Origin of the sequence: Paraburkholderia sp. GV068 (assembly GCF_003058125.1) — a bacterium.
Taxonomy (GTDB): Bacteria; Pseudomonadota; Gammaproteobacteria; order Burkholderiales; family Burkholderiaceae; genus Paraburkholderia; species Paraburkholderia graminis.
The window spans coordinates 632,694-690,364 of record NZ_QBUB01000001.1 but is presented as its reverse complement, the minus strand read 5'-3'; the positions used below and the strand labels follow the sequence as shown (position 1 = coordinate 690,364).

Annotated in this window: 46 protein-coding genes and 1 pseudogene (2 of these 47 cut by a window edge); 17 read left to right on the top strand and 30 right to left on the bottom strand. The window is 62.8% G+C overall.

From position 1 onward, the window contains the following. From C8K18_RS03125 to C8K18_RS03110, 4 genes are all read left to right on the top strand, one after another. On the top strand, window positions 1-1,607 hold the 3' portion of the coding sequence (locus C8K18_RS03125) for a CoA-transferase (protein ID WP_006051435.1). The gene continues 22 nt to the left of window position 1, outside the view; the window shows 1,607 of its 1,629 coding nt (coding positions 23-1,629); its start codon lies off the left edge, out of view; the stop codon is at window positions 1,605-1,607. 130 nt (window positions 1,608-1,737) lie between these two features. Then, window positions 1,738-3,039, top strand: a complete 1,302-nt coding sequence (locus tag C8K18_RS03120; RefSeq protein WP_107706623.1) for an MFS transporter — start codon at window positions 1,738-1,740, stop codon at window positions 3,037-3,039. A 28-nt stretch (window positions 3,040-3,067) separates the two neighbouring features. Next, window positions 3,068-4,399 carry an MFS transporter gene (locus C8K18_RS03115; RefSeq protein WP_107706622.1) on the top strand — a complete coding sequence of 444 codons (1,332 nt, stop codon included), beginning with the start codon at window positions 3,068-3,070 and terminating at the stop codon, window positions 4,397-4,399. Between the two features lie 424 nt (window positions 4,400-4,823). Further along, window positions 4,824-5,210: a hypothetical protein gene (locus C8K18_RS03110; protein ID WP_132384535.1), complete on the top strand. Its 387-nt coding sequence runs from the start codon at window positions 4,824-4,826 to the stop codon at window positions 5,208-5,210. Window positions 5,211-5,351: 141 nt separating this feature from the next. Here C8K18_RS03110 and C8K18_RS03105 read toward each other — a convergent pair whose 3' ends face one another. From C8K18_RS03105 to C8K18_RS03095, 3 genes are all read right to left on the bottom strand, one after another. Further along, the gene (locus tag C8K18_RS03105) at window positions 5,352-6,119 is read right to left on the bottom strand and encodes an SDR family NAD(P)-dependent oxidoreductase (RefSeq protein ID WP_053858327.1); all 768 of its coding nucleotides are present in this window, start codon (window positions 6,117-6,119) and stop codon (window positions 5,352-5,354) included. A 204-nt stretch (window positions 6,120-6,323) separates the two neighbouring features. Further along, the gene (locus tag C8K18_RS03100; protein ID WP_107706620.1) at window positions 6,324-7,238 is read right to left on the bottom strand and encodes a LysR family transcriptional regulator; all 915 of its coding nucleotides are present in this window, start codon (window positions 7,236-7,238) and stop codon (window positions 6,324-6,326) included. A gap of 726 nt (window positions 7,239-7,964) precedes the next feature. Next, window positions 7,965-8,417, bottom strand: coding sequence for a DUF2934 domain-containing protein (locus tag C8K18_RS03095; RefSeq protein WP_029970754.1), 453 nt, complete (start codon window positions 8,415-8,417; stop codon window positions 7,965-7,967). Window positions 8,418-9,193: 776 nt separating this feature from the next. Between C8K18_RS03095 and C8K18_RS03085 the strand changes: the two genes are divergently transcribed. Further along, entirely contained in the window at window positions 9,194-9,451 is a 258-nt protein-coding gene (locus tag C8K18_RS03085) for a DUF1488 domain-containing protein (RefSeq protein WP_035570457.1), read from the top strand. A 581-nt stretch (window positions 9,452-10,032) separates the two neighbouring features. Here C8K18_RS03085 and C8K18_RS03075 read toward each other — a convergent pair. The 5 genes from C8K18_RS03075 to C8K18_RS03055 all read right to left on the bottom strand — a co-directional run bounded on the left by C8K18_RS03075 (window position 10,033) and on the right by C8K18_RS03055 (window position 21,897). Beyond that, a complete protein-coding gene (locus C8K18_RS03075) occupies window positions 10,033-10,239 on the bottom strand; it encodes a hypothetical protein (RefSeq protein WP_029970752.1) in 207 nt (68 codons plus the stop codon). Between the two features lie 160 nt (window positions 10,240-10,399). Continuing rightward, window positions 10,400-10,813, bottom strand: coding sequence for a type II toxin-antitoxin system HicB family antitoxin (locus C8K18_RS03070; protein WP_053858329.1), 414 nt, complete (start codon window positions 10,811-10,813; stop codon window positions 10,400-10,402). Between the two features lie 390 nt (window positions 10,814-11,203). Further along, window positions 11,204-11,647 carry a hypothetical protein gene (locus C8K18_RS03065; protein WP_029970750.1) on the bottom strand — a complete coding sequence of 148 codons (444 nt, stop codon included), beginning with the start codon at window positions 11,645-11,647 and terminating at the stop codon, window positions 11,204-11,206. 78 nt (window positions 11,648-11,725) lie between these two features. Next, the gene (locus tag C8K18_RS03060) at window positions 11,726-20,332 is read right to left on the bottom strand and encodes a GH36-type glycosyl hydrolase domain-containing protein (protein ID WP_107706617.1); all 8,607 of its coding nucleotides are present in this window, start codon (window positions 20,330-20,332) and stop codon (window positions 11,726-11,728) included. A gap of 920 nt (window positions 20,333-21,252) precedes the next feature. Continuing rightward, on the bottom strand, window positions 21,253-21,897 hold the full coding sequence (locus tag C8K18_RS03055; protein ID WP_107706616.1) for a hypothetical protein: 645 nt from the start codon (window positions 21,895-21,897) through the stop codon (window positions 21,253-21,255). Between the two features lie 454 nt (window positions 21,898-22,351). On the opposite strand from C8K18_RS03055, the gene C8K18_RS33570 reads away from it, so the two are divergent. Next, the gene (locus C8K18_RS33570; protein WP_308810910.1) at window positions 22,352-22,573 is read left to right on the top strand and encodes a DUF2254 family protein; all 222 of its coding nucleotides are present in this window, start codon (window positions 22,352-22,354) and stop codon (window positions 22,571-22,573) included. Continuing rightward, a complete protein-coding gene (locus C8K18_RS33565) occupies window positions 22,563-22,673 on the top strand; it encodes a DUF2254 domain-containing protein (protein ID WP_006051418.1) in 111 nt (36 codons plus the stop codon). The genes C8K18_RS33570 and C8K18_RS33565 overlap by 11 nt, the downstream gene beginning before the upstream one ends. Window positions 22,674-22,779: 106 nt before the next feature. Here the strand turns inward: C8K18_RS33565 and C8K18_RS03045 are convergent, their stop codons facing one another. The 14 genes from C8K18_RS03045 to C8K18_RS02980 all read right to left on the bottom strand — a co-directional run bounded on the left by C8K18_RS03045 (window position 22,780) and on the right by C8K18_RS02980 (window position 36,108). After that, the gene (locus tag C8K18_RS03045; RefSeq protein ID WP_107706615.1) at window positions 22,780-23,472 is read right to left on the bottom strand and encodes a phosphatase PAP2 family protein; all 693 of its coding nucleotides are present in this window, start codon (window positions 23,470-23,472) and stop codon (window positions 22,780-22,782) included. 331 nt (window positions 23,473-23,803) lie between these two features. After that, window positions 23,804-24,109: a hypothetical protein gene (locus C8K18_RS33030; protein ID WP_132384534.1), complete on the bottom strand. Its 306-nt coding sequence runs from the start codon at window positions 24,107-24,109 to the stop codon at window positions 23,804-23,806. A gap of 805 nt (window positions 24,110-24,914) precedes the next feature. Next, on the bottom strand, window positions 24,915-25,721 hold the full coding sequence (locus tag C8K18_RS03035) for an ABC transporter permease (RefSeq protein WP_107706613.1): 807 nt from the start codon (window positions 25,719-25,721) through the stop codon (window positions 24,915-24,917). Further along, window positions 25,718-26,476 (bottom strand): ABC transporter ATP-binding protein, encoded by a 759-nt coding sequence (locus C8K18_RS03030; RefSeq protein ID WP_107706808.1) that lies wholly within the window; start codon window positions 26,474-26,476, stop codon window positions 25,718-25,720. Before C8K18_RS03030 ends, C8K18_RS03035 begins: the two co-directional genes overlap by 4 nt. Further along, window positions 26,473-27,789, bottom strand: a complete 1,317-nt coding sequence (locus C8K18_RS03025) for an acyl-CoA thioester hydrolase/BAAT C-terminal domain-containing protein (protein ID WP_107706612.1) — start codon at window positions 27,787-27,789, stop codon at window positions 26,473-26,475. Before C8K18_RS03025 ends, C8K18_RS03030 begins: the two co-directional genes overlap by 4 nt. After that, window positions 27,786-28,865, bottom strand: coding sequence for an ABC transporter substrate-binding protein (locus tag C8K18_RS03020; RefSeq protein ID WP_107706611.1), 1,080 nt, complete (start codon window positions 28,863-28,865; stop codon window positions 27,786-27,788). The genes C8K18_RS03025 and C8K18_RS03020 overlap by 4 nt, the downstream gene beginning before the upstream one ends. A 16-nt stretch (window positions 28,866-28,881) precedes the next feature. Then, window positions 28,882-30,450 (bottom strand): class I adenylate-forming enzyme family protein, encoded by a 1,569-nt coding sequence (locus C8K18_RS03015; RefSeq protein WP_107706610.1) that lies wholly within the window; start codon window positions 30,448-30,450, stop codon window positions 28,882-28,884. Continuing rightward, complete coding sequence (locus C8K18_RS03010; RefSeq protein WP_107706609.1) at window positions 30,447-31,220, bottom strand: VOC family protein; 774 nt, start codon at window positions 31,218-31,220, stop codon at window positions 30,447-30,449. Before C8K18_RS03010 ends, C8K18_RS03015 begins: the two co-directional genes overlap by 4 nt. Then, a complete protein-coding gene (locus tag C8K18_RS03005) occupies window positions 31,220-31,690 on the bottom strand; it encodes a PaaI family thioesterase (protein WP_107706608.1) in 471 nt (156 codons plus the stop codon). The genes C8K18_RS03010 and C8K18_RS03005 overlap by 1 nt, the downstream gene beginning before the upstream one ends. A gap of 27 nt (window positions 31,691-31,717) precedes the next feature. Then, window positions 31,718-32,722: a zinc-binding dehydrogenase gene (locus C8K18_RS03000; RefSeq protein WP_181324813.1), complete on the bottom strand. Its 1,005-nt coding sequence runs from the start codon at window positions 32,720-32,722 to the stop codon at window positions 31,718-31,720. Window positions 32,723-32,775: 53 nt separating this feature from the next. Continuing rightward, window positions 32,776-33,786 (bottom strand): ABC transporter substrate-binding protein, encoded by a 1,011-nt coding sequence (locus C8K18_RS02995; RefSeq protein WP_107706607.1) that lies wholly within the window; start codon window positions 33,784-33,786, stop codon window positions 32,776-32,778. Window positions 33,787-33,805: 19 nt separating this feature from the next. After that, window positions 33,806-34,591: an ABC transporter permease gene (locus tag C8K18_RS02990; RefSeq protein ID WP_107706606.1), complete on the bottom strand. Its 786-nt coding sequence runs from the start codon at window positions 34,589-34,591 to the stop codon at window positions 33,806-33,808. Window positions 34,592-34,594: 3 nt separating this feature from the next. Beyond that, complete coding sequence (locus C8K18_RS02985) at window positions 34,595-35,338, bottom strand: ABC transporter ATP-binding protein (protein WP_107706605.1); 744 nt, start codon at window positions 35,336-35,338, stop codon at window positions 34,595-34,597. Then, the gene (locus C8K18_RS02980) at window positions 35,335-36,108 is read right to left on the bottom strand and encodes a GntR family transcriptional regulator (RefSeq protein WP_258196049.1); all 774 of its coding nucleotides are present in this window, start codon (window positions 36,106-36,108) and stop codon (window positions 35,335-35,337) included. The genes C8K18_RS02985 and C8K18_RS02980 overlap by 4 nt, the downstream gene beginning before the upstream one ends. Window positions 36,109-36,558: 450 nt before the next feature. On the opposite strand from C8K18_RS02980, the gene C8K18_RS02975 reads away from it, so the two are divergent. Continuing rightward, window positions 36,559-37,842, top strand: a complete 1,284-nt coding sequence (locus C8K18_RS02975; protein ID WP_107706603.1) for an oligogalacturonate lyase family protein — start codon at window positions 36,559-36,561, stop codon at window positions 37,840-37,842. Between the two features lie 149 nt (window positions 37,843-37,991). Here the strand turns inward: C8K18_RS02975 and C8K18_RS02970 are convergent, their stop codons facing one another. Next, window positions 37,992-40,544 carry a TonB-dependent receptor gene (locus C8K18_RS02970; protein ID WP_132384533.1) on the bottom strand — a complete coding sequence of 851 codons (2,553 nt, stop codon included), beginning with the start codon at window positions 40,542-40,544 and terminating at the stop codon, window positions 37,992-37,994. 396 nt (window positions 40,545-40,940) lie between these two features. Here C8K18_RS02970 and C8K18_RS02960 point away from each other — a divergent pair, with 396 nt between their 5' ends. The 6 genes from C8K18_RS02960 (at window position 40,941) to C8K18_RS02930 (ending at window position 45,458) form a co-directional block, all read left to right on the top strand. After that, complete coding sequence (locus C8K18_RS02960) at window positions 40,941-41,498, top strand: sigma-70 family RNA polymerase sigma factor (RefSeq protein ID WP_244230934.1); 558 nt, start codon at window positions 40,941-40,943, stop codon at window positions 41,496-41,498. Continuing rightward, window positions 41,495-42,445: a FecR domain-containing protein gene (locus C8K18_RS02955; RefSeq protein ID WP_107706600.1), complete on the top strand. Its 951-nt coding sequence runs from the start codon at window positions 41,495-41,497 to the stop codon at window positions 42,443-42,445. Before C8K18_RS02960 ends, C8K18_RS02955 begins: the two co-directional genes overlap by 4 nt. Before the next feature lie 110 nt (window positions 42,446-42,555). Further along, window positions 42,556-43,296 carry a DUF6250 domain-containing protein gene (locus C8K18_RS02950; protein WP_107706599.1) on the top strand — a complete coding sequence of 247 codons (741 nt, stop codon included), beginning with the start codon at window positions 42,556-42,558 and terminating at the stop codon, window positions 43,294-43,296. A gap of 546 nt (window positions 43,297-43,842) precedes the next feature. Next, a complete protein-coding gene (locus C8K18_RS02940) occupies window positions 43,843-44,292 on the top strand; it encodes an energy transducer TonB (protein ID WP_244230935.1) in 450 nt (149 codons plus the stop codon). A 54-nt stretch (window positions 44,293-44,346) separates the two neighbouring features. Further along, window positions 44,347-45,045, top strand: a complete 699-nt coding sequence (locus C8K18_RS02935) for a MotA/TolQ/ExbB proton channel family protein (RefSeq protein WP_107706596.1) — start codon at window positions 44,347-44,349, stop codon at window positions 45,043-45,045. Further along, window positions 45,045-45,458 carry a biopolymer transporter ExbD gene (locus tag C8K18_RS02930; protein WP_107706595.1) on the top strand — a complete coding sequence of 138 codons (414 nt, stop codon included), beginning with the start codon at window positions 45,045-45,047 and terminating at the stop codon, window positions 45,456-45,458. The genes C8K18_RS02935 and C8K18_RS02930 overlap by 1 nt, the downstream gene beginning before the upstream one ends. 133 nt (window positions 45,459-45,591) lie before the next feature. Here C8K18_RS02930 and C8K18_RS33560 read toward each other — a convergent pair. Together C8K18_RS33560 and C8K18_RS02915 are read right to left on the bottom strand one after the other, a co-directional pair. Next, a pseudogene (locus tag C8K18_RS33560) lies at window positions 45,592-45,767 on the bottom strand (IS5/IS1182 family transposase); the annotation flags it as partial. Between the two features lie 791 nt (window positions 45,768-46,558). After that, the gene (locus C8K18_RS02915; protein ID WP_107706594.1) at window positions 46,559-47,425 is read right to left on the bottom strand and encodes a LysR family transcriptional regulator; all 867 of its coding nucleotides are present in this window, start codon (window positions 47,423-47,425) and stop codon (window positions 46,559-46,561) included. A 110-nt stretch (window positions 47,426-47,535) separates the two neighbouring features. Here C8K18_RS02915 and C8K18_RS02910 point away from each other — a divergent pair, with 110 nt between their 5' ends. The 3 genes from C8K18_RS02910 to C8K18_RS02900 all read left to right on the top strand — a co-directional run bounded on the left by C8K18_RS02910 (window position 47,536) and on the right by C8K18_RS02900 (window position 50,422). After that, window positions 47,536-48,768, top strand: a complete 1,233-nt coding sequence (locus C8K18_RS02910; RefSeq protein WP_258196048.1) for an MFS transporter — start codon at window positions 47,536-47,538, stop codon at window positions 48,766-48,768. Window positions 48,769-48,791: 23 nt separating this feature from the next. Next, window positions 48,792-49,790, top strand: a complete 999-nt coding sequence (locus C8K18_RS02905; RefSeq protein ID WP_107706592.1) for a zinc-binding dehydrogenase — start codon at window positions 48,792-48,794, stop codon at window positions 49,788-49,790. Window positions 49,791-49,882: 92 nt separating this feature from the next. Continuing rightward, a complete protein-coding gene (locus C8K18_RS02900) occupies window positions 49,883-50,422 on the top strand; it encodes a hypothetical protein (RefSeq protein ID WP_107706591.1) in 540 nt (179 codons plus the stop codon). A 114-nt stretch (window positions 50,423-50,536) separates the two neighbouring features. On the opposite strand, the gene C8K18_RS02895 is transcribed toward C8K18_RS02900, so the two are convergent. From C8K18_RS02895 to C8K18_RS02875, 5 genes are all read right to left on the bottom strand, one after another. Then, on the bottom strand, window positions 50,537-51,106 hold the full coding sequence (locus C8K18_RS02895; RefSeq protein ID WP_006051409.1) for a TetR/AcrR family transcriptional regulator: 570 nt from the start codon (window positions 51,104-51,106) through the stop codon (window positions 50,537-50,539). 131 nt (window positions 51,107-51,237) lie between these two features. Beyond that, window positions 51,238-52,212 carry a LysR family transcriptional regulator gene (locus C8K18_RS02890; protein WP_107706590.1) on the bottom strand — a complete coding sequence of 325 codons (975 nt, stop codon included), beginning with the start codon at window positions 52,210-52,212 and terminating at the stop codon, window positions 51,238-51,240. Window positions 52,213-52,285: 73 nt separating this feature from the next. After that, window positions 52,286-53,788 (bottom strand): efflux transporter outer membrane subunit, encoded by a 1,503-nt coding sequence (locus C8K18_RS02885; RefSeq protein ID WP_165919796.1) that lies wholly within the window; start codon window positions 53,786-53,788, stop codon window positions 52,286-52,288. 167 nt (window positions 53,789-53,955) lie between these two features. After that, window positions 53,956-57,093, bottom strand: coding sequence for an efflux RND transporter permease subunit (locus C8K18_RS02880; RefSeq protein ID WP_107706588.1), 3,138 nt, complete (start codon window positions 57,091-57,093; stop codon window positions 53,956-53,958). A 14-nt stretch (window positions 57,094-57,107) separates the two neighbouring features. Then, window positions 57,108-57,671 carry the final stretch of an efflux RND transporter periplasmic adaptor subunit gene (locus tag C8K18_RS02875; RefSeq protein WP_258196047.1) on the bottom strand. 570 nt of this gene lie beyond the right edge of the window, so only the last 564 of its 1,134 coding nucleotides appear in the window; its start codon lies off the right edge, out of view; the stop codon is at window positions 57,108-57,110.

Here is a 57,671-nt window from a genome sequence, read left to right as displayed (position 1 = left end):
CGGCCAGGCAGGCCGTGGAATCAATCAGGGACGGCCAGACCGTCGCATCCGTCGGCGTCATCGGCTGGGTCGTGCCGGACGCCACGCTCGCGGCACTCGGCAAGCGCTTCGAGGACACCGGTACGCCGCGCAACCTGACGTTCTATTTCCCGTGCGGAACGGGCGACGCCGTCGGCATCAAGGGTATGGACCATGTCGCGCGTGAGGGCCTGATGAAGCGCATCGTCGCAGGTTCCTATATCAATCCCATCGATCCGCGCACGGGCAAGCGGCCCGCGCTGATGCAACTCATCCAGGAGAACCGCATCGAGGCGTATTCGTGGCCGATCGGTGCGTCGATGCACTGGCTGCGCGAAGTCGCACGAAAGAGCCCCGGCTATGTGACGCGCATCGGCGTGGGCACGTATGCGGACCCCGCTCAGGGCGGCGGCAAATTCACCGCGCGCTGCACGGACGATCTTATCCAGAAGATCACGCTAAACGGTGAGGAATGCCTCTTCTATCCAACCTGGCCGATCGATGTTGCAATCATCCGCGCAAGCAGCGCCGACGAATTCGGCAACCTGTCCTTCGAAGACGAGCCGCTTGTCTCGTCCGGTCTCGCACTTGCGCTCGCGGCGAAGGCCAGCGGCGGACGCGTAATCGCGCAGGTGCGACGCATCGTCGGACGAGGCGAGCGGCCCGCGACACAAGTGCGCCTGCCGGGCATCTTCGTCGATTCGATCGTCGTCGATGCGGAAATGATGATGACGACCGGCACGCCCTACGATCGCAACTACCTTGTCTCGGCGGGCGATCGCCACGTGTTTCCTTCGATTCCGTTCGGGCCGGACAAGGTCATCGCGCGGCGCGCGGCGCTCGAGGTCAGGAAGCGCGAGCTCGGCATCTTCGGCTTCGGCGCAGCGGCCGACATTCCGCTCATTCTTGCGGAGCAAGGTCTGATCGATCCGCAGACCGGTTCCGAGGATTACTGGTTCACCACCGAGCACGGCTCTTACGGTGGCATCGTGATGAACGGCTGGCAGTTCTCCGCGAACCTGCATCCGAGCGCGCTGCTCGACGGCCTTCAGCAGTTCGACGTCATCGACGGCGGCTTGTGCGAATTCGCCGCGCTCGCATTCGCCGAATACGACTCGCATGGAAGCGTGAACGTCAGCAAGTTCGGACGCGCGAATCCCGGCGCGGGCGGCTTCACCGATATCGCGGCCAACGCGAAGCGGCTCGTGTTCACCGGCACGTTCACAACCGGCGGGCTCGACGTCGACTATGCAAACGGCCGGATGAACATTCGCCGCGAGGGGAAGGTCAGCAAATTCGTGCGCGACGCCCAGAGCATCACGTATTCCGTTCGCAACGGCGTCGCGCGCGGCCAGAGCGCGCTGATCGTCACAGAGCGCGCAGTCTTCGAAGCCACGAACGACGGGCTCGTGCTGCGCGAGATCGCACCGGGTATCGACGTGCGGCGCGATGTGCTCGACCACATGGCGTTCGCACCCGCGCTCATCCTCGATCCGCTGCCGCTCATGGATGCGGCGCTCCTCCAACCCGGCGTGCAGGCAGGCGCCGATCTCGACGAAACCGCGCTCGGCGAACACGAAGTTTCGTAAGCGCCACCCGGGCGCTCCGAATCCAATAGACACGCGTCAGGAGAAGCGCCCGCAAGGCACTTCTTCCGGCGACGCGCGTCCATCGGTTGCGCGGCGGCGACCCAATCCCTATCGCATGCAGGAGACACTCATGCAGCTCCGCTCACTACGCTGGTTCATCGTACTCATGCTGTTTCTCGCCGGCGCGATCAGCTACCTCGACCGCGCTGCGCTGTCGGTTGCTGCGCCGCTTATCGCGAAAGATCTCCAACTTACGCCCGCGGAACTGGGCATCGTGTTCAGCGTGTTCTTCGTCGGGTATTCGCTGTTCTGCTTCGTCGGTGGCTATGCGGCCGACAGGTTCGGCGCGAAGCGCGTGCTCGTTGCGAGCATGTCGCTGTGGTCCGTGTTCTGCGGACTCACGGCGGGCGTCGTAGGCATGGGTTCGCTGATCGTCGTGCGTGTGATCTTCGGTGCAGGCGAAGGACCGTATGCGACGTGCACGAACAAGATGATTAGCGGCTGGTTCGAGCGCAACAAACAGGCAAGCGCCGTCGGCTATGCGAACGCGGGACAGCAATTCGGCGGCGCGATCGCCGGGCCGATCGTCGGCATGCTGGCGCTTTCCGTCGGCTGGCGCGTGTCGTTTGTCGTGATAGCGGCGCTCGGGCTCGTCTGGGTCGCGCTGTGGGCACTGCTGGTCACCGACCGTCCGCAAGAGAACCGCTGGCTTGACGCAAAGCCCGCGCATCATCGCGACGACACGCCCGTTGAATCCGCATCGGTCACCGAAGACGACGGCCGGCCGCTCGGCGCGTGGCTGCGCAGTCCATCGATTCTTGCGACGGCCTTCGCCTTCTTCGGCTACGCCTACATCCTGTACTTCTTTCTCTCGTGGTTCCCGAGCTATCTGACGATGGAACGCCATCTCAGCCTGCAGTCAATGAGCTTCGTGAACGTCATTCCATGGGCGTGCGGGGCCGTCGGTATTGCACTCGGCGGTGTGATATCAGACCTCATCTACCGCGCTACGGGGAGAGCCGTGCTCTCCCGCAAGATCGTCATCGTGACGAGCCTGGTCGTGTCCGCCGTGTGCGTTGCACTGGCGGGCCGCGTCGCGACCCTTCCGCTCGCCGTCGCGCTGATGGCCGTCACCGTGTTCTTCATGAACCTCACGCTCGGCGCGTATTGGGGAATCATTCTCGACACCGTCCCGCACACGCGCATGGGCAGCGTCGGCGGCTTCATGCATCTGATCGCGAACACGGCGGGCATTCTCGCGCCCGCAGCGACAGGCTTTCTGGTGCAGGCGACCTCTGTGTTCGCAAGCGCATTCATGCTGAGTGGCGCCATCGCCCTGCTCGGTGCACTGGCAGTCGCGGTCTTTGTACGCGCGCCACGCGCACCGGCCGACCAGAGCCTCACACCCGAAATCGCGACGTCGACGCGATAAACACATACGACTAGCCAAGGAGACAAAAATGCGGCCTCGCGTAGCTTACCGATGGATCATCGCGTTCGTGCTGTTCATCGCGTACAGCATCCAGTATCTCGATCGCGTGAAGAGCAGCGTGCTCAATCCAGCGATCGCTCACGACATCGGATTGACGACCGCGGATATCGGCACCGGCGCCTTCCTGATGCTGCTCTTCTACGGGCCCGCGCAATACGTATCGGGCTTGCTGACGGACCGTTTCGGCGCCAGGAAAATGCTGATCTTCTCGGTCATCGTCTGGTCCGCAATGACGATGTATATGGGGCTCATCCAGACGCGCGAAGAATACCTCTGGCGGATGGCGATCTTCGGTATGCTGGTGGGCACCGAATACGTTCCTTCGGCGCGCGTGCTCATGCGCTGGTTCAACAAGGAAGGCCGCGCGCGTGCGCAAACCGTTCTGGCGTGGGCGTGGATTATCACGCCCGCATGGGCGAGCGTCCTTGCTACGCAATTCGCGGCGCACGCGGACAGCTGGCGCATCGTGTTTTTTGTCACGGGCGCGCTCGGGGTCGTGCCGCTCGCCCTGATCGCGGTGTTCGTGTTCGACCGGCCGGAGCACTATCGCCATGCGACCGAAGCCGATCTCGAATACGCGTACCGCGACGAGCTCGAAGCAGGCACGATCACACGCGGACAATATGCATCGGCGCAAAAGACCATTCTCAAGGGCGCCGGCGTGCGCTTTCTCGATCTGTTCAAGAATCGCACGTATGTCGCAGTCGTTTTCGTCGATATCGTGATGCAGATTACGCTCTACGGCGCGCTCACGTGGATTCCGCTATACCTGTCCGACACCTTCGGCTTCAAAATGCAGACGATGGGCTGGTGGAGCGGCCTCTACTTCGCGGCAGGCGCAATCGGCAGCTTCATCTCATCGTACATGTCGGACAAAGTCTTCAAGGGTAACCGCAAGATCATGATCCTCGTGTGCTTCATCGGGCTCGCGCCGTTCGTGGTTCTGCTCGGCACGTTGCAACAGGCGAATCAGGTTCTGCTCGCGGTCGCGCTCTGCGGCATGGGATTCTTCGGGAACATGGCATGGGGCCCGTTCCTCGCGCTGCCTGCCGAAATCTTTTCCCCCGAGGTTTATGGCAAGGCGATGGGCTTTGTCAATGGCGCGGGCTACTTCGTCGCGGCTTTCTCCGCGAAGATCTTTGCAGCGCTCGTGGTCGTCGACGCATCGGGCCACAAGACCTATACCAACGGCTGGTTTTTCATCGCGTTCTGTGTGGTGGCGGGAATTGTCGCGGCGAGTTTCATCCGGACCACGGGTCGAGCCCCAACGATTGCGATACGTTCTGCGACGTCTTCATGACGCAGCCGATTCGGCTGAGCACCCAGGACTTCCATCGCGGTCTCGGTACTGGAGTGGCCTGAAAGCCTTCGACCACCTGCACCCTATGCAGACTAGCTGCCCGCCTGAATTGCGAGCACTAGTGGTCGAGTTCCTGCATATCTGCCGCACATCAACGCTGCTTTGTCGCAGACAGGCGCCGAAATGTGATGTATCCACGATCGCGGTGACTGCACTTCGTGCAATTCGCTCACGCCGTGCCTCGATCGGATGAACACTTTCGAACAGCGTCGTGCGGCAGCGCGCTGCGAGCTCGCGTGCATCGGCTAGCGAGACGACATGCAGTGGCCCCAGCATATCGGCTCACGACGCAGCGCGCACTGCTTCGTTCGCAGGATTCGGCATTCTCATTGGCCGGCTCGCCTCCGGCATACTCGCGGATCGCGTGCACGCACCGATCGTGGCCTGCCTTTTCTTAACGGCCGGCGCTGCCGGGTTTGTCCTGCTAGCGCAACTCGACAGCTACCCCAGCGCGCTATTCGCCTCGGCGCTCGTCGGGCTTGCAATTGGCGAAGGCGACCTTCTATCGCATCTCCTCGTCCGCTCGTATATCGGCTTGAAGCGCTTCGGCCTGTTCTATGGGATCGCGTTTTCGGGCTACGCCTTTGGCGCAGTGTCTGGACCGGTCGCGGTCGGGAGGTATTTCGACTTGCGGCACAACTATGGACTACCGCTGCAAGTCGCCCCGCTTCTGCCGCTTGCGGCCGGCGTTCTGCTGCTGTCGCTTGGCAGTTGTGTGAATGCGGGAGCCCTGCATACCGCAGGGCGTTGATACTTGCCGCTACACCTGACTGCTCGGACCGGGCGCAATGCCGTCGGAAAATGACCGTCGGCAGTTAGCTGCGCTCAGTTGACGCTATTCGAAATCGAAATGCACGCGCCATTCGAATAGCGTTCAACAGGGCCGCCCGCGTCAGGCAATCCATCCGCCGTCGACTGTCAGGCTTTCGCCGGTCGTGTAGCCTGCTTCGGGGCTGGCGAGATATGCGACGGCCGCCGCGATTTCTGCGGGTTTGCCGAAACGGCCGACGCTCGCGAGCTTTACCATCGTCGCGTGATCTTCCGTGCCGGGCTGCGGAGCAAGTTCTGTATCGATCGGGCCGGGCTGAACAGCATTCACGGTCACGCCGTATTTGCCGAGTTCACGCGACAGCCCGCGCGTGAAGCCTCTGAGAGCGAACTTCGACGCGATGTAGAGCGTCACGCCAGGCAGTGGCGCGGCTTCGCCAAAGGCCGAACCTACGTTGATGATGCGCCCCCAGCCAGCCGCGACCATGCGCGCCGCCGCGTCTTTTGCCAGTTCGATCGGCGCACGAACATTCAAGTTGAAGTGCGTGTCGTACGAGCTCTCCGAAGAATCGAGAAATGGTCCGTACTCGACTGTGCCCGCGTTGTTGACAAGGATGTCGAGCCGCCCCTCGAAACGGCCGCCGAACGCGCCGTTCAGCGAGTCGACGAGGCTTCTGACGCCTTCCGGTTTCGACAGGTCGGCGCCCACAGCTTCAGCCTCGCCGCCGGCATCGCGAATCTCGTTGACGACTGCTTGGGCGCGCTCCGCACTCGACGCATAGTGAACGATGACGGATGCACCATCGCGCGCAAGACGTGCCGCAATGGCTGCACCGATTCCGCGCGAAGCGCCGGTAACGAGGGCGAGTTTGCCTTTCAGAGCTTGAGTCATGGTTTTCCTCAACGGGTAGGTTTTGAATCGGTTCTCCCGCAGGAACTGCAGGAGAGACCGCTGCATCAGAGCCAATCTGTGATGCATTGGTTGATGCGTATCCTCCGCTCAGGCGGCGTCGTACGGTAGTCGTGGCCGAGGAATAGCTCCTATTCCTGCGGCAAGGGAACAGGTCGGGGCGAATCGAACCGGGCTGCACTGCGGCTAGGCAATCGGGTCGTCGCTGGATTTGTGCTCATTGAGAATGTGCTCGACGAACGCGACGAACGCGCGCGCTTTCGCTGTCGTCATACGCCCGGCGGGAAAAACTGCCCACAGGTCGATGGTGGGCAAGGTCCAGTCAGTCAGGACGGCCTGCACCGTGCCGTCCGCGAGTTCAGGCGCGAACATCCATTCCGATGCGACAGCAAGGCCCATGTGAGCGAGCACTGCCGTGCGCATGCCTTCAGCCGCGTTCACGCTGATTCGGCCGGACAGGGTCACGGTTGAATCAGATCCATCATCGCGGCTGAACAACCATGATTCACCGCCGCCTCGCACGGAATAGACGACCGCCTGATGCCGGCCGAGCTCGACAGGTGTTTGCGGAACTCCGGCTTCCGCGAAATATGACGGCGTGCCGACTACGACTCTCCGCCCGCTCGCGATGCGACGCGCAGTCATGGACGAGTCGTCCAGCGTGCCCATACGCAAAGCGACATCGACGCCCTCTTCCAGTAAATCGACGGACCGGTCGTCAAGCACGATGTCGATGCTCAGATTGGGGTGTTGATGGAGGAAAGACCTTAGCGCCGGCAAAACGTGCAGCCGGGCGAAGGTGACGGCCGCGCCTATGCGCAGTTGCCCCGACAGACCATCGGAAGACTCGCGCACGGCCTGTTCGGCTTGATCTGCCTCATGGATGGCCCTGAGCGCGTGCTCATAGAACCGCTGCCCGGCCGCCGTCGGCGCCAAGCCACGAGTCGATCGTAATAGCAAACGGGCGCCCAGACGTTCCTCCAGTTGGGCGACCGCCTTTGAGACAGCTGGCTGACCTAGCTTCAACCGACGGGCGGCGGCAGAGAATGAACCCGCATCGACAACCGTCACAAAGGTTTCCATCGTCACCATGCGGTCCATGCGCATCCTCCTGGCAAGCTTGTCGGCGAAAATGCGCAGTGTAGCGAAACGGCGAGCAGCTCAGGAGGACATGTCAGTACCGTTTCCGATACCGACAGTTCCATCAGGTAATCAGGTATAGCCCAGACCGTGCAGCCCCATGCCGGACAATGGTGTCAGGGCGCAATTTCGCAGGCGCCCCCGACGCGCTGCCGCCTATCGCGCCGTCACGAGATCAAAGGCACGTAATGGAGCGGTCCGATCGTCGAGGCGAACTTTTCGGGGACATCAGTTCGGCCATTGCCGGAACTCAGGTGACGATGTCCGTGAGGCAGTTGTAGATCGGGCCCCTGCCGTTCGTGTATCAATTGGCCCAATGCAGGGTCCGGATGTCAGCGAACGCGTGCTTTCGGACCCGAAGCGGTCGTCGGGCCCGTCCTTACCCGAAGGGCGCTTTCAAGCTATAACGGCCATTCTGACGGTCATTTTGGTCGGCGGGTCATCGGGGTCGTTGCAGCCGTTCGAGTGTCGGCCACTGTTAGCGGCCTCGACTCTTATGTCAGCCTTTCCCCGTTGTCGCCGCGGCGCTCACACGCACCCGCAGCGAGAGGCCGCCGTGGCGATCGATATCAATGGTTCGGCGATGCAAGAAGACCGATCCGCCCGACCTGGTCGAAGGGGATGTCTGCGCATGCCGCCTCGGTTCTCCTTTTCGCTACGCACCGGACGGTCCAAGGGTGATCGGAATCACTGAGCCTGGAAATCCACAAGCCGACGCCAATACTCATCCTGTCGCCCCTCGGGACTTCCTTCCTGCTGCCACAGAACGTAGGCGCGCTCCCGAAGATGCTGGTCGAGAGCGCGATGCCAGTATTCTTCCGCACGTCCTTCAGGGCGCCCGTCTTTCTCCCAGAGCAGATAGGCGCGTTCCCGAACAGCCTGCTCCAGGCCCGATTTCGTTTCCGAGTCCCTCAAGAAGTCATCGCCGTAGGGAGCCATCTGACCGCCCCGGCTCGTGTGCATCCTGGCCGTCAGGGTACCGAGTTCAGCGTCCGGCACAAGCCGGCTGTGCGCTGCTGCTTCCAGCGCCTTGGCCAGGTATTCGGAGTCGTCGGCGTTGCCCGACTCGCCCAGCGTAATCGGGTATGTGTGCAGCACAGTGCCGCTGCGGTCTATTACGTCAACCAGTCGCTCGATCATGATCGTCTTCCAGGTGTTTTCGTTGGGATGGAGGGGCCAGCCCATTGTCGGCCCCGGACCTGCACCGCTTGGGACGCCAATAGCGGCCCGCACAACTTGAACGCGTATCATGCCTGGCGGTAGGCCCGCACAAGGCCATTGGGAAGAACCTCCGTCAGCGCGCTGCATTCAAACGCTATGACAAATTGCACACGGACCGGGGAAGTTTCCGAAAGAGCAGGCTTTTCAGCTTCTCGTCGCAGGTGACAGGAAGTGCGCAATTTTCATGCTGGACCCGGACGGTTTCATCAGAACGTGGAATGCCGGCGCCAACGCTTCACGGGCGATGCTGCCAGTGAAATCATCGGCCTGCACTTTTCGTTTTTTTGAGGGAGCATGACCGCGCTACCAACCGCTGAGCAGCAGGTCAATACGAATGGTATCGACTGGCGCTCTCAGTCCGAGCGAATTTTTCTATGCGGACCTGCATAACGTTTCGGAAAACTGAACGCCAGGGATGCAGGTAAATAAAGACGTCGATGCCAGCCAAAGGGTATACAGTGGGTAGACCGGTCGTCCATGAGCGACCTCCAGCTTAGGAGCCCCATCATGCGATCGCAATTCAAGCCCGCTTCTGCTGCAATTGGCAGGGAGAACGAGTACGCCGCCGAATGCAGGACGCGTGCTCATATACTCGACGCAGCGGATGCTCTGAGAGCAGAGAAAAGACGCGCCAGTTACGCCACGATCGACTCCAACGCCACTAAGTGGCGCTACTCGGCCGTGTACGAGAAAGACTGATCGCGGTGCTTAAATTTCCCAACCCCAGCCGTAGCTACGATGCCGCCCGACATTGCGTGTGTTTCTGGGGGTACGACGATTCGCGCGAGATCACCTTCATGATCGACGACGCAATGCTCAGAAATCTGCAACCTGGCGTTGGGTCCGACGAGCGTTCGCTGCTTGGTGCCTTTGACGAGTTTCGTGAAAAGGTTCTCGAAATCGCAAACAGGCAGTATGTCGGCGGCCCGCAGAACCGGTATTCGATTTCATGATCTACAGCCCTGTCGCGAGAATGTTTCCTCATCTGTGAACACCGGCTTCGTGCAGGAAGCGCGCATGGTTTCGACGCCATAGTTCGCCAACCTCCCGCCTGGAATAAGACCCGTACCAAGATATGCGCTGGCCGGAACTGCAGCGCCCGGGCATGTGCCGGCTCGCCCCCTCTCCGATTTATTTCTGACGCATCGCGGTTCATCCCGGCGACCGTCGGGCGGTGGCCTTGCCTGATATCAATGCGCGCTCGACTTCATTGAATACGTTAAGCAGTCGGGTTACGCGCCTGGTGCCGTCAGGAAGCAGACTCTGCTGCAGCGATAGCGACGAGACTCGACGCTGCCAGTACGCTAGCGCCAGGGGATTTCCGTGCACAAGTAACGGAATGATCCGTTCGAGATGCGCCAGATCTCCTTCGAATTGGTAGCGCGACATCAGGATCCTTGCAAAGGTGATTCGGTGTCGCGGATCAGCTCTTTATGGGCCGCGCGCTCTGCGCGCTCCCGTACCAGCGTGTGAGGCGTCCCGAACGTCTCACACGAGCCATTGATGGCTTTACGCGCATGGCTTCAAGTCGAAATCAAGGTCGCATAAAGCCGCCTCCAGCACCCAGCAATTTCCTTGCGTGCCGGATCCACTGCTTCGGCCCTCTGTATTGAGTGCCGTCGACAACCCGCTTTTCATCTTCGGGGCCCACGGGCATACCATCATCCGTCGCATTCGCCGCGGCCTCTCTCTGTTTCCTGCTTTCTGCCAGTTCTTCGGCATTTACCTGGTCATCGATCATGATGCACTCCTGCTATGGAAAAAACTGGTTCGCCATCAGGTGGTCGGCGTCGCCCCGATAGCGGGACGACGCGACCCATCGCAAGGTCGGGTTTTGAATGCTGACGCGGTCGTGGCGCGCGATGGAAGCCGTCCGCGAACACCCACCGTAAAACCGGCATCTAGGACAATTGCCCTTCGTCCCGGTTTCCAAGTTCGTGCACGGCAGCCAGCGTAAAGAACATGGAGCGCGTCGAGTGTCGCCCTTTTGCTGCAGCATCCACTCGCTGCAGCAGACTCTCGGGCAGACTGAATTGAACGCTCACAGCTTTCGAGGTAACCCGCGTCAGGTTGATCTCGACGAACATCCAGATCCCTTGCCCATCGTCCATGTCGAGCGATTGCAATTCGGATGTACTGCAGGTTGGAGCGGGTATGAGTTGCTCGCTGCGGTCATACATCAGTTCGACAACCTCTTGCGCGTTGCGTCTCAGCTTATCGAACGAATGGCCGCTCGCAACTGCTCGGGGAAGATCGGGAAAACTGGCGCGAAAGCCGGCAGTTCCGTCACGGTGCACATAAAGCGGATATTGCATGACCTGCTCCACTCAGCTGCGTGCTGACTCGCATGCGGTACGTCATAGCGTACGAACGACGGGAACTGCCTGGGTCCTTTGGCATACGGATCACGATGCAGAAGGAATGCGTGGTGAGAGTACGTACATAGCTCGTACTCTCTGTATTCGATAGTGGAGATGGTCATGATCGCGCGCTCCTTAAGCGATACTGACCGTCATGAACCGATACCTGTCCGGATGCGAAAAAGGGCCGTCAGGTACATCTCGATCTTCACCATGCGCTCATGGCCGTCGAAAAGCAAACTAAATCGTGACAGTGTGAAAGGAAAGCGTGCGTCGCGCCTGCATCGCCGGGACGGCCTGCTCATGCAGGTCCAGAAAGCCCGATTATCAATGACGGACAATCGGCTAGCATGCTTCGAAGCGCTGCCATTTGAATGATTCGCTCAACACGTGCACTACCATGCCATCAACCGGCATTGAGTCAACCGAGCCGCACCACGCGGCAGGATACGCCTGCTGCAATTTCCCAACGGCATACAAGGCCGCCCAGACTTCGTGGGTCATCTGTGCTTTTCGCCGCAGCACTTCGCCGGCGTACAGGCGTTTAACATCGCATCCATACCGCACGAGCCCGCCGCTCGCCACGTAAGTCTCACGCATCGTCAGACGGCGCACCGATTGCCCAGTCTCATGGCACTCGTCGCCGGCGGTTTGCTCCCAATGCTGATTACGCGAAAACCACAGTACAGGCGTCCCGGTGGGCTCGGCCCCGATGCCGCCGGGGATGAGCATCCCGCTTGCGCTGATCTGCCGGAACTTTTGTCCCGTGGTGTAGTGCCATGCCAACATCGTTTGCTCCGGTCGGATTTGCCTGTCATTACCACTATTCGTCTCCTGTTTTCCTTTCGGAGCACGATGCGTGCTTCGTCACGCGACGTACGCGCCCGAGTTCACGTCTTCCCTTACGCGGAGACAAAGCGAAATCAGGAGCTTGTGCGAGCCGGCATCGAGCGGTACGCGCACCCGTCCATCACCACATTCGAGACTCGCGCCGTCGAGCACCGCGCGCGTCACATCGAGCTCGTCAGCGGCTTCGACGTGAATCTCATACCGCGTCGAATCCATCGTCACCGTTGCTTCAAACCCCGGCCACGTGTCCGGAATACACGGATCGATCACAAGAAAACCGCCCTCGCGACAAATCCCGAGAATGCCCTCGACACCCGCCCGGTACATCCATCCAGCGGACCCCGTGTACCAGGTCCAGCCACCGCGCCCGGCGTGCGGCGGCACGGAATACACATCGGCGGCGACGACATAGGGCTCGACCTTGTAGCGGTCGACTTCTGTCGGCGTACGCGCATGATTGACGGGGTTAAGCAGTGAAAACAGCGCGGCGGCCTTGTTGCCCTCGCGCATTTTGGTGAACGCGAGGATCGCCCACATCGCTGCGTGGCTATACTGCCCGCCGTTTTCACGCAGCCCCGGCGGATAGCCCTTGATATAGCCTGGATCGTGCGACGTTTTATCGAATGGCGGCGTGAACAGCAAAGCAAGCCCGTCTTCCGGACGGATCAGGTGCTTTTCCAGCGAGGTCATCGCCAGCGCCGCGCGGGCGGGATCTGCCGCGCCGGACAGCACCGCCCACGACTGCGCGATCGAATCGATCTGGCACTCGTCACTGTCTTTTGAGCCAAGCCACGTGCCGTCGTCGAACGTCGCCCGGCGATACCATTCGCCGTCCCATGCTTCATGCTCCAGCGCCTCGCGCACCGAGCCCGCATGCGCACGCCAGCGTGCAGCATGCGCAACGGAAACCGCATCGCGCGATTCAGCCAGCGGGGCAAACAATTCGATCGTCCGCAACAAGAGCCAGCCAAGCCAAACGCTTTCTCCCTTGCCGTGCGCACCGACGCGGTTCATGCCGTCGTTCCAGTCACCCGTGCCGATCAGAGGCAAACCGTGCTCGCCGGTCAGTTCCATACATTGATCCAGGCCCCGCGCACAATGCTCGAACAGCGACGCTGATTCATCCGCGACCATCGGCTGGAAGAACGCATCGTGCTCGCCAGGTCGCAGTGGCGGTCCATCGAGAAACGGCACGATCTCGTCGAGAATCGCGACGTCACCCGCGCAGCCAATGTAAGTCGCCGTCGCGAACGCGAGCCACACGCGGTCATCGGAAATCCGCGTGCGCACGCCTTGCCCCGACTGAGGCAACCACCAGTGCTGGAAATCGCCTTCGATGAACTGCCGCGCCGCAGTGCGCAACAAATGTCGCCGGGCCTCGTCCGGCTGCGCCAGCGTCAACGCCATGCCGTCCTGCAACTGATCGCGGAAGCCATACGCGCCGCTCGCCTGATAGAACGCCGAGCGTGCCCAGACGCGACATGCGAGCGTCTGATACAGCAGCCAGCCGTTTAGCATCAGATCCATCGCGCGGTCGGGGGTCTTGACCTGGACGGTGCCGAGCACGTTCTGCCACTGGGTCGTCACCTCGGCGAGGACGGCGTCGAGGTCGGCCTTGCGATAACGCTCGATCAATGCGCGTGCGTCTTCGACGCACGCGCACTGCCCCATGAACGACACGACTTCGACGGTCTCACCCACGCCCAGCTCAATCACGCGCTGCAACGCCGCGCATGGATCGAGGCCCGCGCCGGTTGCGCCAGACAGCGGCGCGTTGCCGGTTAGCGCGGCGGGTGCCGCAGTCCGCCCGTTGCGGCCGAGAAATTCGGTGCGGTCGGCCGTCCACGAGGTCTGCCGGCCGCCCAGGTCGGCGAACGCGACTCGCCCCGCGAACCCCATGCTCCACGGATTGCGCGCCAGCATCGCGCCGGTAGTGGAGTCGATTTCCGTCACGATGAAGGGTCCGGATGCGCCGCGCGATTTGCCAAGCACCCATTCCATCCACGCCGTCACGGACAGACGGCGCGGCATGCCGGACAGATTGCGCAACGTCAGCCTCGAAATCTTCAGTGGGTCGGCGAGCGGCACGTATTGCAGCAAGTCGAGCGCGATGCCATTCGCCTCGTGTTCAAAGCGGCTATAGCCATGCCCGTGACGCGCCACATACGTCCCGCCGTCGCGGATTGGCAACGCGGTGGCGCCCCATACATCGCCAGTGACTTCGTCGCGCACATAGATGGCTTCGCCGGCCGGGTCTTCGACGGGGTCGTTCGACCACGGCGTGAGTTGGTTCTCGCGGCTGTTTTCGGCCCAGGTGTAGCCGCTGCCTTCCGCCGCGACCTGAAAGCCGAAGCCGGAGTTGGCGATCACGTTGATCCACGGCGCGGGCGTGGTCGCGCCCCCCACGAGGACGCTCACGTATTCCCGGCCGTCTTTATCGAAGCCGCCCAGACCGTTGAAGAACTCGAGCCTCGACGCAACCGGCGAAAGCGCGCGAGGCGGATGAGGCGCCGCGGGCCATGGCGACGACATCGGCGGCTTCTGCCGGCGTAGCGCCAATGGCTGTCCCGGCGACTGCGGCAAGCGCGCGAGCTGGTCGGCGATCGAACCGCGGCGCGCAATCAACGCGACACGCGCGACCGATTGCAGCAGCGCCCGCGCCTCCACGCTCATCAAATCGGCGCGCAGCGTAAAGACCGCTCCTTGCGCGAGCTCTTCGCCGATACGCGGCCGCAATTGGCTGCTGCGCACGGCTGTCTCGATCGCACCCTGCAACTCCTGGATATAAGACGAAGCCCGTTCGTTGACGATGACGAGATCGACGTCCAGCCGCTTCATCCGCCAGTACTCGTGCGCCCTCAATAATTGCCGGACTTGCGCGATGTCCTCGACGTCATCGATACGCAGCAGCACGATCGGCAGGTCGCCCGAGATCGCGTGCGGCCAGACTCCGGACTGAGGACCTGCTCCTCGAACGATCGTGTCCGACGGCGCCCTGAAACGCGCATCGGCGTAAATAACCGGCGCGGCGAGGCGTTGAAAATCCGCAGCCTCGTCGGCTTCGACATCGAGATGACGCAACTGCACCTGAGCCTGCGTCCAGGCTAGCGTTTTGGCGCGGTCGAACGCGTTGCGGTCATGGTGTTTGTCGACCAGATCGAGCAACAGCGCTCGCGACTCGGCCACTACTGTCCAGAACGTCACGCGCGCGACCTTGCCCGGCGGCACCAGCACGCGATATCTGAGCGCAAGGACCGGATCGAGTACGGTCCCGGCAGTATTGCTCAGCGGCTGATCGTCGAAGATCGCTGCCGCCGTGCCGGCGTTGCGCCCGCGTCCCAGAAAGCGCGCGCGATCCGATTCGTATTGCGGCTCGGCAACGATCTCGCCGTCGACAACCGCGAAATGCGCAGCCCACAGTTGTCTTTCGTCGTGCGAACGCAGACGGCGCGTGGCCACCAGCGCGCCGAACTCCGCAAGGTGCTCGGTCTGGACAAACATCCGTGAGAAGGCGGGATGCGCGTTGTCGGCAGCCGGCGTCGCGAGCACGATTTCCGCATAGGATGTCAGTTCGATCTCGCGCGCGCGGCGTCCACTGTTGGCCAACGAGACGCGGCGCACTTCACCGTCTGCTTCACCGGAAACCAGTACGTCCATCGTCGTTGTCAACGAGCCGTCGCGGCGGATGAATTCAGCATGGTCCTCGCCGAACACAACCTCTTCGTAATCGGCAGCGCTATCAGCCGGCTTTGCGCCCGCCGACCACACGTGGCCGCTCTGCGTGTCGCGCAGGAAGATGAAAGAACCCCAATCGTCGCGGGTTGCGTCTTCGCGCCAGCGCGTCACGGCGAGATCGCGCCAACGGCTGTAGCCGGCGCCGGTCGCAGTCAGCATGACGGCGTAGCGTCCATTCGACAGCAGGTGTGTCACGGGCGCCGCGCCGGCAACGGCCGACGCTGTGAGGCGCCGTACGGTCGGCGGCACGACGCCGGCGACCGTTGCTGACGTTTTCACTTCTTCGGCACGGGGATGCGCGACGGCGACATTGCGCGGCATACGCTCCTGCAGCAACAGTTCGCTGGCCTGGATCATGGGTTCGCGATGAAAACGTGCCCGCATCTGCGCGTCGAGCAACGTGTTCGCGATCGACACGATCGTCATGCCCTGATGATGGGCCATGAAATTGCGCACGATCGCAACATCCTCGTTCTCAGGTAGCCGCGAGCGGGTGAAATCGAGTGCTTCGTAGAAACCATAGCGCCCCAGCGCGCCGAGCGCGGCGAGTCGTGCGTAGTTCTCTCGCGCGGCTAGTGGGTCGACCATCGCGGCTAGCCCCGTTGCATACGGTGCGATCACCCGGTTCTCCGAAAGCCCTCGCTTGAGGCCAAGGCCGGGCACGCCGAAATTCGAATACTGGTAGGTAAATTCGATGTCGCGTGCGTTGTACGCCGATTCCGAAATGCCCCACGGGATGCCAAGCGAACGCCCATACGCGGCTTGCCGTTCCACCACCAGGCGGCTTGTCTGCTCAAGCAGGCTGCCGACCGGTGCACGCATCACCAGCGAGGGCATCAGGTATTCGAACATCGACCCCGACCACGAGATCAGCGCCGAGCCGTCACCGACCGGCGTTGCAGCGCGACCGAGGCGGAACCAGTGGCGCGTCGTCACGTCGCCTTTCGCGATGGCGAACAGGCTTGCGAGACGCGCTTCGGACGCCAGCAGGTCATAGCAGTTCACGTCCAGGCTGTTGTCGGATTGGGAATAGCCGATCGACAGCAGCTTGCGTTCCGGATCGAGCAGGAATGCGAAGTTCATGTCGAGCGCCATCGCCCGCGACGTATCGGCGAGCGACTTCAGGCGTGCCTGCAGAAACTCTGGTGCCGCGATGAGTTGTTGCCGGTCGCGGGCATGTTCGACCAGGCTTTTACTCAACGCATCGATCCAGAACATCAGGTCGGCAGAACTATCGCCGCCGCCGGCGGGCACGAGTTCACGCGCTGCCTTCGCGGCCTTTTCGGTCAGCCGCGTGAGCGATGGCGACAGCGCTTCGAACGCCTGCGGACCGTGCAACTGCTTGCTGATCTCTTCGAGGATCGCAACCAGTTGCCTGCCATGTTCACCGCCTGCGGCGGGCAGCGTGTCGATGGCTTCACGCGCGAGTCGCAGGTTATCCATCAATCCGGACCGCGCGGCCGGCGCGAGCAATTCATGCGGCCACTCTTCGCACGCGTTGGCGAGAACGATCAGATGACCGGCCAGATTGCCGCTATCGACCGACGAAACATACGCCGGTGCCAACACCTGGAGATCGAGCGTCCCGTACCAGTTATAGAAATGCCCCTTGAAACGCGTGAGCTTGTGCATCGAAGCGAACGCCGCTTCGAGCCGTTCGACGGTCTCCGTCGTCCCCGCCCAGCCAAAATCCCGCGCAGCAACCGCCGACAGCAGATAGAGCCCGAGGTTGGTCGGCGAGGTGCGGTGCGCGACGACCGGCTTCGGATCTTCCTGGAAATTATCGGGCGGCAGCATGTTCTCTGCCGGCGTAACGAAGGTCTCGAAGAAACGCCACGTGTGTCGCGCGATCAGGCGAAGGCCGCGTGCGTCCGCGTCCGCCATCGCGAAACGCCGCGCGACGGTCGGCGACCGGCTCGACCACAGCGCGAGCGCCGGCGCGGCGAGCCATAACAGCGCAAACGGCAGCACTAGCGGCCAGTGCGAGGGTGCGAACGCGATCGCACCAGCCGGCAGCACAAGGCCGAGCGCGACACCGCCTTTCATCTGCCGATAAAAGCCGCGCAAGTCGAGGCGGGGGCTGCCCTTCGACTGGGCGGCGGTGGTCCATTCGAGCAGCCGGCGATGCGTCACGAACAGCCGTATCAGCGTGCGGAGAATCGCATCGCCCATGCGCCACGCCTGGTCAGCGAGGAACGCGGTCGACAGAACTGTTTGCAAGGTTGCGAGCCGCACATCGGCGGCCAGCACGTCCAGATGATTGCGCAGATGGATGCCGCTGCGGCGCGGCAGGATCGCGAACAGCGTCGGCAGGAATGCGGGAATCGCGAGCGCGCTTAGCACCAGCAGCGAGCTTGCCATTCCGGCGTGGATCGGCATCAGCCAGCATAGGCCGAGCGCGGCGACCATGAAGGGAGCGAGCAGCGAGCGGCGCAAATTGTCGAGCATCTTGAAGCGGCCGATCGACGGCATCGCGTGTCGGTCCCGGCCGCGATAGCCGACGATCCACGGCAGCAATTGCCAGTCGCCACGCGTCCAGCGATGCTGGCGCTTGCCGATCACGTCGTAACGCGACGGCACTTCCTCGACCACCTCGACATCCGACGCGAGTCCGGCGCGCGCAAAAATCCCTTCGAACAGATCGTGACTGAGCAGCGCGTTTTCGGGCACGCGTCCACGCAAAGCCGCCTCAAACGCATCGACGTCGTAAATGCCCTTGCCGGTATACGACCCTTCGCCGAACAGGTCCTGATAGACATCGGACACCGCCGCCGCGTACGGGTCCATCCCGCCGGGGCCGGAGAAGACGCGCTGATGCAGTGACCCTTCCTGCCCGACGGGCAGCGATGGCGTGACACGCGGTTGCAGGATCGCGTATCCGTTGACCACGCGTTGATCGGCGTCGCTAAACGTCGGCCGGTTCAGCGGATGCGCCATCTTGCCGATCAGCCGCAGCGCGGCGTCGCGTGGCAGACGCGTATCGGCGTCGAGTGTGATGACGTAGCGCGCCTCGGGCGGCACCTGCGGTGCACGGCCGGCGATCGACACAAAGGTCGTATCCGTCGCACCGCGCAGCAGGCGGTTGAGTTCGTGCAGCTTGCCGCGCTTGCGTTCCCAGCCCATCCATTTGTTCTCGCTCGCATTGAACACGCGGCGGCGATGTAGCAGCAGGAAACGGCTTCCGCCGGGGCCTGGCTCGTAACGGCGGTTCAGCTCGTCGATCGCGCCGGCGGCCACGGCGAGCAGGTGTGCGTCGTCCGGCAGCACTTCCTGATCCGCATCGAGCCCGTCCGCGAGCAACGCGAAGGACAGGTCGCCACCGGCTCCCGCGAGGTGATGCACTTCGAGGCGTTCGACCTGCTCGCGCAGATCGGCTTCGCTCGTCAGAAGCGTCGGCACGGCAACCAGTGTGCGCAATGACGACGGCACGCCGGCAGTCAGTTCGAGAGCGGGCAACGTGATTGCGCCGAAACTCCATGTCACCGCGCGATTGATTAGCGCGGTCGTGACCTCGGTGACAGGCAGGAATGCGCATACGGCAAACAGCGCGAGTACCCAGGCTTCGGTACCGGGCGGCGCTAGTGTGGATAGTGCCCACAACGCGAGCGCGAGTAACGCCAGGGCGAGCGTCAGGATTGTGGCGACATAGCCGTGGATGCCGAGGCGGACGTTGAGGCGCGTGATCCGCAGACGCGCAGGCGCCCGGAATCCGATCGCCCGCTCCAGTGCTCGCCGGCCCTCGGCGATCAGGTGATAGCCGGGGTCGCCGGCGCGTTGCGCATGTGCGCCATCGCCTGCTTCCAGCGCCGCCACCCGGGCCGATTCCAGCGCTAGTCCGGCGACTTCGAGTTCGGTGAAAGAAGAGCCGCGCGCCAGTTGCTCGATCGCGCTGCGATACAAGTTGCGCGTCGGGAAATCCATCGTCGGAAAGCCGCTGTCCGCGCGCAACCGCGCGTCGACAAGACTCACGCTCTCGAACAGTTCGGTCCAGTCGATGTCGGAAATCAGCCGCATGCTGGTGATCACATTGCGCACGGTGACGTTCGACGCGCCCTGCCGCTGCTGTGCGTGTTGCACGACTTCATCGACAGAGACGCCCTGAAGCTTGAGCCGCTCTTCCAGCCAGCCAAGTGCCGGCGTGATGCGCGGATCCTGGTCACGCAGCCGTTTTGCGAGCTGTGCGGCGAACAGCTCCGACAACAGGCCTGAGGAGCGCGTGGAAATGTCCGCTTCGAGCGCCGAACGGGCACTCCCCGATTCGAGCAGACGGTCGGTGAGTGCATCGGCGTCAGCGCGTGCGCTGCGGCCAGCAGTAATCTGGTCAGTCAGGCGTCGCAGGTTCTCGATCAGCACGATGCGCAACGTGATCGCCACGGCCCACAATTCGCCGATTGTCAGCGGCTGAATCCGTTGATACGCGCTGATGAAACGCCGCAGGATCTGCGGGTCGACGTGGCTGTCGGTATGCGCAACGAACGCCCACGCAATACCGAACACGCGCGGATACCCGGCGAACGGACCTGCGGCAAGCTTGGGCAACTGACGGTAGTAGCCGGGCGGCAAGTCGTCACGAATCTCGCGGATCTGCTCCTCGACGAGGTGATAGTTGTCGAGCAGCCATTCCGCGGCGGGCACCACGCCCCGGCCGCGCTCCAGTTCTTCGGCGCTCGCGCGGTAGGCCGCGAGCAGGACCGCGGCATTATCGTTCAGTCTCGTGTGCAGCGATAAAACGGCAGGCGGTGTCTTCGTGACCGGTTGCGCGGCAGCGAGGCTTTCCGCATGTTGCTCGAGCCGTTCGACGCCGAACAGCTCTTCGCGCACCGGCGCGGTGTCGGTCCACGGCGCCGACGGCGAACGATGTCTCGCGACATACCGGAGGATCGTTTTCACAGGCGCACTTCCTGCGGCGCCGATGAGTTCGGCCGGGTGGACCGGTCGCGGTGGCGTGTCATGTTAGCGGCGCGCACAGCGCTTGCCGTCGGGTTTGCCATCGTAATAGCGACCGACGGCTCATCGAGTTGGAACATGATCGGATCTTCCTTCGGCGAGGCCACACCCCACCTTCGCCTGCATGCACGCCTGCGGGATGTGGCTTGATTCACGGTGTGGGCGGACACGCGAGGAACCGTCAGGACAACCAAGCAGCTATGCGGCTTCTGCGGAAGCGGTCGGCAATGACTCGCCCCCGCGCAAAACGGTAGCTGCCGTCGAGGGGCACACTAAATTTGGCAGATAAGCTTCGATGTGACCGGTGCCGCAATCGGCGACGGGCGGGAGCACGTATGCACAGCCCCGTCGACGCAGCTTGCGGCTGAACATACGGAAACGATGGAGCAGAAAGGACACGGATCCGTGTCCCAGGCGCCTGCTATTTCTTCCTGGCCGGTGCGCTGCCTGCGGTGGTCTTCGAGGCAAGCGCTGGGGACACGCCTACCGCAGGAGACACTACCTTTTTGGGTTGTTTGGGCTTTTTAACTTCGCGATTACCGCGCATCGTGCTCTTCGCCAATATGGTTCCCCGGTTTTGCCCGTCGCGAAAGCAACGGCCATGTCGCCCAGTGTGAACGCATCTGGTGACGCTGTCGCGATTTATATTTTTTCGAGTACCGTGTAGATGCGTTCCCGACGAGTCGGCCAACTCGACGATCGCCGGATCGTCTGGATTTACCGGCGCATGCCATGCATGCACGATGCCATCGGAGCAAACGCCCTGTCCGAACGTAGCGATAGGGTGGACCGACTAAGGGGACTCGCGACGATATCGCCGCGCTCTGTCTCGTTGCCCGTCGGTAGCTACTTTGCACCGCTACTCAGTTTTGTGTGTTTTCCTCGCAATCTTCCCAGTACCTCAGCGGGTCGTGGTGTTGTGGATAGCGTGAGCTGAGCCACGCCGACAGCCTGGTCCAATCTGGATGGTTGGTACCGGTTCGAGCCGACCATGTTGACGACCTCTCGAGAATTTGACCGGTCCCGCGATCACGGACAAGCAAGCTGCCCAGTCCGCTCGATCTGTTCGCCTGCGACTCAACAACGTACCGTGGAAGAATCCTGAGTTCCGCATCCGTGGCCCACCCGTATAAGGCACGGACCACGCCGGACGGATCTCGCAACTCTATGGGGCCGGTCTCGGGGCGAACGGCGGTCCACCCTTCCGGAAACTCCGCGACAACCTCGTTTTTGCCCTCCCTCACCCACTTCACGCGCCAGGCCCGCGCCATCGCCTCGCGCAGGCGCGAGACCGACTCGTAGCCGGTCGGCAACTCGATCGACATCGGAAGAGTAATGAGGCTGTCTTTCCAGAGTTTGGTTTCGTCGTCGACGCGCTCGACCACGTCGAACACCCCTGCTTCGAATGGGTTCTCCGGCCGGTTCGATCCTGTCGTCTTACTGACGGGCAGCCCCTCGAAAAGGCGCTCAGCATCATGGCGGGTGAGTTTTGTCTTTCCTTTCTTCATTGATTCCTCTACAGCAAAGTTGCCTCGGTAACGGAAAGCCCTGATGACCGAAGTCTGGCACCGCTTCCTCTCACGCGCGTTTGAAGGTGCTCACCATCCAATTCTGCCCCATTACACTTTTTCCCGCTTGCGCGGCGGCGCTCGCACGGCTTGTGCCGCCGTCCCTTTCGCCGGAGTCGGATGCATCGTAGCTATGGGGATTGATGATCCGGCATCCTCAGCATTGCAAGAGATTTTCGAATGCTTCTTACCCCGCCGGACGCGAGGAGGACAGAGGCGTACCGGATCGGATTGTTCATCATCGCGGCAAATCTCGCATCGTTCTGGCGGTGAATCTGGAATGGCTGGTGGCCAAGGCGCGGCGCACTGACTCAATCATTGAATTCGTACCGCAAGTGGGTGATTTCGTCGCGGTGGACGAACCCCTGTTCTATCTGTACGGAATTGTGGCGCAATCGATGAAAGGAGGCTCCGCACCCTGGTCGCTTTCGGGACGGAACGCAGCATCGAGCAGGACCCTATGTTCGCGTTTCGCATCCTGGTCGATATTGCGCTGAAAGCGCTGTCGGCGGCGATCAACGATCCGACGACGGCCGTGCTTGCCATCGACCAGTTTGCACCGACTATTGCGCGTGGTGGGCAAACGGTCTCCGCACATCGAAGAGATGGTGGATAAGTCGGGGCAGGTGCGCATGATCTTGCGGACGCCCAATTGGGAAGACTTCGTGCATATCAGTTTTCGCGAGATACGACAGTACGGCGCGGGCAGCGTTTAGATCGCGCGACGTCTGCCCGCGGCCATTGAGAATCTCGTTCAGAGCCTTCCGGAACATCGTCATGACGCGTTGCGCGTCGAATTGGCACTGCTCGATCGCGCGACCGTCAGCCTTGCACCAGGGACCGGCCGAGAACCAGTAGCTCGTTGAACTGGGTCACCAGTTCAAAACACAAAGCAAACATCACGGCATAGAAAGGCCCGGGGAATCTTTGCATCCATCCGAGGATCGGAGCTGAAAAGCGGGTCCTAATGGGGTCCCGAGTCATGCACCAGGTGATGATCACCCCAATCGCCGCCCCCGCGAGTATGTCGGTCGGATAGTGCCAGCCGAGATAAACGCGCGGCAGTAATATGACGATCGCGGTGTATAAAAGTGCGAGCACGCCGACGCCGCGTCGAACCAGGAAAATTCCCATCGCAACCGAAATCCACAACATCGCGTGGTCACTCGGAAACGAACTCCACGCGGGAAGTACGGCCGGATCGAGGCCACCTGACGGAAAATTGAAGTGCAGGTCGGGATTGAACATGGGCCGCATCCGGAATGGCAAATATCGGGCGATAAGCCTGAACACCGCGAGTGCGAGAAGACCGCTCGCGATCGTCGCGACAACCATTTCACGCTCCCATTCGCCCCGCTGGCTGGGTTTGAACCATATCCACCACAATACGGGTACGAGCACCAGGCCTTTGAATGTGTAGAGGTCCGCGATGACTCTTATCGGGTGGTTCAATACACCGCAAGTCATCGCAGTGTGCGTCAGAAAAGCCTGGATTGCCGTATCGAAAGGGTTCATCTTTGCATCTTCTCCCGATCTTCTAGTTATGGAACTGCGCAGCCAAACGTTGGATCGGAGCGATGACGAGTTCATCGATATCCGACCTCTCGAGCGTGTCGTCGCAGCACATGCTTCACACTCACAAACGTTAGCCGTCAACGCCGCAAGCCTCCTTGAGAAAGCGCGTGGCGGTCGCCGGGAGTTGCGGCAGCGCCTTACCGTTTGAGCATGGGTATATGCTCTCGACACCACGTCCGTCTGGATCCGGTGAACCTCGCATGGGGTCGTTCGCCTTTGGCTTCCAGGTCGCGCAGCCGGGCGACCACAGATGTATGGCCGATAGCGTCCTTTAGGCGATTTTTCGGCCGGCAACGTTGTTGAAGACATCCGTCGCTCTATTCTCCTCCGCGACATTTGCCGGATCGGTGTGGCATCGAACCTTCTCCGGCCGTTGGCGCTTGTTTGCCGCGCGGTAGACCAGATCATAGGAGTCGGGCGAAAAGCGTGGTTGGCGGGGCGTTGCGTCTCGCCGGGCTTCACCATGGAACATGCGGTGGTTTGGTAAAGGTACTGTCGGCCACTTCACCGGCTGCTCTCCCATCTTGGCCCGGACAAAGTCCGACGAGCGACGGCTCAGTTCGGAATCAGCAGCCATTTTCTGCGCTCCCGCGTGTCCGGCTCACGGGTTACATCTGCGCGTGCACCCCGGCGCGACACTCTCTGACGCCGGGGGAAATGGAAGATCGGTTCACATTCGAATGCCTCGCGCCGGAATGCACGATAACGATGCCGACGGCCCGAACCGCGTCAATTGCCGTCGGGCACAGGGCGGCTTCGCCGTGAGATTGAGACGATTGAGCGTCCGCACATCCAACGGCGCGAAAGACTCTTCATGGCCGATCTCTGCATGATGCCGCCGTGTGCCTGAACCCACGACCCGCGCGTCGCGCAGACGACCGTAGCCCAGCCACTTCTGCCGCTCACACCAATGCCGTATGAACGCCAGCTTCGGGACCTGGAACGGTCATCGGCGCAGTATAGCGAGGCGGTTCAAAGCATCGCGCAGTCGATGACACTCCAGGCGTCGAACCATGCGAGGCACCGGGTTTCCACTCATCCTGCAGGCATGGGGCAGGCGCTCCCCGTAGCGACGATCCGGTCAGCACCGGCGCGCAGGAACGCGAGAAGATCGGCGGCACGCAACGGCCGGTTCAACAGGAAGCCCTGCATTTGATCGCAGGCAAGTTTGCGATTCGCCGCGAACTTGCCGTTTCGGACGTCTACTTAATCAATGCCGGCATCGCGATCGGCCGGGCAGGCGTCAAAGCGTCGGATAGCGCAGTCAGCAGAGACGGCTCCTGTTTCGATAGCTCGATGACCGCGGTGGTACTCATCAGGCGTCTTCACGTCGCTCGTTAGCGAACGCCCTGTGGCTGCGCATGCACCCGCTTTGCTGAGTCTCAGCCGCCGTCCGCCTCGGCGACGGTCCGCGTGGTTCGTTGCTCCCAGAACACCACGCGGCGTTGCACAACGCGCACGGTCTGCGCGCCGCTCACGCCGATCACCGCAAGCAGCACGACGCCCGCGAACATCGTCGAGACACTCATGTTCACCGACGACGAACTGATCAGATAACCGAGCCCACGCTGCGACGACAAAAACTCGCCGACCACCGCACCGATAAGCGCGAGCGAAATGCCGATCTGCAAGCCGCTGAAAATCTCGGAGGCGGCCGAGGGCAGCTTCACATGCAGGAACAGAAACGCCCGCGACGCGGAAAATGCGCGGCACGCGTCGAGCAGATCCGGGTCGGCGCGCCGCAGTCCGTTGACCGTATTGATGAACAGCGGGAAAAAACATACCAGCACCACGAGCACGATTTTCGACGCGCTGCCGTAACCGCACCACACGAGGATGATCGGCCCGAGCGCGACTTTCGGCATCGCCTGCAGGCCGGCGAGAAGCGGAAACACGAAGCGCTCGAACATCCGCGACTCGGCCAGCAACGCGCCCAGCAGCACCGCGAGCGCGGAGCCGATCGCATAGCCGGCCAGCGTTTCGACCAGGGTCGCGCCGATGTGCGGCCACAGTGTGCCGTCCGCGAAACCGCTCGCCAGCGCGTCGAATACCTGCTGCGGTGCCGGCAGGATGTAATCGGGAATCGCGAACAGCCGCACCGCGGCCTGCCAGACGGCAATCACCACGAGCAGACTGACGAGCGGATAAACGAAGGCCGGCACCGCGGGTAACACGCGTCGGGCGGTCATTGGAAATGTCCTCTCAGATAACGGCAGGCATCGACGAACGCGGCGCTCGCCATCGTGTCGGCAGTGCGCGGACGCTCGAGCGGCACCGCGAAATCGTCGACGATACGACCCGGCCGCGCCGACATCACCACCACGCGGTCGGCCAGAAACACCGCTTCCGGAATGCTGTGCGTGATGAACAGCACCGACTTGCGCTGAGCCATCCAGATGCGTTGCAGTTCGAGCGTCAGCGCCTCGCGGGTCATCGCATCGAGCGCGGCGAACGGTTCGTCCATCAGCAGCAACCCGGGATCGTGCAGCAGCATCCGCGCGAGCCCGACGCGTTGCTGCATGCCGCCGGAAAGTTCTGCCGGATAGTTGTTCGCGAATGCGGCAAGGCCGACCAGTTCCAGCAAGTCCCGCGCGCGCTGCGTCGCCGGGCCTAAGGCAAGCCGTAGCGTGCGCGCCGGCAAAAGCACGTTGTCGAGCACGGTTTTCCACGGCAGCAGGTTCGGCTTCTGGAACGCGACACCGACGTCGCGGCCAGGCCGGTCGAGCCGCTTGCCGCCAATCGTCGCGCTGCCGCCCGTCGGCGCGATCAGGCCGGCCGCGACTTTCAGCAGCGTCGATTTTCCGCAGCCGGACGGTCCGAGCACGGCCACGAACTCGCCGTCCGCGATGCGCAGGTCGATGTCGCGCAGCGCGTCGATCGCGCCGCTGCGGGTTTGATAGCGCACCGAGATCCGTTCGGCGGCAAACGCAGCGATCGAACTCATGCCGCGCCGCTCGCCGCTTTGACGAATTCGAGCACGCGCGGCCACGACGCTTCGTTTGCGTGCGCATTGGCCGCCGCCATGCCGCCCGCTGTGATCCGCACGCCGGCCACCGGATGCGGGCGCGCGACCAACGTGGTCGGCACGTGCGGGAACAGGATCGAGTGGCCGGCGCCCTCATAGCGCAAATGCTCGACCGGATGCGCGAAGCCGCGCCGTGTCAGGTCGTCGACGATCATGTCGGCGTAACGGGTCGACGGCCAGAAGCCGTCGTCGGTGCCCGAGATCAGCAGGATCGGCGCGGCAATGCGCTCGACCGCGATCCGCGAGCGGGCCACCGCGTCGGCGTCGTCGAGTGCGGACACGAACGCCGGCGCCTGGCGGATCGGCTCGCCGGGCGCCGGTGGATGCCGGAACGCGCTCCAGTCCGCACGACGGTTGTCGTCCCACACGTGCGGCAGCGCGTTGCCGCCGAGTGTCCAGGCGACCGCGTCCGGCGCCTCGCCGACGGCGCCCGCGCGCAGCGTGCCGTGCAGCACCGCGCTCGGTACGTAGCCGATCACCGCCGATACCCGCTCCGGATACGTCGCGCCGAGCAGCAGCGCGAGTTCGCCGCCGCGCGACTGGCCGGCGACCGCCACGAAGCCGTTGCGCGGCCGAACGGTCTGCCGCAACCAGTCGAGCGCCTGCGCGAAGTATTCGAGCGGCGTGCGGGAAATGGCCGGCGGCAGTCCCGGCGCCTTGAAATAGCCAAGCGCCAGCGCCGTGATCCCGTGCGCCGCATACAACGCGGCGCGCGGCTCGTTGATCCCGCCACCGGACCCGTTGAGCACGACGACGGCCGGATGCGGACCGGGCGTCGCGGGCACGAACAGCGTGCCCACCACGCCGTGTTCGCGGATCTCGCGACGCGTCACGCCCTCTGCCACGATCTGCTGCATGAACGACGCCCGCGCGATCGCATCGGGCCCGTCGCGCACCTCGCGTGCTTCGCCGCGTGCTTCGATATCGACGTGCAACGGCGCGATGCCGTCGACGCCGGGCGCCTCCTTCACGCAGCGCATCGACCAGACGATGCCCAGCGCTTGCGCGCCGCTTCCCGCGTAGTCGCCGGACACCGGCGCGGCGGTCCGCAGATCGACGGAGCCGCGCTCGTCCGCGACGAAACGGTTGACGCTCTCCCATTCGCTGCCGTCGTGCTGCCGCTGCCGCGCGGTCACGTCGACTTCGGCGCGCGGCGCAAAACCGGACAGCACGATCGCGCGCGCCACATCGATCAGCGCGACGCGCGGCGTCACCTCGATGCGCGCGCTCATTGCTGCCTCGCACGTTCGCGCAGCGCGGCCGCGTCGAAGCGGCTGAAGTCGGCGACGAACTGGTTCGAGAAAATCTGCTCGACGGGCACGTCGCCCTTCGGGAATTCGCCGACCTTCTGCATTTCCGCCAGATTCGCCCGCACGGCCGGCAGGTTGTAGGCGCCGGGCTGGCGCGGTTTGCCGTCGGCGCCCAGCAGCACGCGGTCGAGCCGGCGCTTGAGCAGTTCGACCGCTTGCTGCAGGTTCTTTGCGTCGTCGCCTTGTGGTTTCGATTCCGGATGTTCGGCCCAGAACGCCTTCACGCAGAACGCCGGATTCGCCTGGCAGACGACCTGCGCCTTGGTGTAAGCGCGGCCGAAGCGTGCGATCAGATCCGGATGCTCGGTGAAGGTATCGCGATGCGCGATAAAACCGTTGCCCGCGGTTTCGTCGAACACGGCCGGGTAGCGGATGCGCCGGATCGGCGTACCCGACAGTTCGAGCATGTCGTCCCAACTGCTGTTGAAATTGAGCGCATCGACAGCACCGGTTTTCAGCGCATGAAAACCCGCGCCCAGCGCGCCGACCGCTACGTAGTCGACGTTGTCGCCGGGTTTGAGGCCGGCTTCGCGCAACGCCGCGCGGCCACCCGGAATCGTGCCCCAGCTCAGCGCGCCCACGCCGATCTTCTTACCCTTCAGATCACCGATCGTTTTCACCGGCGACGACGCGAGCACCGCGAACTCCATCGTGTTGGCCGGCACGCCGTTGTAGAAATAGCGCACGGGTAGCGGCGTGCCGCCGTTCAGATAGCTCGACAGCACCGGCTCCGCGGTCGGATAGCCGAATGTGATGCGCTTGCTCGCCACTTGCGGAATCAGCGCGCCCGCGCCCTGGAACACGATCAGCTTCACGTCGAGCCCTTCTTCCCTAAAGAGCCCGAGTTTGCCGGCGGCAGCGTACGGCGCGCCGTCGTGCACGGCCGGCGGAATCGCGAGACCGACCGTGACCTCGTCGAGCGCGTGCGCGCTGACGGCGTCGAGAAGAAGGAACGAACTGCAAACGAGCTTAAGCAGCGTAGCGTGAAGTGTTCTCATGCGTGGTTTCATTTTTTTATGGACTCCTGCTGACGGATGGATCGGCGGCAACACGTTGCGCCGCGACGCGTTTGAGCGTGGTCCGATCGACCTTGTTGGTCGACGCGAGCGGAATCGTGTCGACCAGCCACACGTGACGCGGATGTTGATACGCAGGCGCGTGCTCGAGCGCAAAGCGCTTGACGTCTTCAGCGGCAAGCGACGCACCCGGTTTCAGCACGACGAACGCGACGGGTTTGGTCCCTTTGATGTCGTCGGCGACAGGCACGACGCAAGCTTGCTGGATCGACGGATGACGTTCGAGCACGGCCTCGACTTCGCCGGGAAAAATGTTCTCGCCGCCCGACACGAACATATCGTCGCGCCGGCCGACGAAAGTGTAGAAGCCGTCGGCGTCGCGTTGAAACACGTCACCGGTTCGGTAGAAGCCGTCCGGCGTGAACGGCCGCGCGAGTTCCGGGCGGTTGTGATAGCCGTTCATCAGGCCGGGGCTGCGGATCTGCAACTCGCCCTCCTCGCCGACCGGCACACCCTGTTCGTCGGCGAGCCGCAGATCGACCAGCGGATGCGCAAAGCCCACCGCGCGCGGCGGCGTCGGCAAACCGCCCGGATGCGGGCCGAACACCACCGGACCGCCTTCGGTCGTCCCATAGGCATTGATGACGCTCGCGTTGGGCAGCAACGCATGGATCTGTTCCAGCAACGCGTCGCTGACCGGCGCCGAGCCCATCCGCACATAGCGCACCGACGACAGATCGGTCTGCGCGAGCAACCCGCGCTCCTGCAGCATCATCGCGATCATCGGCGGTACGGACGTGAGCCACGTGCAGCGCCACGCATCGATCGCCTGGATGTATCGACGCGCGTTGAACTGCGGCAACAACACGGTGCTCGCGCGCGCGGCCAGCGCCAGAAACGCGAGCGCCAGCGCATTCATGTGGAACAGCGGCGCGGCGATCAGCAGGCGCTCGTCGTGCAGCGATTGCGCGGCGAGCCGCGTCTGCACGACCCACAGCTGGCTTCGATGCGACAACACCACGCCCTTCGGACGACCGGTCGAACCCGACGTATACAGAATCAGTGCGGCTTCGTCCGTTGCTGGGACGTGGGCGTCGAACGGCGTATGTGGCTCTGTGTTGCGGTAGCCGGTGAATGCGGAGAACGTGACGGCGTCGTCGGGCAACGGTGTCTGCTGCGGGTAGTCGAATACCACGCGTGGCAGTCCGGGCGGCACGTCCGCCGCGCGCGGCGGATCGCAGAACACGACGCGCGCGCCGCTATCGGCGATCACGTCCGCGATCAGGGCGCGGGGAAACTTGAAATTCACCGGTACGGCGACCAGCCCCGCCCGCATGACGCCGAGCACGGTCGCGATGTATTGCGCGGAATTCGCGGCCAGCACCGCAATGCGCTCGCCGCGCGAAACCGTCGCACTGAGACCGCGCGCGACGGCGTCGGCCATCGCATCGAGTTCGCCGAAGCTGTAGCGAAGCGCCGGCTGCCCTTCCTCCAGGTCGATCAGCGCGAGCGCGTGCGGGTCCTGATCGCGATCGATCAACGCGCCGAGATTGAGCGGAAAAGTCATCGAACGAATTCCAGCAGCGTATCGAAGCGCGGCAGCGCCACCAGCGTGCGGTCTGGTTGCGTCACCGTCGGCAAGCCGGCCGCGGTTGCCCGCTCGCCGATCTCGCGCCATTGCGGCGTGCGAACCGTGATCGCCGCATAGCGCGGCGTGCGCTCGACCACATGCTCCGCGAGCGGAGCGAAGTGCGCGTCGAATTCGCCACGGGTGTGGAACGCCAATTCGAAGCCCGGTGCGAGCGCGCCCAACCGCGCATACGCGTCCGCCGGCGCACCGATCAGATGCAGGCGCTCGAGCGCATACGCGCCGTTCGGATGCGCGCGCCATTCGTCGCGAAACACCAGCTCGGGTGTCAGATGCTGGCAGAAGTACACGCGGCCGCCGGGCAACTGATCCGGCGCGAGCCGAACCGTCGTGAAGCGCGCGTCGCCGAGCGGCGGCACCGGGCGCGAGAAAGTCTGCGGCGGCGTGGCTTCGAGACCGGCATCGCGCAACGCGGCGAAGGTCGCGTCGGGGTCGTCGATACGAAACACCAGACCGTCCGCGCCCAGTGCGCTCGACGCGATTTCCTCGCGAATCGTCTTGCCGTCCGCCGGCAGGCCGATCAGTTCCAGGTAGTGGTCGTCGGGGTCGCCGAACACGATCGCGTGATTCAGCGAGCCGAGCGTGTGATAGCCGCGCGGCGCCAGCGTGAAACCGAGCTGCTCGAACAAACCCTGAGCCGCGTCGGTATCGAAGCGCGTGTTGATGACGAGATGATCGAGCTTCAGCATCAGCTTTTCGCGGACTGCGGCGTCGCGCTCGCCGTGCTTGCCGCGGTTGCCGCGGTTGCCGCGGTTGAATACACGCCGCGGCCGCTCGCGACGAGCTTGCCGTCGAGGTCGTACACATGGGCCTCGGCCGTCGACACCTGCGAGCCGAATTTGATGACCTTGCCCTTCACGCGCAAGTCGCCTGGCAGCGCCGCGCGGTGATAGTCGACGCGCAGATCGATCGTCGGCACGCCGCGGCCGGTCGTCGACACCAGCGCCCAGTCCGCCGCGAGGTCGACGAGCGCAGCAAGAATACCGCCGTGCGTGTAGCGCTTGTCCGGATTCACGACCCACTCTTCGCGCCAGGTCGCGCTCAGTTCAATCTCGCCATCGGCTACCGCGATCACCTTCAGGCCCAGCCATTCATGAAAAGGCGCGCGACGCAGTCGCGCCTCGATCTCGTGCGGCGCCGGCAATGTCGTTTCGTTCATGTTGCTTCCTTCTGATTCGGACAGTGTTCAGGGATTGACTACGACCTTGCCCAGCACTTCGCGGTCGCGAATCAGGCGCAGGCCTTCGGCGGCTTCTTCGAGCGGCAGCACGCGATCGATCCGCGGCTTGAGTTCGCCCCTGGCGATCTGGCCGAGCAACGCGCGCAGGTTGTCGTCGTAGAAGCTGTTCGAGCCGAGCACCTTCAGCTCGAAGCTCCAGATGTAGCGCAAATCCTCGGCGGGCGCGTGGCCCGCGGTTGCTCCGCACACCAGCAGCGTGCCGCCGCGTTTCAGGCATTTCAGCGACGGCACCCACGTGTCGCCGCCGGTGAAATTCACCACCACGTCGACACCGCCTTCATTGCTGCGGCGCTGCGGCTTGCCGTACTGGCCGATCGCCCACTTCGAGAAATCGGTAGTCTTGTAGTTGACGACATGGTCCGCACCCAGCGCCTTGAGTTGCGCGGTTTTCTCGTCGCTGCCGGCGCACGCGATCACTTCCGCGCCGAGTTGCTTCGCGAGCAGCAGCGATGCCGTGCCCACGCCGCCGCTCGCGCCGAGAATCAGCACACGGTCGCCGGCCTTGACCGTGTTGTGCGTGATCAGCATCCGGTGCGCGGTGCCGTAAGCGACCGGCAACGCGCATGCGTCGTCGAAGCTGACTGCGTCGGGCAACGCGATCAGTTGTTCGGCCGACACCGCGCAGTACTGCGCCATCCCGCCGTCGAGCATTTCGCCCATCAGTCCTTTTTCGCGGTTCAGCGGATTCACGAGCACGCGATCGCCGGCCTTCCAGCCGTCCACGCCCGCGCCCACCTGGACGATCTCGCCGGCCATATCGAGGCCGATCACGACCGGCAGCGGCACCTTGATGCCCGGCATGCCCTTGACGGTGAACACGTCGTGATAGTTGAACGAGGAGGCCCGCACGCGAATCACGACGCCGCCGGCCGCCGCGCCCGGCACGGCCTTATCGGTGACGACGCGCAGTTGGTCGAGATCGCCGTGCTCGTTCAGCACGAGCGCTTTCATCGTCGAAGGGATGGGTGATGCCATGATCTGCTCCAATGGGTTCTACTGAATAGTTATTGAATCGATTTCGATGCGATGTACGGGCCGGTGACGAACAGATCGTCGGGCAACTCGCCCTTGATCACACCGCCGTCGACGAAAATCCGATGCTCGCGTTTCAGCGTGTCGAGATCGATCGGCTCGAAGGTCACGCGATTGATGTCCGACCAGCGCGCGGCGTAGGCTTGCGCGTCGTTGGCCGGCAGATTGGCGCTCTTTTGCAGGATCGCCGCCACTTCGCTCTTGTGCGTAGCGCCCCACTGCAAGGCGCTGCGCAAGCCCGCGATCAGTTTCGCAACGTCTTGCGGATGCTTGTCCAGATAGTCGGCGCGGATCGCGCTCACGCCGATATACGGCGTCGCGTCGGACTTCGTCAGCTTCTTCCACTGATCGCCGAAGCTGCCGAGCCGGCGCACTTTCAGCTCCTGCAGTTGCGCGATCGTTACCGAGCGCAGCGCGGCCGCGTCCACCTGCTTCTGCACGAGGAATTGCGCGAGGCGGCTTTCGTTGCCCGGCACGAGCGAGAAGTCGCCGCTTCTGATGCCGTCGTTGCCTTGCAGCACCGCGGTCGCGATGGCCGCGACCGAACTGCCCGCTGGCGACATCCCGACCTTCTTGCCGCGTAGCTCCGCGAGCGTCCTGATCGGCGAATCGTCCGGCACGACGAAATCGACGTCGGCGGGTTGCGTGGCCAGCACGATCTTCAGCGGCACGCCTTCGGCCGCCGTGCTGAAGACCGCCGCGGCCGGCGCGGCGAACGCGAAGTCGATCGCATTCGCGGCGAGCGCGCGGTTCGGCGCGTTCACGTCGGCAAAGCGCACGAACTGGACGTCGAGGCCGCGTTGCTGGAGGAATTTCTGCGCTTCGAGCACCGCGCCGAAGCCGAGGCTCACGCCGCTCGTCCAGTAGCCGACGCGGATTGGCTCCGCCTGCGCGGTCTGTGCAGTCTGCGCGAGCCCGAGTACGGCGCCCACTGCGAGCGCCGCGGACAATACCGCGTGTTTCAGCAAAGGAATACGCTTCATGGTCTATGCCCCGTTATGGTTAAGCTGTTTTTTTCCAGCGGAAGAGCCGCCGTTCGAGCGGTTTGAGCACCCCGGATTCGAGTGCGAGCATCAGCGCGACGAGCGTCACGGTCCACGCGAACACCTGGTCGGTCTGCACGAGGTCCGCCGCCTGACGCAAGCGGTAGCCGATGCCGTTCGACGAGCCGATCGTCTCCGCGACCAGCGACACGCGCCAGCCGAAGCCGAACGCGAGCCGCGCGCCGGCGAAGAAATGCGGCAGGATCGTCGGCAGAAAAATCTTGCGCATGATCTGCGAGGAGGTCATCCGGAAACTGCGCGCCAGTTCGACATGCTGACGATCCACCGTCAGCGCGCCTTGCCAGACGTTGGTCAGGATCAGCGGCATCGCGGTCATGAACACGACGAAGATCGTCGTCGCGTTGGAGATGCCGAACCAGATAATCGCAAACACCGCCCAGATCGCCGACGAAACCGTATTCACGATCGACAGCAACGGCTCGAAAAAACGCGCCGCGCGCGGACTCGAACCCAGCACGATGCCAAGCGGCGCACCGACGATCGCGGCCAGCACAAACCCCGCGAGCACCCGGTACAGCGTGATGCCGAGATCGTCGAAGAAGGTCTCGCTATGTACCAGCGCGATGAACGCGGCCCCGACTTTCGCGGGGCCAGGCAGCACGAATTGCGGCATACGCACCGATGCCAGCCACCAGGCGGCGACGAGCAGCGCAACCAGCACGGCGCGCTGGGCAACGAGTCCGGCAAATGAACGGGACGACAAACCAGACGGCGCAGTGGACATGGCTCAGATCAGCAGACGGAGTTGGCGGATCGCCTCGGCGACGGCGGGATCGGTGACGACGCGCGGCCGCGGCAGATCCACGCCGACGATGTCGCGCACACGGCCCGGCCGCGGCGCGAGTACGACCACGCGGTCCGCCAGCACGACCGCCTCTTCCACGTCATGCGTGACGAACAGCACGGTCATCCGGTGCAGTTCGCGGATACGCAGCAATTCGTGGTGCATCTGCTCGCGCGTCTGCGGATCGAGTTTCGAAAAGGGTTCGTCCATCAGCAGGATGCGCGGCTCGGTGACCAGACTGCGGGCCAGCGCGACGCGGCTGCGCATGCCGCCGGACAGTTGATGCGGATGCGCGTCGCCGAACGCGCCGAGGCCCACCAGTTCGAGTGCGGCAGCGGCGCGCGCGTGGCGTTCGCGCGTCGGCACCGGCGGCTGTTGCGCCTCGAGACCGAACGCCGCGTTCGCATGCGCCGTGCGCCACGGCAGCAGCCGGTCCTCCTGAAACATGTAAGCGAGCGCGTGGCGCTCCCGCGTACCTTCCGCTAGCCGGCCTTCAATCCACAGTTCACCCGCGTCCGGCTCGACGAGACCGGCGACGATGTTCAGCAGCGTGCTCTTGCCGCAACCGGAGGTGCCGAGCAAGGCAACGGTCTCGCCTTGCGCGACGTCGAACGCGATCTGCTGCAACACCGGCAGCGCGCCGTAATGCTTGCTCACGCCGCGCAACGAAATGGCCTGCGAACTCATCGGCGCAACTCCGCCACGCTTAAGACCGGCAGGGAGGCGCCCGCGCTCGAGAGGCTCGCGTAGACTTTCTCCATCGTCATCGCCTGGAAGGTCTCGATATGCCGGCGCGCAATCGTTTCGGCGCGACGGCCGTCGCCGGCCTCGAACGCGTCGATCATCGCGTTATGGTCGTGCTTGATCTCGGGCTTGGTGCCCTGCACGCCGAAGCCGAGCGCGACGAGCCGGGACATTTCGTCCATCAGACCCGCTAGCGCGCGGTGCAGCCGCTCGTTGCCGCTCGCGGCCGCGATGGCGAGGTGGAAGTCGCGATTGGCGTCGAGGAATACATCGATCTGGTCGGAGAGCGCGCGCTCCGGGTACGGCACCCGGCAGGCGGCTTCAAGACGGCGCAGCAGCGCGATGTCGACATGCCCGCATGCGAGCCGCGCCGCCAGCGGTTCAAGTTGCACCCGCAGCGCGAACACCTCTTCGACGTCGCGCAGCGTGACCGGCGCGAGCCGATAGCCCTGACGCGGAATCGAGCGGACGAACCCCTCCTGCACCAGACGCACCAGCGCAATGCGGCAACTGTTCTTGCCGATCGCATAGGTTTCCATCAACTGGCTCTCGCTGACGGTCGAGCCCGGCATGAAGCGGCACGACAGGATATCGCGGCGGATTCGCGCGTAAGCATCGTCGCCGCGCGAGACTGCCGCACGGCTGTCGGCTTCGGTGGGATCTGCTTGTGGGTCTTCGTGGATTATCGACGACGGCATTGGTGAGCTGCTCACGACAGTTGCTTGAAACACTCAAGCGGGTATCGTAGGCGGTCTTTGCCGAATCGCTAACGAACAAAATGCGCTATCGATCTCATGCATTTTGCTAGCGTGGGCCGCCCAGCAGCGAACTCGTGCCTTCGGACGATCAGGTCGCCAGGCGGTCGAATGTGAGCCGCACGCCGATGCGCGACGCGTTGGGAGAGTTCGAGCGTGAGGCGGTAACGTGGTGCCGCGCGTCGAGTGGATGCGGGATGAGCAAATCGCCCTGAGCGTGCACCGTCCCCCTGCACAACGACCGTACACGATGCGCGGGAGATCCGCTGTAACGTCTAACGGGCGACCCGCAATACCTTCGCGATGGCCACCGGATCGTGTTACTGACGCTTTGGGCTTGCCATTGCACATCAAGGTCGTCTGCCTCGCGCCAGCCGCGAGGTTTATTCGACCCTCCGGTAACCCATCATGACCATCTCGTCGCGCCTACGCCGATTCATTCCAGGCCTCGCCCTGCTCACTTTCTCTACGATCGCCGCGGCAGGCGAACAACCAGTGCCGCGTAGCTGGATTGATCCCGATACCGGCCACCGCGTCATTCGACTGACCGACGAGCCCGGATCGGCCAGCCTCTACTTCAACATCAACGCTTTTACGCCGGATGGCAAGCAGATGGTCTATACCACTGCCGATCACGGTATCGGCGTAATCGACCTCGCGACCTTCGCGTCCCGGCCCCTCGTCAAGGGGCCGGTGGGCGGCGGCCCCGGCGCGGTGGTCGTTGGACGCAAGACACCTACGGTCTATTACTTCAAGGGCTCGTCCGACGACCCCCGATATGCGTCGCTCTGGGCGGCTGATATCGACACCGGCAAGCAGCGCAAGATCGCTGAGTTGCCATCCCGCGCCGGCATCTTCTCGATCAATGCCGACGAAAGCCTGGGTGTGGGCAGTTACATCGTCGGAGATGGCGAAGATTTCAATGGCCGTCAGGCCGGCCAGGCCACGCCTGCGAACTGGATCGCCGAGCCATTGAACAAGGAGCAGAAAATGGCCCGGCGTCTGGCCGCACGGCTGCCGATGATCGTGTTCACCGTTGATCTGAAAACCGGCCGCATCAAGCCCATCTTCGCGAGCACGGACTGGATCGATCATCTGCAGTTCTCGCCGACCGATCCAACGCTGCTGATGTATGCCCATCAGGGTGCATGGCAACAGGTCGAAAAGCTGTGGACGATTCGCACCGATGGGTCCGGCAACCGGCACATCGATCCACGCATCATGCAGATGGAGGGCAGCGGCCACCAGTGGTGGGACAACAACGGGAACATCTGGTACGACCTGCACTTTCCCGAGAACGTGGATGCCTTCGTGGCCAGCTACAACGTCGGGAACGGCAAGCGGATCTGGTATCACTACGACCAGCAGCAGTCGTCGATCCATTTCACCCGGTCTGCCGACGGCGCACTGTTTGCGGGTGACGGCAGCACGGCGCCGGGCGCACAATGGATTTATCTGTTCCGCCCGGAACTGATCAAGGACGACCACAGCCTCGGGGAAAACCTGATCCAGCCGGGACGTCTGAGAGCTGAGCGGCTGCTCAACATGTCCAGGCATAACTACCGGCTGGAACCGAACGTGCGCTTCACCCCCGACGGCAAGTATCTGATCTTCCGCTCGAACATGCTCGGACCCGTCTACGTCTTCGCTGTGGAGGTCGCCCGCGCAGTCTCCTCGTCTGGGGCCGAGTAAGTCTCACAGACTCAGCTTTTGCAATGCGGCCCGGGCACCCTCGCGGCATCGGAGTGGCGGCCCGGCTGCCAGGCTCGAGCCACCATGATGGTCAACGGCTCGCTGCGTGACCCACCCGCATGAGTCGGTCATACCGGCGCAGTGTGGCCTCAGAACTGGTACGTGAGCGTGCCGCCGATCGTACGCGGTTCGCCGATCCAGCCGATCACAGAACCATAATCGCTCTCGACCAGACGACGGTAATAGGTCTTGTTGAACAGGTTATTCACCCATACCGAGGCGGTCCAACTGCCGCGATTGAACTTGCCTCCGGTGCCCGCCGAGAGCGCTACGAGCCCGTAGCCCGGAATGCGTGTGAACGCCGAATCGTCGACGGTGCCGAACGCCCACGTGCGATATGAATAGCGGGCGCTGACGAATGACGTCAAGCCACTGAGCGTATGCCACGTATAGCGCGCCGTCGCATTGAAAGTCAGCTTGGGTGCGTTGAACACCTGATGCCCGGTCAGGTCACAGACAGCCGAGGAGCCCCCTGGTCCAAGCGTGACTTCCGGCGGGCAGATCGCCGGGTGATAGTTGAGATAGCGCGCGTCGTTATAAACGGCCGACGTTTGCAGCAGCAAGTGATCATCGGGCGTGTATTGCAGCGAGAACTCAGCGCCTCGCGAGCGGAACGTACCCGCGTTCGTCAGATATGTCGATTGCGTCGACGGGTCATACCCTTGCGTCTGGAAGTCGTTCACGTACGTGAGAAACACGTCAGCCTTCGCGTTCAATGTGCCATCGAACAGCGTGCCCTTGATGCCCAGCTCCGCGCTTTTCGTGCGCTCTGGCCGGATCACGAGTGAGTCCAGGCCTTCCTTCGCGGCCGCGCCCGATGAAACGTTGAGACCGCCCGCCTTCTCGCCGTACGACAGTGCAAGATAGCTGGAGACGTCGCGTGAGATGAGGTACTTGAAGTTCAGCGTCGCCGACGGCAGCGTATTGTATTGAGTCATGTAGCCCGAATCGAACGCGTTTTTGTTGTACCGCACGAACTGGCCGCCCTTCTTGTCATACGTGAGACGCACGCCCGAGGTGATATCGAGGCGAGGCGTCGCGTGAAACGTACCTTGCACGAAACCCGACCACATTTCGTCGTGCAACGTGCCATCGCGAATGACGGTGAGACCTTTATAGATAGTGGAATCGTAGTAGATGTTGGGCAGCGCGCTGTGACCGTAGCGCGTAAAGGCCTGGGTCGACTGGTTCTCACCCATATAGGTCGCGCCGAGCGCGAAATCGAAATACTTGCCGCGCGGCGAATCGAGGCGGAAATCCTGTAACCAGGAGCGGTCGAGAAACTGCGTGCCGCTGTCTGCGTAGATCGGGACGCTCAGGCTGTCGGCGGTGGAAGGAACGTAGCTGAAGTAGCGGTACGAACTTACCGAGCGCAGGTTGTAGCCGTTGTCAAAGCGGTAGTTCGCTTCGGCGGAGGCGCCGCCCTGCACGAGATGGAAGCTGTTTTCGTCGTCCAGTGCGACGGTGTGACCGCTGCCGCCGTACACCACCTCGTTGCCAACCCGCTGCGAATGGGTCAGAAAACTGTTGACGCCGTTGACGGAGTTCGACGAGTACGTCACTGGCGTCGGCGTTCCGTTTTCGTTGTCGTAGTCGGCGCTCAGGCGCACGCTGAACCGGCTGTTGGGCTTGATCAACAACTGGCCCCGCAGCGCGTTGCTCGAGTTTCCGTTGAGCGTGTGCCCGTTGATCACATTTGTGACGTCACCATCCGTGCTGGCGTGCGCGTAGTCGATGCGGCCCGCCACCGTATCCGAAATCGGGCCGGATAACATCGTGTGATTCATTACGGTGCCGCGCTCGGCGATCGACAGACTCTCCGAGCCGGTCAGTTTGAAGCTGGGCAGCGGCGTGTGGACGTCGACCACGCCGCCGGTGGAGTTCGCGCCGAACAACGTACCTTGAGCGCCGCTCAGCACGTCGACGTAATCGACATCTGCGAGCGCGCCGGCAAGCATGCCGGGCCGCGGCAGATAGACATTGTCGAGATAAACCGCCACGCTGCTCGGCATGCCGATGTTTTGCTCGCCGCTCATCTGCCCTCCGCCGTCGCCGATTCCTCGAATGGTGATTTGCGTATCGGACGGATCGGTGGTCTGCACGTTCAGTCCCGGCACGATCTGTTGCAGGTCCGCCAGCGACGTGATGCGCTGCTGCTGCAGCTCCGTGCCCGTCACCCGGTAACTGGAAGTAGGCGCGCGCTGCGGGTCCTCCTTTCTCGCTTGGCGAGTTGCACTCACCGTCACGGTGCCGAGCTCCGTCGTCTTCCCGGCGGTGCCTGCTGACTGGGTCACCGGCCGTTTTGGCCGGTCAGCTTTTGGGCCGCTTCCCTCCGTTGTCGACACGGCAGCCTGCACGCGGCGCACAGTCAGCGCGCGGTTGTCGATTGCCGCGACTTCGAGTCCCGTTCCCTTAAGCGCCTGAGCGATCGCGCCCTGCGCGCTCAGCTGGCCGTCCACCGGCGCAGCAACCAGATTCTCGACGATATGCGGATCGTAGCTGAGCGGCACACCGCTCTGCGCGGCGATGGACAGCAACGTACGGTTGAGCGGCTGCGCCGAAAGATGGAAGGAGTGCGTCGCAGTGCTCTGTGCGAGTGCAACGCCACTGGAGAAAACGAGCGCGGTTGCAAGAGTGCACAACGTTGTGCCGCTTCTGATGGTCGCTCGCGGTGACGCGCCGCATCGCGCGTTTTTGCCTGGTCGTTTCACGGTATCCCTGTCGTTGTACAGTTGCTTTTCAAGTTGATCGACTCGTGGAGCCGCGGCGCCTATGGCCAGTGGCCGGCGCGCGTCTGTCACATGGCGACGGTGGACATGTGCAGCCAGGGTGCGAAAGCGTCAGCGAGCGACGCGTGGACTTGCTGCATTTCACGCGTTTCAGAGCAATCGATTCGTGGAATACGCAGCACAACGAACCTGATAACGATTCGAGAAACGGTGCTTTGGGCGACGCGACGCGCAACTTAGAATTGCCGCTCCCGCATTTGCTCACCTTGCTCAAGACGCGTTGTGCGCAGCGCGTCAAGCCTGAACGTTATGGCGATCCCATCTCAAAGCTTGCGCGCCGATCGCACCGGCAACGCTGATACGCTGATCAGTCCGGCGCTCATGCGCGAACGTTTTCTCAGCGACGAATTCCGCCGCAGCTATGGCTGGCTCACCAGTTGCATGCATCGACTGGTCGGCTCCAGCAGCGACGCCGAAGACCTCGCCGCAAGTGCTTTCACCGAACTTGCAGGGTATCCGGACGTCAGTGCGATTCGTCAGCCTCGCGCGCTGCTGACAACGATCGCGCGACGCCTGACGTTCGAGCACTGGCGGCGCCGCGACATTGAACGCGCTTACCTTGCGCGGCTCGCTCTCGCACCGGAGCCAGTGGCACCGGCACCCGAAGTCGCGCTTGAAGCGGTGCAGGACATCCTGCTGATCGACGCCGCCCTGCAACGCCTGTCCGCTCGCGCTCGCGAGGCGTTCATCCTCAGCCAGTACGAGGACATGAAATATGCGGACATCGCGGCGAGACTCGGTGTCTCGGTCAGCATGGTGCGCAAGTACGTTGCACAGGCACTGGCGCTGTGTTGCGAGGTGTCATGAGCGCGCTTGCCGGGGCCAAGGTGCAAACGGCCGAGCGCACCGCAATCGAATGGGAGGTCCGGCTGCGCGAAGCAGAGCTGAGTCCGCACGAACAGGCCGCCTTCGACACATGGCGCAGCGACGAAGCCAACGCCCGCGCGTGGCAAGCGTTGCAGGCGCGCCTCGCGCGGATGCGCCCTGCGGTGCCGGCTGAACGCGCAGCTGTCGCCGACGCGTTGCGCGTGCCATCCGGGAAACGTCGCAGGCTGCTGCGTGCCGGGTTCGGCGGCATGGTCGCCGTACTCGGCTTCGCCACGGTGCGCGACGGTGTGCACCGGCTCGGGCTCGATGCCGACTGGCGCAGCCCGATCGGTCAGCGTCGCACCGTGCGTCTCACCGACGGCTCGCGCATGACGATGGATGCGGGCAGCCGCGTGTACCGCATAGCCGCGCCGAGCGACCGCGCGCTGCGCGTGTCCGCAGGCCAGGTGCTGGTTGAAATGCCCTCGTCGCGGGCCGGTGCGCCCGGGCGCTTCGAGACCGTACACGGCGTGGTCGAAGCAGACGGCGGTGCGCTTAACGTCGGGCGCATACATCGGCATAGTGTCGTGTCCGTTGGCCGGGGCGAAGCGCGCATTTCCCAGCCTGGCCGCGCGCCCGTCTACGTCGCGGCGGGCGAAAGCGTCGCGTTCACCGAAGCAGGATTAACGAGGTTTGCGCAGCCTTTCGATCTCGTGAGCGCGTGGACACGTGGCATCTTTGTCGCCGACAACCTGCCGTTGCCCGCGCTTGTCGATGTCTTCAATCGCTATGACTCCGGTGTGATCCGTGTGACTGGAGGGGCAAACCAGTTGCGCGTGAGCGGCGTCTTTCTTCTTGGCGATATTCCGCGAGCGCTCACTCAGGTCGCGGACAGCGCCCCCGTCGAGCTGACGCGAATCGGCGACTATGTCAGCGTTTTCAGCTAATTTTTGTTACGGGCACTGACGCTTCTTGAGTCCCGTTGCACATGTCCAATATGAGCCGCGAATGCGGCTTCGTCTGAACAACTTCCCTGCAACGTGACGGATTCCAGGACGTGCGCAACATTCCCATCGCGGCGCTCGCGCTGCTGGCCTGCGCGCCGCTTCAGGCAGCGCAGCATACGATCGTCAAGGACGACTTCTCCTCGTTCGACGCCCGGCGCTGGGTCGTCGAAGCTGAGCCCGCCTCCGCGAACGGTCCTACTGTTTCGGCTGCGCCTCGTGCGTCCGCACCGAGCAGCAAGCCGCCCGTTTATACACAAGCGCATGCGCTGGTGCTCAACGGCACACGCGGTCTGACCGTGTGGCTTCGCCAGCGTCTGAACGGACATTATGAAATCAGCTACACGCGCACAGTGCTCGACCACGGCGACCCCAACGACCGCGTGTCCGACATGAATCAGTTCTGGCTCGCGAGCGCGTCGCACGCGGGACACAGGAAGGATGATCATGCGCCACCGTTCGGCGGTTCGGGCCGCTTTACCGACTACGACTCACTGACGCTGTACTACGTCGGCGTGGGGGGCAACGACAACACGACCACACGTTTTCGTCACTACGACGGCACGCCGTCGCGGCCCCTGCTTGCCGAATACACCGCTCCGCCCTGGCTGCTGCGTGCCAATCACGCATACCGCGTGCGGATCGTCGTCGATGGCAGGGGCACACGTTTCTATCTCGACGGCAAGCCGTGCTTCGCGGCGGCTGGGCCGCTGCCGGACGCAGGCTGGTTTGGCTTCCGCTCGACCGCTTCGCGCCAGACCATTCGCGACTTTGCGATTCGCGCCCTGCCTTAAGCGAAGCGTGCGTCAAGCAACGAGACGATACCTATCAATGTCAATTAATACCTTTACGCCCGCGGGAGCCGCACGATGAGTGCAGCGCTCAGTCATCGTTATGCCGCTGTACGCCGGGCCGCGCAGACACAGAGATCAGCGCAGGCAGTCGCTCATCGTGACGATGAGCAAGCCGCCCAGGCACGCGCCGCCGCTGCGAGCGTTGAGCGTCCGGCTGGCGGCTCAGCCGCGCACCAGGCAGGACGCCAACCGGGCGTATCGCCGCCCGCGCGTCTGGCGACATCTCGAGCGCATCGTACGTTCGCACTGACGGCGATCGCGGTCGTCACGGTGCACGGAGCGCTCTGGTGGCTCGTCCACTCGTGGCAAACGCACGCGCCCGCTCGTCCACCGCAACCGTTGCCGATGACCGTGACGCTTGGCGCCGCTCCGCGTGCGCTGCCACAAGCCGCTCATGTCGAAGCTGCTGCGCAACGACCGTCCGTGGAGCCGCCGCGCGAGGCGAAGCGGCCCGCTCCTGTGCCGGCGCGGCCAGTCGAACACCGGGTGTCCGATCCCAGGCCGACATCGAAGCCTGCGATAACCCAGAGCGAGGCGCCGCCGCAAACTGCGCAGCAGACATCGCCGCCCGCGGGAGAGGCGGCCACTCAGCCGGCCACGCAATCAGCAACGTCAGCGGCATCGCCCGCGCAGCACGCCGACACGCCGCCCACCACTGCGCCGATCGGCGACGCCGCGTACCTCCGCAACCCTGCGCCGGACTATCCACAGATTGCGCAGGATCAGGGATGGCAGGGCCGCGTGCTGCTGCGCGTGCACGTGCTCGCCGACGGATCGCCCGAATCCGTAACGGTGCAGACCGGCTCCGGCCGCCGTGTCCTCGACGAGGCCGCGCGCGATGCCGTGCGCAACTGGCGCTTCGTGCCAGCCAGGCGCGGCGAGCAGGCGGTCGACGGCTGGGTGACGGTGCCGATCGACTTCCGGCTTGCACAGTAAGGCGCCATCTTCCTCCCGCATCGACCACGCTTACGATCCATAAAGGAACACAACATGACCGGTTCATCGACTCAATTCATCGTACAGGGCGCCCTATGGCTGCTCGGAATCTTCTCTGTGATTACGTGGACGCTCATCGTCGTCAAGGCTTTTCAGGCGACGCGCGCGGCAGCCGGCAGCCGACGCTACGGCAGCAGCTTCTGGGCAGCTCCCAGCTTTGCGGCAGCTGCTGCGCTCGACCGTCCGGACAGCCCGCTTGGCAGACTGGCATCGGCGGGCTTCGACGCGCTGGCCGGCGCGGACGATAGCGGCGCGGGAGACCTTGAACACAGCTGGAGCCGTCATGATCTGCTCGAGCGCCATCTGCGCCAGCAGATCCAGACGGAGCGCCGCCGCGCCGAAGCGGGTCTCGCCGTGCTGGCATCGATCGGCAGCACGGCCCCATTCGTCGGTCTGTTTGGGACCGTGTTCGGCATCATCCACGCGCTGGCGGCGATCTCGCATGCGGAGTCGGCAAGCATTGCGGTGGTTGCCGGTCCAATCGGAGAGGCGCTGGTTGCAACTGGCGTTGGCATTGCCGTAGCCGTGCCGGCTGTGCTGGGCTACAACTTTTTCGTGCGCCGCGTGAAAGGCGGCGCCGCAGACCTCGACGCCTTCGCAATCGACTTTGTCACGCTCGCGCAAAAGGCCGGGTTTCGTGTGCCGCGCGCGCAGGCCGCCCTCGCCCACCCGCTCAAGGAGGTACTCGCATAATGGCGTTCTCGTCTTCATCCGACGACGATGACGTGTTGAGTGAAATCAACATCACTCCGCTCGTCGACGTAATGCTCGTTCTGCTGGTCGCGTTCATCGTGACGGCGCCGTTGCTGAATAATGCGTTGCACGTGAAGCTGCCGAAAACGGAATCCACCGCTCCTGCGCCGGCCACCAAAACGGTGATGGTAAGCATTGATGCCCACGGGCAGATCTACGTGGATCGCGAGACTCGCACGCTGGAGCAGCTCGATGCGGCAATGCGCGCGCTCGCCGCGCGAGACCCGAACTCGGGCGTCTCGCTGCAAGCCGACGCGAGCGTGCCTTACGGTACGGTCGCGAAGGCGATGGCAGCGATCGAGCATGCGGGCGTGACAAAGCTTGCCGTTCTTACGGAGAGCGCGGGTGCCTGACAAATCGCTCGACGTCTGCCAACGTGCAATGGGTTGCAGAAAAGCTTCGTTGTTCAGCGATTGACGGCAGCCTGGATTGCAGCGAGCGGCATTGCGAACCACGGCGCGCTGCATTCGGTGCTCGCCGCGCAGCGCGTGCAGGATTCGCGTCGGCCCTGATGTTGCCTGCATCAATCGCGAATCCTTCACCCCTACGAGTCCTTCGGACATACAGCGACCCAGCACTGTCTCGAACACATGCCGCAGTACATCACTATCGCGAAAGCGTCCGTGACCGTCCTTTGAGAACGCCGGGTGTTCTGGAACATCACGGAGCGTTGAGCACGGTGCAAATCAGCTTCTGTGCATGCTCGCCGCGTTGCGCCGACGGGACCGCCGCCCCATACGTTTTTCAGTTTCCCGGAACGGGAAACTATCATCAGGCGGCGCGCCTGGGAGTGTTAGCGCTAACGGCGCTTCTCGTAGTGGTTGCCGTGCGAGCGTTTTTGTAGTGACCGCCCTTATGAAGGCATTGGTTTCGCGATTGCCCGCGCGCTTAACAACGCCGGAGCCAACGTTGTCCTAAACGGTCGCGCCAAACAGAAAGTCGATGCGGGCATTGCGCGCCTTGGGCGCGCGCGGGGCCATGCCTTCGATCTCGCACCGCGGACGGTTGTCATGGCCTGATCGAAGCCGAGGTCGGGCCAGACATCGTCGTAAGCAACCTGGGGATTTTTCAACCGAAAGATTTTTTTGATACCGATGACGATAGCTGGGATCGTCACTGGCAGGCACACGTCATGGCGGGTATGCGACTCGCCCGTGCTTATTTGCCCAGGATGGCAGGAAAGGCGTGGGGTCGTTTCGTCTTCCTTTGACATCGCCCTTCGATCAGCCGGACGCTAGCGCTCGCTACCCTCATTGACCGGAATGGGCCGGCCTGACCGCTGCTCAATTCAATGCGCTTGCTCATCGTGCTTCGACATCGGGCCGATAGATACCGTGTCTGCTATCCATCAGCGATTCCCCGATAGCCGCTACCTCGCCGTCTGACTTGCAGCCGAATGACCCGCTGCATTTCGCAACCAGCCTTCAGGGTGGGCGGCAGCGAACTGTTCGTTCTACCGCTCCCCGTTGTCAAAGTCATTGACGAACTTCTCCGCAATGAAATCCATCACGAGACGCACGGCCGCCTGCCGTCGCATGTCAACGTGGGCGATCAGATAAATATCACGCGACAGTTTTTCTGCGTCCACAGGCAGCGCGATTACGCGTTCATCGTCTGCCGCAAAAAAGTGGGGAAACGCAGCAATGCCCAGACCTTCGCGCGCCGCGGCAAGCTGGCTCACCAGATCGTTGCTCCTGAACCCGATGCGGCGGCCACCCGCGAAGTCAAGCAGCCATACCTGCTCCGGTACGTGATCGAGTGCCGCATGGTACGCAATGAACTGCCACTCGCCGGATGGCCGGCTGATGTAGCCCTGCGCCGCATACAGCCCGTAACTCACGCTTCCGATCCTGCGAGAAACATAGCTTGGTTCGGTAGGTTGGGTCAGGCGAACGGCAATATCCGCCTCCTGACGACTGAGCGAGATCATCGGCTGAGTGCCCAGGAGCGTCAGTTCGATTTCGGGATGCCGTGAAGCAAGTTCGGCAAAACGAGGCGCGAGGAAGACGCTCGCGAAAGCAGGCGGAGCACTGACAACGACTCTCGCCCGCGCTCCCGTGTTACGGCTTCGCACCGCCATTTCCAATGCATGAGCCTGCGTCTGCATGCCCTCGGCGACGCGCGCAACGTCGAGGCCCGCATCGGTTAACCGCCAACGTCTCGCAAGGCGGTCCACCAACGTTTCTCCCAACGCGTGCTCGAGCGCTGCAATACGCCGCGCAACTGTGGCGTGATCCACCTGCAGCTTGCGCGCCGCACCCGACAGAGTGCCCGCCTCCGCCAGGGCGATGAAATGTCTCATGTCATTCCAGTCGAACATTGGTGCAAATTCTCACAAGCGATGTGAATGCTTTCCGGGTTTCCGACTTCCGGTACCAGTGCTATTTTGCATGATGCTTGACATCTTATCGTGATGCCGGCGCCGAGTGCATGCGTCGCATCGCGTGGCATCTATTGATGGCGATGGAAATTAACGATTCCCGAGGAGCCAGGTTGATCAGGATTCTTCCCTTATGCCTCGGCACGTTTGCGCTTGGCATCGACGCGTACATCATGGCGGGCTTGCTGCCCGGCATCGCCAACACCTTCGCGGTCTCCGCCTCCGTGGCAGGTCAAACGGTCACAATGTTCACCGCGTGTTATGCCGTTGCAGCGCCGGTGTTTGGCGCACTGACGGCAGGCAAGCCCGTGCGGCGCGTGCTAGGCGCAGCGCTGATCCTTTTCACGCTCGCGAACACGCTTAGCGCACTCGCAACGAGCTTCCCCGTCCTGCTCCTGTCGCGCGCAGCAGCCGGAGTCGGCGCAGGCCTATATGGTCCCAGCGCATTCAGTGCTGCTGCAAGCCTGGTTTCTCAGGAACGACGAGGCCGCGCACTCGGTCTCGTCGTGGGCGGCCTCGCACTGGGCACCGCCGTCGGCGTACCGTGCGGTCTCATCGTCGCTCACGGTTTCGGCTGGAGAAGCGCGATGTGGCTGATAGTGGCGCTAGGTGGAATCGCATTCACGGGCGTCGTTTCGCGCATGCCCGAAATCGCCGCCTCGAGACCACCTTCGCTTCGCCAACGCGTTGCAGTACTGGTCGACCCTCGTGTCGCTGCAACCATTGCTGTTTCATTCGTCACATCTGCCGCATCAATCGGGCTCTACACCTTCGTGGCACCGCTGCTGCGCGCGAGCGGCGGCATCACTGATCCGTTGCCTTATCTGTGGGCCTGGAGTGTAGGCGGGGTTCTCGGCATCTACTTCTGCGGCGCGCTGATCGACGCCACAGGCCACCCGGAATGGGCGATGTCGGTCGTGCAGATTCTGATGGTCACAGTTTTCGGAACCCTGGGACCAGCGCTGCCCTATCCCGCAGCGGCTCTCGCCCTGTTTGGTGTGTGGGGCGCCGCGGCGTGGTCCTCGCAGGCGCCACAACAACACAGATTGCTGACTTTGCATCCGGACAAAGCAGGCGTCGTCGTCGCATTACAGAGCTCCGCGCACTATCTCGGCAGTGCTGCCGGCGCTGCGCTGGGCGGGCTCGCCCTTGCCGCGGGCATCCGCCTTACGCAGTTGCCGATGTTATCTACGGCACTGGTCGTCATCGCCCTGTCAGGGCAACTCGGCATTGCCCTCTGGGCAAAGTCGGACTCGATCCGCTCTCGCCCAGGCGAGGCATGATCCCATCAAACAGGAAGTCCTCAATGAAAGCCATTCAGTATCGAAAATTCGGAGGCCCCGAAGTCCTCGAGTACGTCGGATTGCCCGACCCCGAGCCGCGAGCGGGCGAAGTGTTGATCGAAACCACTGCTATCGGTGTCAACTTTCCGGATGTTCGGGAGCGCATGGGTGTCTACAACCGGGCAGAGACGCAGGTCGGCGGCGTGACGCTACCTCAGGTCGGCGGGCTGCAAGTGGTCGGCCGTGTGCTGAATGCCGGCACCGAGGCGCACGACCACCTGGTTGGGCGCAAGGTGATGGCCCTGATGTCGAAGGGCGCTTACGCGCAACGCGCAGTGGCTCGCACTGACATGCTCGTTGAACTCGAAGACGATACCGATGACGTCGTCATGGCGAGCGTGCCGTGTCAGGGCGTGACTGCATTTCTCGCTCTTCAGGTTTGCACAGTGCTGCGCCCGGGCGAAAGCGTGCTGGTTCATGGCGCAGCCGGCGGCGTCGGCAACCTCGCGGTCCAGATTGCGAAAGTACTCGGTGCGGCCACGGTAATCGGGACCGCGAGTTCAGACACCCGCCGAGCCTTCGTATTGAGCCGTGGCGCCGACCATGCGATTGCTTATGACTCGCCGCACTGGCCGGAATCGGTCCTGAGCCTCACTGACGGCAAAGGCGTTGACGTGATCCTCGAAACAGTCGGCGGCGACGTCTTCGACGAGAACTTCGCCTGCCTTGGCATGCTTGGCCGATGTGTTGTCATCGGTTCGACGCGCGGCCCCGGCAAACCTCTCGCGCCGCGTCGGTTGATGGCAAAAGCGCAAACGCTGACCGGAGTCTATCTGCCCTCGTTTTTTCAGCGCCCGGATCTTATCCTGCGTGGTCTGCGCTTCCTGAAAGACGGCATTGCACAAGGACTGATTCGACCGAGGGTTGCGGCTACGCTCCCGCTGAGCCGCGCGGCCGATGCGCACGCCATGCTCGAACGCCGGGAAGCCCAGGGCGTCATCGTCCTCGATCCGAGGTACTGATCAATGGCCCTGCTCCAACGCGTTCGCGCAGATCAGTCATGGTCCCGCTCGCTGAACGCTCTCCGCGAGGATCGCAATCCCCAGGATTATTTATGAAAAAAAATTACCTCGCCGTGGCCGCGCTCGCCGGTGCGTTGATGTCTGCAGGTGCAACGTACGGCGCACAAACGGATGTGGCTCCTGTGAATCTTGACTCCGCGCACCCTTTGCCCGATGGATCGCTTGAAGATGTGAAGAACCGCTTCCGGCAATTGACATTGGCGGCAAACCGTCACGACGCTGCAGCCATAGAGAAGATGTTCTGGGACTCACCGTCAGCGCTGCTGGTCGCAAAAAGCGTCGATCCCGCAGAGGGAAGTTGGGCCGGCTTTTGGGGATCTGAATCAGTGGCGCACAAGCTTCAGGATATCTACGCTGCCGGCACACTCACACTGTTTCCCGACTGGGCAAAACTAAAGGTGGTGGGTATTTCTTCAACAGTCGCACAGACGTATGCGCCGATGAAAATCGCCGTCAGCTACGGCGGCCAGGATCCATCTCCGCGTCCGTTTATCATGATCATTCAATGGCTGAATCTGGATGGTCAATGGAAAATCGCGTCGGAAATCATCTTGCCAGTGCCGTCGCCCTGACCCGCCGCGATTTAGTCCGAACTCGCGAAATAGCACAACTCACCGCTGATCCAGGTCCTCATTGCCGATCAAGTTGGCCGCCGCCTGTCATAAACATCGCTGCTGCCACGAAGGTCATGGCAGCAGCGCTTTCTTGGCCTCCCGGAGGATGGACGACGACAGTTGCTCGTCGTTCACCATACGCGCCATCGTAAGTGCGCCCATCATGGTTGATAGCATGACAAGCGCCTTCTTCCTTGCCGCAGCGGGTGGCAGTTCGGTGAGACGGCTTGCGATGAGGTTGACAAGGTTCACGACGCCCTCGGTGGCCGCGTCGCGCACCTCGTCGCTGGAGCGTGCCAACTCGCCTGCAAGTGCGACGAAGGGACAGCCGCTGCCAGGATCGTCCCGATGCTCCAAAGAAAGATAGTCGTTGATTGCCGCATTCAGACCTCGGACGTCGGTCGAACGCGACAGCGACGCTTCCATCGATTCGCGCAGCGACCCAGCGGCGAGTTGTAGCGACTCCAGTACTACGTGTTCCTTCGATGTGAAATGTTTGTAGAATCCGCCGTGCGTCAGGCCCGCCTGCGACATAAGATCGGCGACGGCAGTCCCGTCTATGCCGTTTTCCCGAAACCGGCTGGACGCCGCCTCGACGATGCGTTGGCGGGTCTCGGCCGCCTCCTGTCTGGATTTTCTCATGACCTCGATGATCTTTCGTTAATTTAGATTTGATATAACATCCAGCTTGCCGGTGCAAGTCGGAGATGCACTCATTGCGTAGGGAGTGACGCGAATCGTCGCGCCTTTCGGGTCCACCACCGGCGGGGCCATCAGTCGATCAAAGGCGCCTCTGCGTCGACGCGATAGCCACTCGAAGACGGATTACCAAGATCGAGGTTACCCAGAAATAAAGGGCTTTTTTCCAATAGCTCCGCCGCCCACTCCACAAAGACGCGTGCCTTAAGGGCGATCTGCCGGCGGTGCGGAAACACGGCTGCAACCGGCATCGGCCCTGGCTGCCACTGAGACAGCACTTCGACGAGTGCGCCCGAGTTCAGGTATGGCGCAAGTATGAACCGGGGAGCCTGAATTAGTCCCATGCCGTTAGCGCTGCATATTGCACAGCTCTCCGCGTCGCTGATTGAAAGCGCAGCCGGCAAGCCGACCTCGACCGCATCACCGTTGATGTCAAACATGAAGTTCGCGACTCTTCCGGTAGCGTGTGAGAGGCAGTGCACTGCAAGATGTTGCGGAATATCCTCCACGCGTTGAGGTTCGCCGTAACGGACAAGGTAGTCGGGGCTGCCAGCGGTCACTATCTCCAGATCACACAGCCGGCGCTGAATGACGCCTGGGTCGTCAGGCTCCCCCATACGGATTGTACAGTCGAGGTTCTCATCGCTCGAGTGAATGGGCTGATCATCCAGACCGATCATCAGCTCGAGATCGGGGAACCGTTTGTGAAAGTCGTCGATGGCTGGCAAGACGACAATTCTTCCAAGCGCCGTCGCGATCTGCACGGAAAGCCGACCTCGCGGTCCGTTCCGAGCGCTAGCAAGCATCTCTTCGGACTCCCTGATCTCGGCCAGGATACGTATGCAATGCCTGTAGTACTCCGCTCCTTCCGAAGTAAGACTAAGGTGTCGGGTCGTCCGCTGCATCAGACGAACCCGCAGATGTGCTTCCAGCTTCCTGACCACAACAGACACCGTCGAACGCGGAAGACGGAGCGCGTCCGCCGCACGGGAAAAGCTGTTCAGCTCGACCACCCTGGCGAACACCTGCATTGACTGAAACCGGTCCATATCGTCTCCAAGTCGACGCCGTATCAGACAACCACCCGGCTCACGAAGGAAACAAGGCAACGGCCCAGGCATCTCACCTGACCGGAACCGCCGGTGGAGAACTATTCGTTGCCACGCGGGCGTCCGGGGAGATGTCCCAGCCGCCGCCCAGCGCACGAAATGCCCCGACCGCGGCGCGCGCCGCGTCCGCGCGTGAGCTGTCCAGATCGTCACGCGCGACGAGGAGTTGACGGTCCGCGTCCAGCACATCTGTGAGGGTTATGGCCCCTGCTCTGTAGGCGCGTTCGGACAAGTCGCGGGCGCGCGTCAGTGATGCCACTTCATCCTGCAACTCCTGCCGTCGAGCCTCTGTCTGGGAAAGCGCTGTGAACGCGTTCTCAACATCCTCAGCGGCCTTGAGCACCGCCTGGCGATACAGTGCAAGCGCCTCTGCGTTCGCGCCTCGCGCCTGCTTAACCTCCGCATCCACCTTCCCGAAGTCAAACAGACGCCACCGAAGCGCCCCCGTACCGACCGGCTGAAACGCTGCCGCGGTAAAGAGGTGATTGGTGCTCACGCTGTCAAAGCCAAGCGCGCCAGACAGGGAGATCTTCGGGTAATAGCCCGAGATTGCCGCGCCGATCCGCTCACTTGAAGCGGCCACTCGCCGCTCCGCCGCGATGATGTCAGGTCTACGCCTCAAGACGTCCAGTGGCTGGTCGTTATCGTCAATCTTCGGGATCGCGGGGATGGTGGAGGAGACGGACAGTTCATGCGCGTACGTTCCCGGCTGCGCACCCATCAGCACATCCAGGCGGTTTAGTTGCGCCTCAAGCGACGTGCGCAGGATAGGTACAGTGGACCTTGCCTGTTTTAGCAGCGCCTCGGCCTGGGCAATCTCCCTCTCGTCCGCCGCGCCAGCGCGACGCCGCACCCGGACAAGCTCAAGAAGGCGTCCGTCGGTGTCAATCTGATCCTGCGCCACCGCAAGCCGCGTCTGGAACCCTCTGACCTGCAGGTATGCATCGGCGGCGTCGGCGGCCACCGTAATCCGCGTGCCGAGTTGCTCAGCCTCGGCCGCCTGCACTTCGTCACGCGCCGCAGCGGCGCTGCGGCGCAGTCCGCCGGCCAGATCGATTTCCCAGCTCGCGGTAGCCCCAACGTTGTATTCGCGCTGGTCGCGACTGTAGCCAGGAAACGTTTTCGCGATGGTGCCGACCGGACTTAACAGGCTCTGATGCTCGGCGGTTCCCGTCGCGTCGAAATCGAGCGTTGGCAGAAGCTGCGCGCCCGCCCCCGCTGCGACCGCCCGCGCCTGCTGAACGCGGGCAAACGCCGCCGCAAGGTCCAGGTTCTGCGCAAGAGCACGCTGAACGACGGTTACGAGCATTGGATCATCAAATCCGGTCCACCAGGTGTCGAGGTGCGGAGACGGTCTGGCCGCTTGCTGGGTGCTTGTCTCAACCCGGTTATGGAACGGCACAAGCTGCGTAGTGGGCGCCGCATAATCTGGCCCCACCGCACAAGCCCCCAGGCCCGTCGCGATTGCTACGCCCACGCATATAACACGGAGCAGGCTCGTTGAAGGCCGGCGCATGACCGTGTGACGTCCGTCTTCAGCCGCCTGCCGCCGGCACGCCGGTTTCGCTCCGCTGATCTCGGGCAGATATGGGGCGCCGTCATGCGGCTCGTGTCGAAGATTGCCAGCTTCACTATGCGAACCTGAAACACACATTAGTCCGCGAGCAACGGCAGTAGTGAAGATCATGTGCGCTCCTTACGGCCAAATTTGCGGATGAAAACATAAAAGGCAGGAGTGAACAGAAGTCCGAAGCAAGTCACACCCAGCATGCCGAACAGCACCGCCGTTCCCAGCGACTGGCGCATTTCAGCGCCTGCTCCTGTGGCGACCGCGAGCGGCGCCACTCCGAGGATGAAGGCAAAAGACGTCATCAGGATAGGACGCAGGCGTGTGCGTGCAGCGTGCACCGCGGCGTCAACCGGTGCGGTCCCCTCGTCCTCCTTCTGACGCGCAAATTCGACTATCAGGATGGCATTCTTCGCAGCCAGTCCGACGAGAACGACGAAGCCGATCTGCGCCAGGATATCGATGGGCATGCCGCGAGCGATCAGGCCAGTGACCGACGCGAGAATACACATCGGTACGATCAGGACGATCGCAAGCGGTAGCTTCCAGCTCTCATACTGCGCGACGAGAACGAGAAACACGAAGAGCGCAGCTGCTCCGAATACCAGGAGCGTCGGCGTGCCGTGTTGCTGCTGCTGGTAAGCCAGGTCCGTCCATTCGAAGCTGATACCCTGCGGCAGCACCTGATGGGCAAGCTCTTCCATGCGATGGAGTGCTGTACCGGTGGCGATGCCGGGCGCTGCGACGCCCTGAACTTCCGCGGCAGGATACAAGTTGTAGCGAGGCACACGATAGGGAATCGTACGGTTCTCCATTTGCGCCACTGTGCCGACCGGCACCATCTCTCCGAACTGGTTTCGCGCTTTTAGACGGGTAATGTCCTGAGGCGTATGCCGGAATTGCCCGTCAGCCTGAACAATGACCTGATAAGTTCTGCCAAGGTAGTTGAAGTCGTTCACGTACTGTGAACCCAGATAGACCTGCAGTGCGGAAAACACATCCGTGGGTGTGAGCCCGACCTTTTCGGCCTTTACACGATCAATATTCGCGAAAACCGATGGCGACCCCGCATTGAACAGGGTAAAGACTCCGGCAAAACTGGGATCCCTGTTGGCCGCAGCAACAAGGGCATTCGCCGCATGCACAAGCGCCTCCGACCCAAGTCCCGCGCGGTCCTCCAGCATCATCTTGAACCCGCCCGAATTGCCAAGACCCTGCACAGGAGGCGGCGGAATGGTCAGCACATAAGCGTCCTTGATGACGGAAAGGCGTTTGCGCAGGTCGGCCAGTACCGTGTTCGCGGTCACTCCCGGAATCTCGTGGTTGTACAGCGACGGCAACCCCGAAAAAATCGTTCCCGAGTTCGACGCCACGGTCAACGTTGTTGCGTCAAGCCCAACAAATGGGGCAACGTGTTCAATTCCGCGCGTCGTCAGGATAATGTCAATGGCATTTCGGACCACTTTCTCGGTACGGTCGAGTGCCGCGCCCGGCGGAAGTTGAACCACGGTAATCAGATAACCCTGATCCTGCTCCGGAATAAAGCCGGTTGGCGTACGCGAGAATTCAAGACCCGTAATGCCAATCAGCACGACGTATATTGCGAGAACGACGGTGAGTCCACGAACGATACGACGTGTGAGGTTTCCGTACCCGAACGACAGTCTGTCAAAGCCCCTGTTAAAGCGATCGAAGCCCGCATGTAGCAGACGCTGCGCGAGGCCCCTGTGCGACGCGATATGCGGCTCATGCGACTTGAAGAGCACCGCGCAGAGGGCGGGACTCAGCGTAAGCGACACAAAGCAGGATATGACAGTCGATGCTGCGATCGTCACCGCAAACTGGCGAAAGAACAGCCCCGAAATCCCGCTAAGGAAGGCGGACGGGATGAAGACCGCACATAGCGTCAACGCAATCGACAGCAGTGCCCCGCCCACTTCGTCCATCGTCCGGTGGGCCGCCTCTACCGGCGACATGCCAGAGCGCATGTTGCGCTCGACGTTCTCGACTACGACGATCGCATCATCAACGACAATGCCGACCGCCAGCACGAGGCCAAACAAAGACAGGTTGTTTAGCGATATTCCGAACGTGGCGAGTACGATGAACGACCCAAGCAGGGAGACCGGAATTGCAACGACGGGGATAATCGTGGCCCTCCAGTTCTGCAGGAAAAGAAAGACGACGCCAACAACCAGCAGGATTGCGACGAATATGGTGACAATCACCTCGTCGACCGATTTGCCGATAAAGATGGTCGGGTCGTAGATGATCTTGTAGTCCATTCCTGCGGGGAACTCATTCTTTAGCCCGCGCATCGCGGACAAAACCTGCTGCTCGACTGCAAGCGAGTTCGCACCGGGCTCCGCGTAGATGAGCAACGTCGAAGCGTTGTCACGGTCCATGAAAGCGGTTGAGCCGTAGTCTGCGGCGCCGACTTCGACCCGGCCAATATCGCGTATCCGCGTCACGCGACCCTGTGCGTCGGACTTGACGACGACGTCGGAAAATTGCTGTGGCGTGGACAGCCGGCCGAGCGCCTCTACGTTTATCTGGTACGCGTCGCTGCCCGCCGTGGGCGGCTGGTTCAGGACACCAGCCGATACCTGCAGGTTCTGTGCGCGTAGTGCTGTGAGCACTTCACTCGCGTTCAGATTGTTGGCTGCGACCTTGTCGGGGTCGATCCAGATACGCATTGCGTACTCACGGGCACCCTGGAACTGCACATCGCCGACGCCTTGCAGACGCGCTAGCGTGTCCTTCACGTGCAACGTCGCGTAGTTCGAGAGATAAAGTGTGTCGCGCGTTCTGTCAGGTGAGTACAGGTGAACAGCCAGCAATATGCTAGGTGTCGACTTCCTCACCTGAACGCCAAGGCGCCGGACGTCTTCGGGCAGGCGCGGTAGTGCATCCTGAACCCGATTCTGTGTGAGCATCTGCGCGACGTTCAGGTCGGTGCCGATACGAAACGTAACCGTGACCGTCAACCGGCCGTCTCCCGTGGACTGGCTGCTCATGTAGAGCATGTTCTCGACGCCGTTGATCTGCTGCTCAAGCGGCGTGGCCACTGTTCGCGCAATCGTTTCGGCCGACGCGCCCGGATAGGATGTCGTCACCTGCACAGTCGGGGGAACGATCTCCGGGTACTGGGCGACGGGAAGCACGAACATCGCGCCCAGGCCAATTAGCGTCAGAAAGGCACTGACCACCGTCGCGAAGCGCGGCCTGTCGATAAAGAAATGGGCAATACGCATGGCTTCACTGTCCGCTAGTTCTGTTTAGGCTCATAGCGGATCGCACCATCGCGCGTCGCCACTTTCGTTCCGGGCGCCGCAAAGGGCAAACCGTCGACGATCACGCGATCGTCCCGAGACAGGCCCGAGCGGATCACACGCAATCCCCCGCGTATCTCACCGACCTCGACATGCTTTGCCACAACCGTTCCGTCGGTGCTAACCGTCATCACGAGGTACTCGGACTGGTCGGGTAAAACGGATGCGTCCGGCACGAGCAGCGTCGGTGCGGGATGCGCCACCGCGAGACGCACGCGCGAGAACTCGCCAGGTGTAAAGCGCAGGTCGGCATTGGACACCGTCGCTCGGGCGTGGATCGTGCCGCTGGAACGGTCCAGCACGTTGTCGATGAAATCAAGCGTGCCTTGCCGTGTGTAGGTCGTCGAATTGCCCGCCGCCAGTTCGACGCGATTTGCAATCGGCCCTTTGGCGTCGCCGCGATACTGCGAAAACGACTGGAAGTCCGCCTCGCTCATATCGAAGTCGAGGTAGACCGGATCGAGCGAGACGAGCGTCGCGAGCAACGTCGTCGGACTCGT

What these genes read in the sequence shown, in the direction of transcription:
- C8K18_RS03115 (WP_107706622.1), top strand. Translation starts at nt 3,068, where the DNA reads ATGCGGCCTCGCGTAGCTTACCGATGGATCATCGCGTTCGTGCTGTTC.
- C8K18_RS03010 (WP_107706609.1), bottom strand. Translation starts at nt 31,220, where the DNA reads ATGCTGAAGCTCGATCATCTCGTCATCAACACGCGCTTCGATACCGAC.
- C8K18_RS02880 (WP_107706588.1), bottom strand. Translation starts at nt 57,093, where the DNA reads ATGCGTATTGCCCATTTCTTTATCGACAGGCCGCGCTTCGCGACGGTG.
- C8K18_RS03070 (WP_053858329.1), bottom strand. Translation starts at nt 10,813, where the DNA reads ATGCAATATCCGCTTTATGTGCACCGTGACGGAACTGCCGGCTTTCGC.
- C8K18_RS02915 (WP_107706594.1), bottom strand. Translation starts at nt 47,425, where the DNA reads ATGTTCGACTGGAATGACATGAGACATTTCATCGCCCTGGCGGAGGCG.
- C8K18_RS33030 (WP_132384534.1), bottom strand. Translation starts at nt 24,109, where the DNA reads ATGGCTGCTGATTCCGAACTGAGCCGTCGCTCGTCGGACTTTGTCCGG.
- C8K18_RS03065 (WP_029970750.1), bottom strand. Translation starts at nt 11,647, where the DNA reads ATGTTGGCATGGCACTACACCACGGGACAAAAGTTCCGGCAGATCAGC.
- C8K18_RS03095 (WP_029970754.1), bottom strand. Translation starts at nt 8,417, where the DNA reads ATGATCGAGCGACTGGTTGACGTAATAGACCGCAGCGGCACTGTGCTG.
- C8K18_RS03045 (WP_107706615.1), bottom strand. Translation starts at nt 23,472, where the DNA reads ATGAACCCTTTCGATACGGCAATCCAGGCTTTTCTGACGCACACTGCG.
- C8K18_RS03035 (WP_107706613.1), bottom strand. Translation starts at nt 25,721, where the DNA reads ATGACCGCCCGACGCGTGTTACCCGCGGTGCCGGCCTTCGTTTATCCG.
- C8K18_RS02900 (WP_107706591.1), top strand. Translation starts at nt 49,883, where the DNA reads ATGAAAAAAAATTACCTCGCCGTGGCCGCGCTCGCCGGTGCGTTGATG.
- C8K18_RS33565 (WP_006051418.1), top strand. Translation starts at nt 22,563, where the DNA reads ATGGTGGATAAGTCGGGGCAGGTGCGCATGATCTTGCGGACGCCCAAT.
- C8K18_RS02960 (WP_244230934.1), top strand. Translation starts at nt 40,941, where the DNA reads ATGGCGATCCCATCTCAAAGCTTGCGCGCCGATCGCACCGGCAACGCT.
- C8K18_RS03015 (WP_107706610.1), bottom strand. Translation starts at nt 30,450, where the DNA reads ATGACTTTTCCGCTCAATCTCGGCGCGTTGATCGATCGCGATCAGGAC.
- C8K18_RS02985 (WP_107706605.1), bottom strand. Translation starts at nt 35,338, where the DNA reads ATGAGTTCGCAGGCCATTTCGTTGCGCGGCGTGAGCAAGCATTACGGC.
- C8K18_RS03000 (WP_181324813.1), bottom strand. Translation starts at nt 32,722, where the DNA reads ATGAAAGCGCTCGTGCTGAACGAGCACGGCGATCTCGACCAACTGCGC.
- C8K18_RS02890 (WP_107706590.1), bottom strand. Translation starts at nt 52,212, where the DNA reads ATGGACCGGTTTCAGTCAATGCAGGTGTTCGCCAGGGTGGTCGAGCTG.
- C8K18_RS03100 (WP_107706620.1), bottom strand. Translation starts at nt 7,238, where the DNA reads ATGGACCGCATGGTGACGATGGAAACCTTTGTGACGGTTGTCGATGCG.
- C8K18_RS02975 (WP_107706603.1), top strand. Translation starts at nt 36,559, where the DNA reads ATGACCATCTCGTCGCGCCTACGCCGATTCATTCCAGGCCTCGCCCTG.
- C8K18_RS02905 (WP_107706592.1), top strand. Translation starts at nt 48,792, where the DNA reads ATGAAAGCCATTCAGTATCGAAAATTCGGAGGCCCCGAAGTCCTCGAG.
- C8K18_RS02885 (WP_165919796.1), bottom strand. Translation starts at nt 53,788, where the DNA reads ATGCGCCGGCCTTCAACGAGCCTGCTCCGTGTTATATGCGTGGGCGTA.
- C8K18_RS03105 (WP_053858327.1), bottom strand. Translation starts at nt 6,119, where the DNA reads ATGACTCAAGCTCTGAAAGGCAAACTCGCCCTCGTTACCGGCGCTTCG.
- C8K18_RS02955 (WP_107706600.1), top strand. Translation starts at nt 41,495, where the DNA reads ATGAGCGCGCTTGCCGGGGCCAAGGTGCAAACGGCCGAGCGCACCGCA.
- C8K18_RS02895 (WP_006051409.1), bottom strand. Translation starts at nt 51,106, where the DNA reads ATGAGAAAATCCAGACAGGAGGCGGCCGAGACCCGCCAACGCATCGTC.
- C8K18_RS03020 (WP_107706611.1), bottom strand. Translation starts at nt 28,865, where the DNA reads ATGAGAACACTTCACGCTACGCTGCTTAAGCTCGTTTGCAGTTCGTTC.
- C8K18_RS03005 (WP_107706608.1), bottom strand. Translation starts at nt 31,690, where the DNA reads ATGAACGAAACGACATTGCCGGCGCCGCACGAGATCGAGGCGCGACTG.
- C8K18_RS03055 (WP_107706616.1), bottom strand. Translation starts at nt 21,897, where the DNA reads ATGAAGAAAGGAAAGACAAAACTCACCCGCCATGATGCTGAGCGCCTT.
- C8K18_RS02910 (WP_258196048.1), top strand. Translation starts at nt 47,536, where the DNA reads ATGCGTCGCATCGCGTGGCATCTATTGATGGCGATGGAAATTAACGAT.
- C8K18_RS02990 (WP_107706606.1), bottom strand. Translation starts at nt 34,591, where the DNA reads ATGTCCACTGCGCCGTCTGGTTTGTCGTCCCGTTCATTTGCCGGACTC.
- C8K18_RS02935 (WP_107706596.1), top strand. Translation starts at nt 44,347, where the DNA reads ATGACCGGTTCATCGACTCAATTCATCGTACAGGGCGCCCTATGGCTG.
- C8K18_RS03030 (WP_107706808.1), bottom strand. Translation starts at nt 26,476, where the DNA reads ATGAGTTCGATCGCTGCGTTTGCCGCCGAACGGATCTCGGTGCGCTAT.
- C8K18_RS03120 (WP_107706623.1), top strand. Translation starts at nt 1,738, where the DNA reads ATGCAGCTCCGCTCACTACGCTGGTTCATCGTACTCATGCTGTTTCTC.
- C8K18_RS03075 (WP_029970752.1), bottom strand. Translation starts at nt 10,239, where the DNA reads ATGATCGATGACCAGGTAAATGCCGAAGAACTGGCAGAAAGCAGGAAA.
- C8K18_RS03025 (WP_107706612.1), bottom strand. Translation starts at nt 27,789, where the DNA reads ATGAGCGCGCGCATCGAGGTGACGCCGCGCGTCGCGCTGATCGATGTG.
- C8K18_RS02995 (WP_107706607.1), bottom strand. Translation starts at nt 33,786, where the DNA reads ATGAAGCGTATTCCTTTGCTGAAACACGCGGTATTGTCCGCGGCGCTC.
- C8K18_RS02930 (WP_107706595.1), top strand. Translation starts at nt 45,045, where the DNA reads ATGGCGTTCTCGTCTTCATCCGACGACGATGACGTGTTGAGTGAAATC.